Genomic DNA, 44140 nt, shown 5'->3' with positions numbered 1-44140 from the left:
AACCACGCACTCCCAGTAACGTCCACTACTCGCTGAAAGTTGCCAGACACCCGCCGCTACCTGCAGAAACGTCCTAACTCACCGGCATTGCCTGGTGAGGGCAGGTATTGAGGCACCGGCAGGGACTCACCCTTCTCGACTCCTCGAACGGATGAGCGTTGTCGCCGGAGGGCGGCGTGCATCCTGCCCGCAGCCGGGCCCTCAGGCTGGCAGGATGGGTGCCATGGCGAACACTAGGCGCGCGATGCCGAGTTCACGGACGGCGCCGAGCCGGACCATCCACAAGATCAAGGTCACATTGCAGGACTCCCGGCGTCCCGTCTGGCGCCGCCTGGAAGTACCCTCAGGCGCCACCCTGCGGGAGCTGCACGACATCATCTATGTGGTGACGGGACACATTGGCCGTGGCCTGCCCGGACCTACGGTCACTGGAGTCGTCCGGAAGCAATGCCCCGCTGTCGTGGGGCACGGTCGCCGGTGCGGGCATCAGCAGGTCCATCCGCCGGTCGTTGACCGGTTCGCGGTTCCACGGGGACTGGGACATAGCCACTGCTGCGCATGGCAGACAAGAAGGTCACCGGAAGCAGACCGGGCAGTCTTCAAGAGGGCTTGGGAGCAAGGGAAACAGGGAGCCGCTGATTCATGGCAGCCCACCGGTCGGATGAAGAGTCGCACCCTCACCCTGCTGCAAGAAGTCAAGATCCGGAACGCCATCTACCGATCACGGCAAAGTATCGCAGGTCGAACGGACGCGACGGGCGTGTAACCGGCCGTTCGGTGCCCGCGGTGCTGCCCCCATCGTTGCGTTTGTGGCTCGGGCTGATCGCGGCCGTCGCCGCGCTGGTGGTCGCGGTGCTCGGGGTCCTGTATGCCGACGACAGCAAGCCCGGCATGGTGGACGCGCGGATCTGGGCGACGGTGGACGGTGTGGGGCCGCCGTGGCGGCACGTCGCTCTGGCCATGGACTTCCTGGGGGAGCCCGGCGGAGCTGCGATGCTGGTCGTGGCCACCGTGGCAGGCTGCCTGCTGCTTCGGCGTCCTCGCGCGGCGGTGCTCGTCGTTGCTGGTGCCGGCATGGCCGTGGGGACGGCGACGTTGCTCAAGCACCTGGTGGGACGCACCATCCACGGCGACGGCAACCTGGCCTATCCGAGCGGGCACACCGCCTTCCTCACCGCGCTCGCCCTCATGGTGGCGCTGCTCGCGACCGGCCGGCTCGGCTTCGGCAGGACGGCCGGCACGGCACTTGTGCTCGCTGCGGCGCTGGTGGCCGGCGCCGCCATGGGCTGGGCGCAGGTCGCCCTGGGCGCGCACTACCCGACCGACGTCCTCGGCGGCTGGTGCACCGCGCTGGCGGTGATACCGGCGACCGCGTGGCTGGTCGACCGGATGGCTGACCGGATCGCCGACCCCGATCAGCGGAAGCCCCGCTGACGTCACGTCACGCCAAGCGGCGGAACACGGGCTTCACCGGTCGTCCGGCCAGCCAAGGGGTGGGGTCGGCGGCGTCCAGTGCCTTCCGGTACACCGCACATGCCTGGGCCACCACGTCGACGGTGTGGTCGATGTCGGCGTCGCTGAGCGCGCTGCTCACCACGAACGACGGGGCCAGCACCCTGCCCGCGAGGAGCCGGCCCAGGAACAGGGTGCGGTACCGCTGCGACGGCTGCCCGTTCTCGTCGAGGGTGGCGAAGACCAGGTTGCTGGCCCGGCCCCGGACGACGATGTGGTCGCCCACGCCCATGCCGGCCGCGGCGTCGCGGACACCGGCGGCCAACCGCTCGCCGAGGGCGTGCAGCCGCGCGGTGACGCTCTCTTCGACGTAGGTAGTCTGCACGGCCATCGCGGCTGCCAGGGAGTGCGTTTCCGCACCGTGCGTGGTGGACAGCAGGAACACCCGGTCGCCGGAGTGGCGCAGCCCGCCCCGCTCCATCAGATCGCGGCGCCCCGCCAGCGCGGAGACGGCGAATCCGTTGCCCAGCGCCTTGCCGAACGTGGAGAGGTCGGGGACGACGCCGTACAGGCCCTGGGCGCCCGCCTCGGACCAGCGGAAGCCGGTGATCATCTCGTCGAAGATCAGTACGCAGCCGTGTCGGTCGGCCAGTTCGCGCAGGCCGGCGAGGTACCCGGGCGGCGGCTCGGTGTGCGTGGCGGGTTCGAGGATCAGGCAGGCGACCTCGTTCCGGTAGCGGTTGAGCAGTTCCTCCGTGGCGGGCACGTCCCCGTAGGGGAAGGACACGGTGAGCTCGTTGGTCGCCGCCGGAATACCCGCGGACATCGGCGTCGTACCGATGAACCAGTCGTCGACGGAGAAGAACGGATGGTCGGCGCAGAGGGCCACCCGCGGGCGCCCGGTGGCGGCGCGGGCGAGGCGCACCGCGGCGGTGGTGGCGTCAGAGCCGTTCTTCGCGAACTTCACCATCTCGGCGGTCGGCACCGTGGCCAGGAAGCGTTCCGCGGCTTCGACCTCCACGATGGACGGCCGGACGAAGTTGCTGCCGCGGTCGAGTTCCCGCCGCACCGCCTCGATCACACGTGGGTGGGCGTGGCCGAGGCTGACTGACCGCAGTCCGGAGCCGTACTCGATGTAGCGGTTGCCGTCGATGTCCCACACATGGGCGCCGCGGCCGTGGCTGATGACCGGGGCCAGGTTCTCGGGGTACTGGTCGTCGCCCTTGGCATAGGTGTGCGCGCCCCCGGGGATCATGGCGTGCAGCCGCTCGTTCGCCTGCCGCGACCGGGGCAGTTGGAATTCTTCGGTGTCCACGACGACCTCAACTCTCCCTGTGCTTGAGGACTTCGGCGAGGCTCGACGCCTCCCGGTCCCGCTGGGACATCCATGTGACCGGCAGCGGCCAGGGGATGGCGAGCTCCGGGTCGTCATAGGCGATCGTCACGTCCTCGGCCGGATCGTGCGGGCGGTCGATCCGGTACGAGGTGTCGGTGGTGGCGGTAAGCGCCTGGAAGCCGTGCGCGCACCCCGCCGGGATGTACAGCGTCGCCTGCGTCTCGCCGGACAGCTCGAAGAAGGCCCGGCCCAGGTACGTCGGCGAGTCCGGCCGCAGATCCACGACGACGTCGAAGATCCTCCCGTACGAGCACCGCACCAGCTTGGCCTCACCGGCGCCGGAGCGCAGGTGCAGGCCGCGCAGCACGCCCCTGACCGAGCGGGACACGCTGTCCTGGACGAAGGCGTGCGGGTCGAGACCCACCGAGCGGACCACGTCGGCGTCGAAGGTGCGGCAGAAGTAGCCGCGTTCGTCGGTGTGCGGCGTCGGCTCGAAGAGGAACGCGTCCGCGATCGCCGGGACTTCGGTCACTTCCATGAGGCCTCCCGGCGGGCTCGGTTGTTCACGGGCACGACCGCCGCCGTCAACTCACGGAATTGATCACCGAGTTGGCGGGTCGCGGCCAGGTTCGTTTCGGTCAGGGTCTGTCGCAGCTCCGCCGATCGCTTCTCCAGTTCCCGAAACTGTTCGAGCAGCCGGTCGGCATCGACCTCGCGAGCCGGGTGGCAGTAGGCGGCGAGGCCCATCCGGTCCATGAGTGCGTCGCTCTTCGCCGCGTAGCTGAGCGCGAGAGTGGGGGCGCCGACCTTCAGCGCGCAGACCAAGTTGTGAAAGCGGATCGCCACCACTGTGTCGGCGGCCGCCATCTCTTTCATCAGCTCGGCGAGTGAGGAGACTTCGGGTGCGGTGACCAGGGGGGAGTCCACCGCGTCGAGGATCGCGGCCACGACCGGCGAGTCGCAGGCATCGCCGCTGAGCAGCCGTACTTGCCTGCCGTCCTCGACCAGTGCGCGGACGAACCGTGTCGTACCGTCCAGGTAGCGCCCGTGGATCTCCTCGGCCCGGGCGCGGTCGTCGTTGCTGCCGTGGAAGTCCATGACGCCTACGCAGACAGAGCCCGATGGTGCGCTCCCGCGTGGTGTCGGCAGCGCGAAGGCGAGGTCCGGGTAGACCTTGTCTCGCGCGGTGTTCACGCCCATCGCCCGCAGCGCGTCACGGGACAGGTCGTCGCGGTACGAGCGATACGCGGCGAGCCTGGCTGACCAGCGGACCAGGGTCCGCGTCGGGCGGTCGTGAATCTCATCCGCGCCGACGCCGACCAGCGCGACCGGAGTGCCGAACAGCCGTCCGCTCGCGCAGAGCAGGAACAGCGAGTACGGAAAGCCCCACGGCCGCAGCGGCAGCGTGGCCTCCAGGACACCCATACCCGGCACGATCACCACGTCGTGCCGGCGCACCCAGGCAGCGGTGCGGAAAGCGTCGACGAGTTTGCCCAGACCCTTGCCCGCGATCGCGCCCGCACGTGACGCGGTCCGGTACTCCCTGCGGTACCAGTGCAGCCGCGTCGCGGGTATCCCGTACCGGTCCGCGACGACCTCGGGTCCGCCGCACAGCGCGTCCACGACCGCCTCCGGGTGCTTGGTACGGAGGTAGCCGAGCACGGCCTCCAGCGACCCGTCGTTGCCGAGGTTTCCGGAGCCGAGCAGGCCGAACACCCCGACGCGCGGCGCACTGCTCATGCCCGCCGCCCTTCACGGCCGGCGACAAGGGCGTCGACGGAAACCGTGAGCCGGCCCGGGTCGACCGGGGCGCGGTCCTCGACCCGCTCGCCGGCGCCCGGCCGGACCCGGCTGGTCATCCAGACGGCCAGGTGGCGGTAGCACGCGCGCCGGTCGGCCGGGGACAACGGCGCCCGCCGGATCGCCGAGGCGAAGCCCCAGACGTACTCGGCCAGCAGCCGGGACGTCGGGTGCAGCGCGCCCGCCCGGCGCGGGTCCAGATTGACGCATCGTGAGCGCTTGGAAGGGTTCGCCCGCTCGGCGCGGGTGGGGTGGTCACGGCGGAAGTACAACAACTCCGGCACCTGGTGGAAGGGCCCGTGCAGGGTGATCTCGGCGACGAACGTGCGGTCCGCGTGGTGGTAGCTGTCGTGCGGCTTCACCCGGCGCAGCACGTCGGCCCGCATCACCCCGTAGAAGTCGTCGCCACCGGGCTCGAACAGCAGGCTGCGGAAGCGCTCCGGCGCGTGCGGCGAGTCGGTGGTGAGCCCGTACTCGTACGGGACCTTCACCCGGCCGCCGCCGTCGATGACCGCCTGCCCGGAGTGCGCGAGGATCACGTCCGGCCGCTCGTCCAGCGCCTGAACGCAGCGCCGCAGCAGGTCGCGGGCGTAAAGGTCGTCGTGCGAGGCCCACTTGAACAGTTCGCCGCGGCACTCGGTGAACACGTAGTTGTGGTTCGGCGCGGCGCCGATGTTCTGGGTCAGCCGGATGTACCGGATGCGCGAGTCCCGCGCGGCGTACTTGCGGCAGATCTCCTGGGTCCCGTCGGTCGAGGCGTTGTCGGAGATGACCAGCTCGAGGTCCTCGTAGGTCTGGCCGAGCAGGGCGTCGAGCGACTCGGCGAGGTATTCCTCGCCGTTGTACACGGGCAGGCCGATGCTCAGCCGGCGGTGGGAGGTCATGGCGTCCTCAATTCACGGATGGTGTTCTGGAGGTGCTCGCGCAGGGCGGACCGCAGCTGCAGCCACCACACGGCCGAGCCGCAGAGGGTCGCAGCGGCGACACCCCAGGCCGAGCCGACGGTGCCGGCGATGGCCGCCCCGCCGAGTCCGCCGGTGACGTAGAAGGTGGAGGCGAACAGCCCGGCGTGCAGGCTGCGCCGGGCCACGCCCAGCGCGCGCAGTCCGGCCGCGGCGCCGGTGCCGAGTCCTGCCCCCGCGACGCCGAGCGTGACCGGCACGATCAGCTCCGAGGCGGAGTTCCAGACGCCGCCGAGCACGAGTTCGCCGAGCCGGTCCGGCACCAGGAGCAGCGCCCCGCCCCACAGCAGCGCGGCGGCGGCCTGCCCGCCGCCCAGCAGGAGGCAGAAGGTGCCGAGGCGGTGCGGGGCCCGCCGCAGCACCCGTGCCGCCTCCGCGACGGTGACCAGCGACAGCCCCATTAGCACGGCAAGGAATGGGCCGAGCAGGAGCTCGGCGCCCCGGACCACACCCACCGCGCCGACACCGACTATCGCGCCGAGCCCGTACGCCCGCAGCTGGCTCGCACCGCTGTTGCTGACGTTCTCGACCAGGTACCGGGAGCCGAGGTCACGGTGCTCGCGGAACCATTCGCGCGCTCCGGTCAATCGGGGCCGCATCCCGCTCTGGAGGCAGCCGTATCCCGCGGCCACCGCGGCGGATCCACCCCAGGCGAGCACGAAAGCGGCCACGCTGCCCACGCGGGCCGCCAGCATCATGGCGGGGACGAGCGCGACGCCCCACACGAGGTCGTTGATGAACGCCCTCCGCCCCGCGCCGGCGGCGAAGAAGGCAAACCGCCACGCGTCCTGCAGCAACAGCCCCGGCAGGACGACTCCGAGGCAGGCGAACGCGGGCCCCACGCGGCCGTCGAGACCGAGCCCGGCCGCCAGGCTCGCCGCTCCGAGGGCGGCACCGACGGTGAGCGCGGTACCCGTCGACCGGGCCACCGCCCCGCGCCAGGACGCCTTTGGCACGCCGCTGAAGCGCACCACGAGCGGGTCGGTGGCAAGGCCGCGGGAGACGTTGAGCACCACGCCGTAGGTCACCCAGGCCAGGCTGAACACGCCGAACGCGGTCACCCCGAGCGAGCGTGCCACGTAGATGCCCACCGCGAAGTTACTCATGCTGGAGGCCGCTTGGTCGGCGAGCCCCCAGGACAGCCGGCCGGCGATGGCCCGCCTGGCTGTCGCTGCCTTCGGCCTCGTATGCTCCCCCTCGATGGTCATCGGCGTCATGCCTTGATCAGTCCGGCGCCGTGCAGGGCGCCGGCCGCAGCGGCGACGGTGTCGAACGGCAGCCCGGACCGCTCGGCGACGTCCAGCAGACTGTGCTCGCCGTCGGCGAGATTGAGTACCCAGAGCATGGCCATCTGGGCCTGCTTGGTGTCGCTGCGGCCCCCGAGCGCGTCGTACAACCCGCGTCGGCCCAGCTGTGGTTCGCCGTAGGGGCTGAGGTTGACGTACCGCCGGTTGCGGTCAAGAACGGCGAATGCCTCGCGGCAGACGGCGAGCGTGTCCGCCATCGCCTCCGGGGAGACGAAGTCCAGGTTGTCCGCCGAGGTGTGGTACTCGGGGTAGCCGGCGTAAGGGGTCCGGCCGAGTGAGCCCACGGCAAGATTGAACCCGGGCGAGCAGAACTGCCGCTCGTCATAGCCGTACGGAGCGAACTCGGCAATGCGGTGCGGCCGTTCGGAGGCGGCCAGCACGTGCCGTATCACCCGGTCGATCTCCGCATCGCCGCGCCTGCTCTGCTTGTACGTCAGCGAGCCCGAGTCGCCGGTGCAGGACAGCACCAGCCCGTGCTTGACCCGCTCCACCCGCTGCGCGTGGCGGGCCAGCCAGGTGATCGCCCCGATGGTGCCGGGTGCGAACAGGAACCGGTAGGTGTACCACGGCGTCAGCTCTGCCAGCGCCCGGGCCAGGAACGTCGCCACCGCAATGCCGGCCAGGTTGTCGTTGGCCAGCGACGGGTGGCAAACGTGGCAGGAGACGATCACCTCGTCGGCGACCTGACCGGGTACCACGTGCTCGGCGTAGGTGAGGTGGCCATCTGCGAGTGTGGAGTCGATGCACACCTCGTACTCGCCGTCCGGCAGCGCGTCCAAGGTCTCCTGGGCCAGGCAGAACCCCCATTCCGGCTTGTAGTAGCTGGTGCGGTACGGCACCCAGGACGGGTGGTCCGGCAGGGTGTGCAGGTGTCCGCGCAGCTCGGCCAGCGGCAGGGTCGCCGACACCGGCACGCTGTAGCCGAGCACATGCAGGCTGGACGCGGCGAAGTCGACGACCCGGTGGCCGGCGGTGTCGGCGATGTACGCGTCCCGGATGTTCCACTCCTGCGGCACCGTCCAGTCGAGCACCTGCGTCCCGGTCGGCACCTCGTGTGTCTGCAGCGGGATGTACTCGCCGACGATCTCCAGTGTGGCGCGCACACCGTCGCCGGTGATGCTGCGGCACAGCGGGTACAGCTTCTCCACCAGCTCGTACATCTCTTCGCCGGCCGCGGTCACCGGCGCCACCGCAGGGTGTCGTCGACGGCGCCAGCGTCGGACGCCGCGCGCAGCACGGCCAGCCGGGTGAAGCGGCGCTCGAAGTCCTCCCGGGTCAGCCCGTATTCGCGGTAAGCGTCGGCGAGTTCGAGCGCGCCCTGCTTCACCGTCCACTCGCAGTCGAAGCCGGGTATCGCAGTGCGGAATCGGGAGAAGTCCACCCGGTACGACCGCGGATCGGCACCGGTCTCCCCGGTGATCACCACCTTGGCGCCGGACACCGCCTCGGCGACCTGCTCGGCGATCTCGGCGACCGTGACGTTGTTGGTCTCGCAGCCGATGTTGAACGCCCGGTCGTGCACCGCTTCCCGCGGCGCGGTCAGCGCGGCCGTGAAGGCCCGTGCGATGTCGGCGGCGTGCACCAGCGGGCGCCAGGGGGTGCCGTCGGAGAGCACCAGCACCTCGCCGGACAGCAGCGCGTGGCCCACCAGGTTGTTCAGCACGATGTCGGCGCGCAGCCGGGGCGAGTAGCCGAAGGCGGTGGCGTTGCGCATGAACACCGGGGTGAAGTCGTCGTCGGCCAGCGCGCGCAGGTCGTCCTCCACCCGCACCTTGGACTCCGCGTACGGAGTCACAGGGCGCAGCGGGGCGTCCTCGCCCACCAGGTCATCGCCGCCGGCGGCGCCGTAGACCGAGCAGGTCGACGCGTAGAGGAACCGCTGCACTCCGGCGTCGCGGGCCAGTCGGGCCAGCCGTACGGACGCGTGGTGGTTGATGTCGTAGGTGAGCTCCGGCGCCAGCGATCCCAGCGGGTCGTTGGACAGCGCGCCCAGGTGGATCACGGCGTCCACCCCCGCCACGTGCTCGGCCGTGACGTCGCGCAGGTCCACCCGGTGCCCTGGCGGGTCCGCGGGCGTCGGGCCGAGGACGCAGTCGGCGAACAGGCCGGAGTCGAGGCCGACGACCTCGTGCCCGGCGGCGGCAAGGACTGGGGCCATCACGGTGCCCAGATAGCCCTGGTGTCCGGTCAGTAGTACGCGCAAGGTTCAACCCCCCAGATTGAGCGTGAGTTTGGTGACGGCGAACGCCTCGGCGTATCGCTCGTGACATTCGATGCCGCGGATCCGGGCCAGCCCGAGGAAGGCCTCCCGGTCGTACCAGGGCCGGTGCCGCTGCGACGGGTAGTGCTCCTGCAGCAGCCGCACCTTCTGCTCGGCGATCTCCGGCGACAGTGGCTGGTACGCCGCCGGACGGCCGAGATCGCCGTCCCACTTGACGATCTCGTAGCCGAGCACGAGGTGGTCGCGGAAGGCGGTGGGTATGAGCTTCGCCAGGCCGCGGTGATCCTGGTGCGCGTCGTCGGTGCGCGGGGCCAGGATCAGATCCGGGTCGGTCTGCTCGCGCAGCTCCTCGATCGCGGCCTTGGCCTCCTCCCAGTGCGCGGGCAGCCGGCCGTCCGGCAGCTTGTGCACGGTCAGCTGCAGGTCGGCGCCCGGGCAGAAGGCGGTGAGCGCGGCCTGCTCCTCCTGGTCCCGCTCGCTGCCACCGCCGGAGAGCACCAGCGCGTCGACGCGGATGCCCGGCCGCGCGAGGCACAGCGTCAGCAACGCGCCGCCGGCACCGATGGCGATGTCGTCGCAGTGCGCGCCCACCGCGACGATCCGGTCCCGGCACCTGGTGTCGAGCGGGATCACGCCCCCACCCCCGCGCGGTCCCGCTCCCATACGGCCCACGGGCGGTCGCCCCGGGCGTAGGCGGCGGCGAGCCCGGACCGCTCCTTCACGGTGTCGGTCGGCTTCCAGAAGCCGCGGTGCTGGTACGCCGCCAGCCGGCCGCGCTTGGCCAGTTGGGCGCAGCCGTCGGCGACCAGATCCCCGTTCTCCGGTATGTGGTCGAAGACCTCCTGGCGGAGCACGAAGTAGCCGCCGTTCTCCCACAGCGGCAGTTCGCTCACCGCCGTGATGCCGCCCACCAGACCGTCCTCGCCCAACTCCACGCAGTGGAACGACGACTGCGGCGGCACCACCATCATCGAGGCACCGGCGTCGCGCCGGGCGAACCGGTCGATCATCTCGGGCAGGGGGGCGTCGGTGAGCACGTCGGCGTAGTTAGCCAGGAACATCTCGTCGCCGTCCAGGTGGTGCCGCACCCGGCGCAGCCGCTCTCCGATCGGTGACTCGATGCCGGTCTGCGCGAACGTGATCGTCCAGTCCGCGATGTCGGTCGAGAGCAGCTCGGTCCGCCCGCCCCGCAGCACGAAGTCGTTGGACGTCGTCTCCTCGTAGTTGAGGAAGAAGTCCTTGATGTGGTGCGCCCCGTACCCGAGGCACAGGATGAACTCCGTGTGCCCGAAGTGCGCGTAGTAGCGCATGACGTGCCAGATCAGCGGTCGCGGGCCGACCATCGCCATCGGCTTGGGCACGTCGTCGGCGGCTCCGTTGCGCATCCGCATCCCGTAACCGCCGCAGAACAGAACGACCTTCATGACTTGACCTCGACAATGCTCAGTTCCGGGATGGGAAAGACAAGGCGGCCGCCCCAGTCGTGCACGAAGGACAGCTGCTCGACCAGTTCGGCCCGCAGGTTCCAAGGGAGGACGAGGACGTAGTCCGGTCGGTCGGCGGCGATCTGCTCGGGCGGCAGGATCGGGATGCGGGTGCCCGGGGTGAACCTGCCGTGCTTGTAGGGGTTGCGGTCGACCGTGTAGAGGAGCAAGTCGGGCCGGATGCCGCAGTGGTTGAGCAGGGTGTTGCCCTTGCCCGGGGCGCCGTAACCGACTACGGTCTCGCCACGCTCGGCCGCCTCGATGAGGAACCGCAGCAGGTCCCGGCGCACCTTGGCCACCCGGGCGGCGAACTCGGTGTACCCGGACAGCTCCTGCAGCCCGGCGGCCTTCTCCCGGGCCAGTACGTCGGCCACCCGCTGCGTCGGCTCGCCCGCCGCCTCGGTCGGCCGGGCCCACAGCCGGATGGAGCCGCCGTGTGTGGGCAGCAGCTCGACGTCCACGAGCGTGAGTCCCCCGCTCGCAAGGGCCCGGATCGCGGAGGCGACCGTGTAGTACTGGAAGTGCTCGTGGTAGATCGTGTCGTACTGGTTCTTCTCGATCAGGGTCAGCAGGTGCTGCACCTCGATGGAGAGCCAGCCGTCGTCGGCGACCAGGGCGCGCAGCCCCTGGGTGAATCCGACCACGTCGGGGATGTGCGCGTACACGTTGTTGGCCACGACCAAGTCCGCTGGGCCGTGTGCGGCGCGGACGCCGGCACCAATGGCGGGGTCCAGGAACTTCGTGAGCGTGGGCACACCCGCGTCCCGGGCCGCTGCGCCGACGTTCACCGACGGCTCGATGCCGAGGCAGCGGATCCCGCGGTCCACCACGTGCCTCAGCAGGTACCCGTCGTTGCTCGCGACCTCGACCACGAAGGCGTCGGGGCCAAGACCCAACCGCTGTACGGCGTCGGTGACGAACGTGCGCGCATGCTCCACCCAGGAGGTCGAGTAGGAGGAGAAGTACGCGTACTGCGTGAACGTCTCCTCCGGTGTGATCAGCGGCGGGATCTGCGCGAGCCAGCAGTCGGTGCAGACGCGCAGGTGCAGCGGGTACGCCGGCTCCGGCTGGTCCAGTTGGTCCGCGGCGAGAAAGCTCTCGCACGGCGGCGTCGCTCCCAGATCTACGACGCTCGCCGGCGCCGCCGAGCCGCAGAGTCGGCATCGTGTCATCTACTGCCCCCCATTGATTCCGTCCGCACCGCGATCGCGGTGCGGTACCCCTCCACCAGGCGCTCAAGGCCGACGGCCGGGCTGAAGCCTTGCTCGTAACGGCGCCGGCCTGCCTGGCCCATCTCCCGGCCCAGGGCCGGCTCGGCCGCGATCCGGCGTATGCAGGCCGCGAGCGAGGCGGGCTCGCCCGGCTGGTGCAACAGCCCGGTCACGCCGTCCTCGACGAGTTCGACGAACGCGCCATGACCGGCGGCGACGACCGGGGCGCCGGCCGCCATCGCCTCCACGACCACCAGGCCGAACGCCTCCAGCCACGTCGAGGGAGCCACCACGGCGACCGATTGCGCGATTGCCTTCTGGCACTCCGCCGGGTCCAACAGGCCGAGGTAGCGGACATCGTCCCGGCCTGCCGCCCAGGCGGTCACCTCTCGCTCCAGCGGCCCCGTGCCGGCGATCGCGAGCGGCACGCCCACACCGCCGTCGGCGGCGAGGACGTCCCAGGCGGCCATGAGCAGCCGTACGCCCTTGGCCTCCGCGAGCCGGCCGAGATAGAGCAGATGCTCGCCGGCGTCTGATCTGCGGTCATCCGGGTCGGGCACGAAGTTGTGCTTCACCGTCAGCCGCTCGGCTGGCATGCCGGCCCGTACCAGGACGTCGCGCTGCGCCGCGGAGATACAGAAGAACCGCTCCACGCCGGACCACCACCGCCGCCGGTTGACCGACAGGCTGACCGCGAGCGGCACCGTCGCGAGGCGGGAGTTCCGGTAGCAGCCGTGCCGGACGGCCGGCAGCGGCGCTGCCGACCCGATGCACTCGGTGCACGGCCGGCCGTCCCGCTGCAGCGTTCCGGGCGGGCAGATCTGGGTGTAGTTGTGCAGCGTGGCGACGGCGGGCACGCAGGCGTCGGCGCAGGCGGCCAGCACCGCCGGCGACAGGAGCGGGAAGACGTTGTGGACGTGGACCACGTCCGGCCGCTCGGTACGCAGCCGGGCGGCGAGTTCCGCGCGGACCGCCGGGTTCCACGGCACAAGGAGCGGTAGCGCGGCCTTGCCCAGCAGGGACCGGGCGGTGATGTCGTCGCTGCGCCGCTCGAACACCTCGACGCGGTGGCCGGCATTGCGCAGGAGCTCCACCTCCTGGTCGACGACCTTGTTCTCCCCGCTCGGCTGTGCCGAGGCGTAGCGGTTGTGCACCACGAGGACATGCATGCTCAGGTCACCTCCGATCTTTGGGCCCTGCGCGGGGTATGTCGTCGAGGGACTTCGGGCGTCCCGAGGGGCGGGGCCGCGGCGGGTGCCGCCAGCAGCGAGGCAGCCAGGGCCAGATGCAGCAGATACGGCGAGGCGTCGCCGAGCCCGGCCTCGGTGTACGACGCGATCGCGCAATAGCTGATCAGGAAGATCGCGCAGGCCCTCTGTAGCGACGGTGGCCGCAGCAACGCGACGCCGCCCAGCACGATGATGATCGCTGCGACGAGGGTGACGCCGATCAGACCCTGCTCGTTGTAGACGGCCAGCCAGCTGTTGTCGATCGGCAGCCCGCCGAACGACTTGTCGCCCAGGCCCACGCCGAACAACTTCGTCGAGGCCGACCTGGGCTCAGCCAGCAGGGCGTTCCAGACCTTGGCCCGACCGGTGAGGTTGGAGAAGTTATCCTTGCTCTGTCCGCGCAGGAACCACGCCTGCAACGCGGAGGCGAACCCCACCGAGGCCACCACGGCACACAGCACCGCCCAGGTGAAGAACCGGCGGGCAGCGGCGCTGGTCAGGATGAGCGAGCCGATCGCCAGCGCCAGACCGATGAACAGGCCGAGCGTGGCCGTCCGGGTATGGGTCAGCGCGAGCAGGACGAGTGACGGCACGATGACCACCGCCGCACTGGCCCTGTCGGTCCGGCGGCCCAGTACGAGCAGCACGGTGAGCCCGATGATCACCGCGGCGTACTGGCCTATCTGCGGTGGGGTGAGCGGCCACAACGCGCCGACCAGGCGTCCGCCGTAGAGCTCGGGCATCGCCTCGCCGGGTGAGATGACCAGGCCGGCGGCCACCGTCCCGAGTATCGCGAAGTACATCCGGATGTGGTGCCGGACGAACGTTGGGCCGCCGTCCCACCAGCGGCTGAGCAGCCACAGCGTGCCGATGAAGAGAGCCAGCCGGGTGCAGCGGAACAGCGCGCCGAACCCGGACTCCAGGTGCGCGCTGGAGATCACGCTCGGCACCAGCAGCAGGGTGAGCAGGAGCAGGTAGGCGCTGGGTCGGATCCGCATCCGGAGATTGACCGTGAGCGCCAGCGCGAACGCGGCGACCAGCGCGCCCATGGTAACCATCTGGATGAGAGAGCGGGGCAGCGGGACGATGGTCTTCGCCCCGGCGGAGCCGAGCGTGTTGAGGACCAGCAGTCCCCAGACCGTCCCGACGATCTTCGACGCATGGTCCGCGCTCATCTCAACCACCGTCCCTTGCGCGGAAGGTGCTGCCCGCGTCTTGCCGATACGGCGTGCCCTGCCACTTCCCGAAGCCGAGCACCCGGCTCGGGTTCTGGGCGACGAACTTCCATGGCCCGAGGTAGACGTTGTCGTGCCAGCGGTTGTGCTGCTTGTGGGTGATCGCCTCGGCCACCCGCTCGCCTTGGTACGGCGACCAGTCCGGATAGGTGCCGTAGTTGGCCAGCAGCGCCATGCGGTCGCACTTCTGCGTGCACTTGACGACGGACCTGTCCAGCACGAAGCGGTTGTCGTGGATGTCCACCCGCTGGGTCTTCCACCGGCAGTCGGCGTAGAGCGGTGTCTCGGCGATCGCCGGCTTCGCGCACCGGTCGGTGTCCGGCACCAGCAAGGTGCAGTCACCGGACGAGGTGTTGGCCGGGCTGTTGCAGAACCGATCGGCGTTTTCCCACAGGGTGATCCCGGACCAGTTGTTCTCCAGCACGTTCCGGTAGATCTCGATCTTGTCGGTGCGGGCTTTGATCCGTGGTTCGCCACCGGACTCGGACAGGTAGACGGTCGCGTACGGGAACTTGTCGCCGCGGTCGGCTTCCCTGCGGCCCTCGAGCCAGTTGTTCCGCCGGATCGTGTTGTTCCGGATGACCGCGTTGTAGCTGGTCTCGTAGATCAGCGCTGCACCGTCGTTGGCCTCGAGCACGTTGTTCTCGATGCGGAAGTCGTTGTTGTTGGTGTCCGCCCACAGCCCTGTTCCGCGGTTGTCGTGCACCCAGTTGCCGCGTACGTCGGCGCCGTTGACGGCCCAGAACTTGATGCCTCCGGTGCAGCCGCAGCCCTCCCGCCGCCGCTCCCAGTCGTCGGTGTTGTTGCCCACGATCTCGTTGCCCTCGACCACCAGGCCGCTGATACGGTCGCCGGCCTTGTACGCGTTCATGCCGTACTGGCCGTTGCCGCGCAGACAGCTGGCGCGGACCCGCTGGCGGGCACCGGCCATCAGCCCGGCGCCGGAGTTGTCCTGGATCGTCGCGTGCTCGACCACCCACGCGTCGGCCGAGTCATGGTTGACCACGCCCTCATCCGGCGGCGCGACGAAGCGCTGCACGGCCAGGTGGCGGATGGTGACGTTGCGGGCACTGCCGCCGAACGCGTACTGGTTCTTCTTCCGGCCGTCGAGCACCGCGCCCGGCGCGCCGAAGTAGCGGTTCCCCTCCTTGGGGATGACCTGGGCGTAGCGGTCCGGGTCGAGCCGGTGCTTGCCCGGTCGAAGCCAGAACGTGGTGTTCGGGGGGCTGCTCTTGGTCTTCGCCGCCAGGTCACCGACCACCGCGGGGTCGACGGTCACCGCGCCCGCCGGCGCCTTCGCCGGCCCGGCCGCGGGCTTGGCGCACACCCGGGCCACGGGCGTGGACGACGGCGCGGCGGTCGGCTTCGCCCCGGCGTCCGACGTAGCCGAGTCCGTGTTCTCACAGCCGGTCGCCGCCAGGAGCGCCAGCGCCAGCGGTGCCGCCGCCCACGCCCAGTGCCGCCGCTTGATCCCCACGCGTCCCCCTAGCCATGGAACCTGAGTACGGTGGTGAAGCCCTCCGCGCCATCGGCGAAGCCGGTGCCGACCAGCGTGGTGGTGGGTTCCTTGCGCCCGAAGCCGGCGGAGTACCAGCCCAGCGGCGGGTCACTCTCGCCGCGATGCGCCCGCCAGCTCAGCTGCCCGGGCAGGTCGAGCACAGCGGAGCGCCCCTCGCCGCCTCGGGTCCAGGTGAGCACCGCCCGGTTTCCCACCAGGTCCGCGGCGATCGCCGGACCGAGGTGGAACGCCAGCCGCACGGCCCGGCGCGGGCCGCGCACCTCGTCGACCACCCTCAGCTCCTGGCTCGCGGCCGTCAGCTCCACCTGGCGGCGGTGCACGGAGCCCTGGTAACCGTCGTGCTCGGCACACCAGCGGGCCACGCCCTCGTCGGAGGTGTCCGCGGCCAGTACTCGGCTGTGGGCATGCCGGGTCCACAGGAACGGGCCGCCGGAGACGGACTGGTCACCGCCGTCCAGCTGCAGGGTGTTGTGGCCGAGGGTCGAGCGGAAGTACCGCCGCCACTCGGGCTGCCCGTGGTAGCAGTACGTCCCCGGATCGGCGAGGACGTCGACCCCGTCGTGCCGGACCTCCACGGACAGCGCGTCCGCGTGGGCGTGCGCGGCGATGGACAGGAAGCCGTGCGGACCGCCGTCGCAGCGGCACCAGATCTCTTCCGGACCGCGCAGGATGGTGAGCCCCGCGTCGGCGAAGTGGGCCGGTCGGCTCGCCGGGCGGGTCACGGACAGGTCAGTGGGCTTGATGAGCGCGGTCAGCAGCGGGGTGCGCACATCGGTGCCGGTCACCGCCGGCCACCAGTTGAGCCCGCCGAACACGGCGTCCCCGGTGGCCAGCAGCGACGCCCAGCGGTCGGTGCCCGCGCCGTCCACGATCAGGCCATGCCCGTCGTCCGCGTCCCCCTGGCGCGGTGGCCGTAACCGGTTGTCCACGATGGCCGCCAGCGCGTCGGCCATCCGCAGCAGCACCAGCCGGATCGACGCGGGGACCGGAACGTCGGCGGCATCCGCCTCGGCCACCGCGACCAGGCCGAGCTCTATCACAAGGCCGTGATACTCGGTGGCCAGCTCGCGGTTGAGGCCGGAGCCGAAGGTGTTGCCGTGCAGGTGCCGCTCCAGCGACCGCAGCGCGTCGACTCGCCAACGTGCCGAGGAGGGGAACCACCCGAACGCGCACGCCGCGGCGAACTGCCCGGCGGCCTCGGCGATGACGTGATTGTTCGCCGAAGATCCCCGGCTGGGGAAGGCGGCCAGCCAGCGCTGGTGGTGCCAGATCTGGTTCAGCGCCACCGGGTTGCCCTCGAACAGCCCGGGCGCGCCCGGCCAGCCGTCGAGCAGCCGGCGGATCCACACCCACGACAGCAGCCGGATGCCCAGCTCGATGCCGCTGATCCAGTGCACGCCGCGCAGCGGTGGGTTGGCCGTCCACCACGACCGCAGGTGCTCGGCCACGCGCTTGGCGTACCGCTCGTTCCCGGTGATCGTGTAGGCGGCGGCGAGCACGGTGAGGTACTGATGCCGGGACAGCTCCCAGATCTGCTTGATGTCCCCGACCGCGTCCTCGTTCCGGTACGGCACGTCGAATGCGTAGCCCCACGGAGCCCGGCGCCCGGTCTTCGGGTCGCACCACCAGTCCGGGGCGGCCAGGTCGTAGCGGGCCACGCCGAAGTACTCGACGTGCCCGTACATCAGCCGGTCCGCCTCGGCGACGAGGCGTTTCGCGGCGTCCGGAGGTATCGCGGCCATCGTCCCGGCGGGCAGGACCGCGGTGAACCGGGCGCCGGTCACGCTCGGGCAGTCCGGCCGCGACGACCGCCACCGCCGTCTGCGCACCGCATCGCCCACCCGGCCCGCAACCTCCTGTGGTCCCATCCGGGACAGGCGCCGCGCGTACCAGACCGCGCTCATGGTCATCGCGCCCCCGCCAACGTCACCGGCGCACCGCCGGCCAGCCCGGCATACACGGAGAGGGTGGCCGCTGTGGTGGCGACCAGCGACTCCAGCGGCACCGGCATCGGTCCGCCGGTCCGCACGGCCTTGATGAACGCGGCCAGTTCGGCGTTCTGGCCCTTGTCCCGGGCCTTGGGCAGCCGCGAACTGACCCACCGCTTACGGCCGTACACCGAGGCACGGACGAAGTCGTCGAGCCGCAGAACCTTGCCGTCGGCGACGAGGTCCAGGGTCTCCTTGGGGAAGCCGGGCGAGCCGGTGGTGACGTAGCTGATGGTGGCGGTGGACCCGTCCGGGTAGCGCAGCACGACTTGCAGGTCCGCGTTGCCGGACGTGCCGACCGCGTACACCGAGACCGGGTCGGCGTCGAGCAGCCAGCTCGCCGTGTCGATGAAGTGCCCGCCCTCGCCTGCGAACCGCGAGCCCTCGGTGCCTTGTTGTAGGTACCAGCTGCCGTGCTGCAGTCGGCCTGCGTTGACCAGGTAGCGCAGGCTCGCCGGACCGGTCCGAGCGCCGAACCGCTGCCTGGCCTCCTGGAGCAGCGGCGCGAACCGGCGGTTGAAGCCCACTTGAAGCCGGTCGTTGCCGGACTCCTCCACCGCCGCGAGTACGCCGGCCAGCTCGTCCTCGGTGAGGGCCAGGGGCTTCTCCACGAACACGGTCTTGCCGGCCAGCAGTGCTCTTCGGGTCAGTTCGGCGTGCGAGCTGTGCCGCGTGACCACGAACACCGCGTCGACGGACTTGTCGCCGAGCACGGCGTCGAGATCGGTGGTCGCCTCGGCGAAGCCGAACTTCCGCTGCGCGTTGGCCGCGGACAGCGCCGTCGTGGTGACGACGGTCGACAACTCGACGCCGTCGCGCCCACCCAGGTGCGGCAGCAGCATCGAGGTCGCGTAGTTGCCCGCGCCGACGAACGCAAGGCGCACCGGCGTCTTGGCGGCCCGTGCCGGGCTCGGCTTCACGTTCACCCCGGGCACGGCGACCGCAGGGGCCTCCGCTTCGATCGTCTGCTCGGGGTACTTGAACAGCACAGCCACCGCCTTCAGGTCGCGGTTCTTCAGGCTCTGGTACGTCTCGACGGCGTCGTCGAAGTCGGCGATGTGGGAGACCAACGGCTCCACGTCGATGCTGCCTTGGGCGAGGAGATCGAGGAAGCACGCCAGGTTGCGGCGCTCGGTCCAGCGCACGTAGCCGATCGGGTAGTCCCGGCCCTCGAGCTCGTACTCCGGGTCGTAGCGCCCGGGGCCGTAACTGCGGGAGAACCGGACGTCGAGCTCCTTCTCGTAGTAGGCGTTCCACGGCAGGTCCAGGCGGCACTTGCCGATGTCGACGACCCGGCCGCGGTCCCGGCAGAGCCGGGCGGCCAGCTCGACGGGCTGGTTGCTGCCGCCGCCGGCGGCCAGGTACACCTGGTCCACGCCATGACCGCCGGTGAGCTCGGCGACGGCGGCTTCCACGGCCGCGGACGCGGGATCGCCGCAGGCCGCGGCGCCCAGACGCTCGGCGAGCCCGCAGCGCACCGAGTCGGGGTCGACTCCGACGACGCGGACTCCCGAGGCGGCGAGGAGCTGTACCACGAGCTGCCCGATCAGCCCGAGGCCGATGACCAGCGCCACGTCGCCGAGCTGTGGCTCGCCCTGGCGGACGCCCTGCAACGCGATCGACCCGACGGTGCCGAAGGCCGCGTGCCGCGGCGCGAGGCCGTCCGGCACCGGGGTGTAGAGGTTCTTCGGCACCCAGTTCAGCTCGGCGTGCAACGCGTGCTCGTTGCCGGCGCAGGCTACGAGGTCGCCGACCTTCACATCGTCGATCCCGGCGCCGACCTGCTCGACCACCCCGCACAGCGAATAGCCAAGCGGCGTGTAGGAGTCCAGCTTGCCCATCACCTTGCGGTAGGTGGCGGGCACCCCGTTGGTGGCCACACTCTGCATGACCTTGGCCACCTGGTCCGGGCGGGAGCGGGCCTTGCCCACCATCGACATGCCGGCCTCGGACACCTTCATGAGCTCGGTACCGGTGGATATCAGCGAGTAGGCGCTGCGGACCAGCACACCGCCCGGCTTGCACCCCGGCACCGGCACGTCGAGCAGCGCCAGCTCGCCGCTCTTGTAGTTCTGCACAATCTGCTTCACCCGAACTCCTCTGTTTTCCTAAGCCGTTGACCGAGTGCTCTGACCGGACCCAGAGGTCGCGTCGCGATACCAGTACTCGAGGGTCAGCACATGCCACAGATGCTTGGAGTAGTCCCGCTGCCCGGCGGCGTCCTCGGCGACCATCCGAGCCAGCGCGTCGCGGCGCAGGAAACCGGAACGGACGAGCACGCCGTCGTTCACCACCTCGCGCACCAGCGGCGCCAGGTCCCGGCTCATCCAGGCGCGCAGCGGGGCGCTGAACAGGCCCTTGGGCCGGTGCACGATCTCCCGGGGCAGGACCGAGCCGGCCGCCTCCTTGAGGACGGCCTTGCCCTGCCGTCCGACGATCTTGCGATCGCCGGGCACGGCGAATGCCGCCTTGACCACCTCGACGTCCACATACGGCACCCGTACCTCGGTCGACGCGGCCATGCTCGACCGGTCCGTGTACGTGAGGTTCAGGCCCGGCAGGAACATCCGGGCGTCGGTCAGGCACATGCGGTTGACGAAGTCGTCGAGGTCGTTGTCCTGGTAGACGTCCGCATGTTCGGTCAGCACGTCCTCGACCGTCCCGGCCAGGTCCGGATCGAGAAGGGCGAGCAGCTCGTCCTGGTCGTACATGGTGTAGCTGCGCCGGAACGCGGTCTCCTCCGGCAGATCGGCGAAGGAGAGGAACCGCTTCGCGAAGCGCACCGACCTGTACCCCCGGCGGGACGTGGCGACCGGCAGCCGGTCCACGGCCCTGGACACCCCACGCCGCAGGGGCCGCGGGACGCGCTGGTAGCGCAGCGCGAGCAGGTTGGCGCGGTGCTTGCGGTACCCGGCGAACAGCTCGTCGGCGCCCATCCCCGAGAGCATCACCTTGACCCCGGCCTCTCGGGCGGCCTCACAGATCAGGAATGTGTTGATCGCGGCGGGGTCACCGATCGGCTCGTCCAGGTGGTACGTCATCTGCGGCAGCAGGTCGAGCACATTCGGGGCGATCTCGATCTCGTGCAGGTCGACGCCGAACCGCTCGGCCACCCGCCGGGCATAGCGCAGGTCGTCTGGCATCGCCTCGAACTTGGCGTCCTCGGCGCGAAATCCGATCGTGTACGAGGAGATCCCGGGTTGATGGCGGGCCGCCAGCGCAGTCAGGTAGCTGGAGTCGAGGCCGCCAGAGAGGAAGGTCGCCACGGGTACGTCGGAGATCAGGTGGCGGAGGGTCGACTCCTCGACGATGGCGGCGAGGTCCGGTGGCTCACTGTCGCGGGCCTCATGGGCGACGTCCCGGAGGTCCCAGTATCGGCCGCGCTCCACCCGGCCGTCGGGCCGGCACCTGAGCCAGCTCCCCGGCGGCAGTTTCTCTGCCTCGCGGAACGCGCAGCGCGAGTCCGGCACCCAGTAGTAAAGAAGGGAGGCCACCAGCGCCGCAGGGTCCACCTCGAGCGGCCCGCCGGTCGCGGCGCCGAGCGTCTTGAGCTCGGAGGCGAAAGCCAGGCCTTCGCCGCGGCGGAGCAGGAACAGCGGCTTGATGCCCAACTGGTCACGGGCCAGCACCAGTTCACCGGTTCGCTCGTCGAAGATCCCGAACGCGAACATGCCGCGCAGCCGGGGCAGGCAGTCCGTGCCCCAGCGCCGCCAGGCCTCGAGGAGCACCTCGGTGTCGGAGGTACCGCGGAAGCGCACCCCGGCGGCCGCCAGCTCGGCACGCAGCTCGGGCGCGTTGTACAGCTCGCCGTTGTAGGTGAGGGCGAGGCCGTCCGAGACCATCGGCTGGGCGCCGGTCTCGGACAGGTCGATGATGGCGAGCCGACGGTGCCCAAGGTGCACTTCGCCGTCACCGACCAAGTGGCCGTACCGGCCCGCCCCGTCCGGACCGCGGTGGGCGAGAGTTTCGGTGAGCCGGTCGGTCACCAGCTTCCCGTCCGGCCATCGGTAAGTACCTGCGATGCCACACATGTCCTACCGCGTCTCCTGGTCGTTGTCAGGGACTCGTACGGCCCATGACGGCTGCTCAGTTCCGTTGTGCCGGGGCAGTGGCTCGCTGCGACCGCGCAGCGCGGTGTGCAGCCCGTCCCACAGCGTGCCGTCGGTCCGGTCACGCGGATCAGGGTCGATCAGCACCACACCGATCACCGGAATGCGCTGGTCCGCGAGCTGCCGCGCCACGGTGTGCAGCCATGCGGCGCTACCGTGCCCGGCACGCACCACGAGCACGGTCTGGGTGCCGAGGTACTGGAGGTCGGTCCACGCCGTGCCGGGCGCCACCGAGCCGACGCCCAGCCGGCGCTGCCGAGGCGATACAGCCGCGACACCCTCGCCGCTGACCACGGTCGGGTCTCCCGGCTTTGGGCGGCGCTTGGCGAGTGGCAGGCCGGGCAGACCGTCGATGACGGCCACTGGCTCGTCCGCCGTCACTGCCCTGGCGACGGTCAGGGCGATCACGCTCGCGCTGCGCGCACAGCCCAGTTCCAGCAGCGACACCGGTTCCGCGGAGCCGCGCACGGTGCGGGCCAGGGACACCGTGAGCCGTTTGCGTGCCGCCCGCGTCCGCCGGCGCTGCCACGGCCTGCCCGACCGGCGGGGCAGCTCCGTGATGACCGAGGCACCCAGATTCGCCGCGATGTCCCGGCGCAGCACGGGGCGGTCCGCCACCACTGTGCCGACCGCGGCCAGCGCGAGCCCGAGGACGAGACCGAGGACGAGACCGATCGCTGCGTTGGTGACAGCGGCCTTGGGCCGGGAGTGCCGCACCGCGCGCGGGTCATCCACGATCTGCGTGCCGGAGATGACCTTGGGCGTGCCGGTGCGCGCCTCCGCGGCGCGCTGGTCGAAATCGGCGATCCGCGAGTTGAGCTCGGCCCGGCGGGCGAAGAGTGACTCGATGTCAGCCGACGCTGTCGGGTCGCTGGGCGGCGATTGGTCTCCGATCTCCTTGTTGACCTGGGCGAGTTCTTCGCGCATGCGGTCACGCTGGTCGATCAGCACCTTGGTCTCGGCCTCCGCGGTCTTGCGCATCCGCCTCACGTGGTCCGCGACGAACGCATCGGCCAGAGCCTTGGCCCGGGCCACCGCTTCCGCGTCGCCGTCAGCGGTCACATCGATCTGCAACAGGTTGTTGGTCAGGCCGGTGCCCCGATAGTCCCGCATGAAGACCTCGGGCCTTTCCCGGGACTTGAGGGCCTGCAGGGCCTTGCCGGCGATCCGCGTGGTCTGCAGCAGCTCGACATCTGTACGGATCAGCGTTCCGGTGTCGTTCGGCTGGTCCTCCTTGTGCGCTACCAGCACCTTGGTCACCGCGCTCGGCTGCGGCGGCATCAGGACCGCCACCGCCGCGCCGACCAGCAGGCCAAGGAGCGCCATGGCGCACCAGAGGCGGCGGCGCCTGCGCACCGCCGCCACCAGCGCCTGCAGGTCGAGGAGGGGAGCGGCGGCCGACGACTCCGACGTCTTGCTCGTCGTCACCCTGAACCTCCCGTCGCGTGGCCGCCCACCGCGAGCGCCGGAGTGGCGTTGTCCGGAGCATGGCCGGCAGACTGCGTTGGACGGGCCCGGACCGGGTCGGCGACGACGATGCCGACGACCTCGTGCCCGCCGGCCGCGCAGGCCTCGGCGATACCGGCGAGCTCCTCCGCGGTCCAGCTGCCCGGGCTGAGGACGACCAGGGCACCGGACTCGGTGTCGCGGTCAGGCGCCATCGGCCGGTCCGCCGAAACCTCCACCACCCGCAGCAGCGGATCGCTCTCGGCCTCGGCGCCGAGCTGCCCGGCGGCGCGGCGGGCGATCTCGTCGCCTTCGGGAATGACAGCCAGCAGGCGCCGAGGGGCGGGCAGTTGGTCCCGGAGACGGGCGCACACCCGCCGGTAGCGGATCCGCCTGCCGGCCTCGTCGCCGAACCTCTGCGCGGTCGGTGTGTCCCAGCGAGTGTCGATGCCGAGGAGTCGGCGCATCCGGGCCCGTGGTCCCCCGCTTTCCGGCCGGTGCGCGCGCCGGTCATCAGGCACGTCGACAGTGCCGAGCAGTGCCGACCCCAGCGCCGCGGCGATCTCCGGTTCGGTGCGCAACCGGCGATTCATCCGTGCGGCGACAAGATGGCCGATGACCGCGAGCAGGAAGAACAGCAGCGCCCCCGCGACGATGAGTTGCATCCTCGTCGGAGGCGCCTCGCCGGTCGGCCGGGCCGCAGGATCCATGACGACCATGCCGGCCATGCTGGTCGCCGGGTCGGCCTGGTCCAGCTTCGCCATGGCCTCTTCCAGCGAGGTGCGCAGCTTCTCGAGCGCGGTGCGGGCCTGCACGCTCTCCACGGTCTTCCCGGGGTCGGCCGCATTGGCCAGGTCGGTGATGCGGCGGTTGGTCTCCTCCACCTTCTTCCGCAGCGCCTCGGGTCCCGTAGTCGCTTCGGAGTCGGTGCTGCTGCCTGCGATCCGTGCGGCGAACTTGACGAATTGCTGGGCCACTTGGTCGGAGAGCTGCTGGGCGCGCTCCGGGGTGTCGGCCGTACCCGAGATCCTGATGATGTTCCCGTCGGCGGCCTCTGCGGTCACTTGATCCCGCAGCTCGGCACCGCTGACGCCGGGCCACCCGAGTTTGGTGGCCGCACGGTCGATGACCGTGGAACTGGTCGCGATGTCCACCTGGGTCAGCAGCTCGCGCTCTTCCCACTGCCCGGGCAGCAGGACCAATGCCGACGTCGTGTACCGCGGCGGGAACACCACCGAGGCGCCGTAGCCGACGAGCGCGCCTACCAGGGCGAGGACGGCAAGAAGCCGCCAGCGCCGACGGAAAATCCGCCCGATCGTGACCAGGCGTATCGTGTCATCGCTCAACTGCGCTGCCTCTTCCCGGTGCGGGCCTGGTCGCCCGCCGACACCGGAGTGTGGTCTCGGCAGGCAGCGGCGTAGGCGGCGAGCAGCGACACTCGCGAGTTCCACCAGGAGAGCGGCCCGCTGATCCGCTCCTGGCCGATCTTGCCCATCCGGGCCCGCTTCTCCGGATCGTCAAGGAGCAGCGCGATGAGCCCCGCGAATTCCGCCTCGTCGTTGGCGGACGCGTAGACGGCGGCGTCACCGGCGGAGACGCGCGCCTCCTTCAGGTCGAAAGAGACGATCGGCCGGCCCATCGCCATGTACTCCAGGACCTTGTTCATGGTCGACACGTTGTTGAGCGGATTGCGCGGGTCGGGGGAGAGGCACACGTCCGCGGTGGACAGGTAGCGCACCAGGTCGGCGTCCGGAATGCGCCCAGTGAACTGCACCTGGTCGGAGAGCCCGAGCCGCTGGGACAGCTCCACCATCGCGTCGAAGGCGTCGCCAGCGCCGACGAACACCGCGTGCCAGTCGGTCCGTCCGAACTCGTGGCGCAGCTTCGCAAGGGCCCGCAGGGCGTAGTCGACGCCGTCCTGGGGGCCCATGACGCCGAGGTAGCACAGCAGATGAGGCTTACCGCGCTTCAACTCCGGTTCTGACGGCACCGGTTGGAACCAGTCGACCGCAGGCGCGCTGCGTACCACGAAAACGTCCTCAGGCCGCCGACCACCACGGCGCATCGCGACGTCCCGGTAGCTCTCGTTCGTGGCCAGCACGACATCCGCGGCCCGGTAGGTCCGCCGTTCCAGCGCGCACACGGCGCGATAGAGCAGATCTTCGCCGCGTTCGAACCGGGAGAGGTACAGCTCGGGTACCAGATCGTGCTGGTCGAAGACGAACCGCGCGCCGCGCCGCTTCAGCCACAGCGCCGGCAGGAACAGCAGGTCGGGCGGGTTGCAGGCGTGGACCACGTCGACCGGCCCGACCTTGCGGGCCAGCCGGGCCGTGTGCCACAGCGCCGATCCGTACTCCCGCAGGTAGCCGGCCGGTCCTCCGGCGGCTGCGCGCAACGGGTAGCGGTGGATCCGCACCCCGTCGATCTCCGCCTCCGGTTCCCTGTCCCCCTTTTCGCCCCGGGGACAGATGACGTGCACCTCCCAGCCCGCGTCGCGCAGCGTCGTGCACTCCTGCCACACCCGCCGGTCGAACGGCACCGACAGGTTTTCCACCAGGATCAGCGCGCGCCAGTCCGGCCGGCCGCCACTGATTGCGTCACCAAGCAAGGCCCACGTACCCCGGTTCGGCCCGGCGCGCCTCGGCGTCGGGAAGGCGGATGAGGTCGACGATCACCGGGCCGTCGCCATGCGGCAGCGCCGAAAGCACGGCCGGATCCCTGGTCCCTACCAGGCACACCTCGGCGTGCTCCAGTACCTCGTCGACGGAGTCCGCGAGCAGCTGCGTGAGGTGCGGCAGCCGGGTCTCGATGTACTCGCGGTTCGCGCCGATCAGCCGGGAGAGGCTCACATTGGCGTCGTGGATCCGCAGGTCGTAACCCTTGCCGTGCAGCCTCTCCGCCAGCTCTACGAGCGGGCTCTCGCGGAGGTCGTCGGTGCCGGGTTTGAAGGACAGCCCGAACAGACCCACCCGGCGCTTGCCAGTGCGCTCGACCAGGTCCACCGCGCGCTGCAGATGGTCGGAGTTGGAGGTCAACACGTGGGCGAGTATGGGAACCGAGACGTCGGCCCGCTGCGCCGCGTGGACCAGGCTGCGCAGGTCCTTGGGCAGGCAGGAGCCGCCGAAGGCGAAGCCCGGCCGCAGATAGGCGGAGCTGATGTTCAGCTTGCGGTCGGCCAGGAACACGTCCATCACCTGGTGCGAGTCCACCCCGAGCGCCTGGCACACCGCGCCCAGCTCGTTCGCGAAGCCGATCTTGAGGCCGTGGAACGCGTTGTCCGCATACTTGATCGCCTCGGCCGTCGGGACCGGCACCCGGAACACCTCGCCGGGCAAGCCGTCGTACAGCGCCACCACCGCGTCGCCGCTTGGTGGGTCGAACTCGCCGATGACGGTCTTGGGCGGGTCGAAGAAGTCCCGCACACTCGTGCCCTCACGCAGGAACTCCGGGTTGACCGCGACCCCGATGTCCACCCCGGCCGTGCCGCCGACGTTCTTCTCCAGGATCGGGACCAGCAGGTTCAGGCAGGTGCCCGGGAGCATGGTGCTGCGGAACACGACGGTGTGCGGCCCGCCCCGCTCGGCCAGCGTGGCGCCGATCTGCTCGGTGACCCGCTCCAGATATGTGGTGCACAGGCTGCCGTTGGGCTCGGACGGCGTGCCCACGCAGACCAGCGATATCTCGCTGCCCATGATCGCCTCGCGGACGTCGCCGGTGGCCCGTAACGCTCCGGTCCGCACGACCTCGGCGATGAGCTTGCCGATCCGCTCCTCGACCACCGGGGCCTTGCCGTCGTTGACCAAGTCGACCTTCACCTGGTTCACGTCCACCCCGATGACCTCGTGACCCATGCTGGCCAGGCACGCCGCCGACACGCAGCCCACGTAGCCAAGCCCCAAAACGCTGACTCTCATGACCCGTCCCTCCCCCCCAGGCAGGCCCTTGTGGCCTGCGGTCCGCACGCCGGCCGGACGACGGCTCCCGCGCATCAGTAGGCCCCCTGGCCATGGAGCACCGCACGCAGCGTCTTCCACAAGATCACTGCGTCCAGGGCGAGCGACCAGTCCTCCACGTACCGCAGGTCGAGGCGGACCGCCTCCTCCCACGGCAGGTCGCTACGTCCGCTGATCTGCCACAGGCCGGTGAGCCCGGGCTTGACCAGCAGTCGCCGCCGGATGTCCGGGCCGTATGCAGCGGACTCATCCGGTAACGGAGGCCGCGGGCCGACGAGCGACATCGATCCGGTGAGCACGTTGAAAAGCTGCGGGAGCTCGTCGATCGAGTACCGGCGCAGCACTGCTCCCACCCGGGTCACCCGCGGATCCCGGCGGAGCTTGAACAGCAGCCCTGCACCCTCGTTGTGGCCGGCCAGCTGGGCACGTGCCCCGTCAGCCCCGGCGACCATGGTGCGGAACTTGAGAATGGTGAACTCGCGGCCACCCTTGCCGACCCTGCGCTGGCGGTAGACCGCCCCACCACGACTGTCCACCATCACGAGCAGCGCGACGAACGCCATCAGCGGCGCGAACAGCATCAGCAGGATCGCCGCGCCCATCCGGTCGACGACCCCTTTGATCGCCCGGCGGCCCCCGGTGAAGGTCGGCATGCTGACCCGTAGCAGCGGGATCCCGAGCACCGCGTCGACGTGCAGCCGCGGGCCGGCCACTTCCATCAGTACGGGGGCCACGACCATCTCGGCGTCGCTGCCTTCGAGGTTCCAGGCCAGCCGCTGCAGCCGGTCCGGTGACCAGTGCGGGTCCGGTGTGACCGCGACGACACGGTAGCCGTCGTGGCGGACGTGCTTGGCGACGTCCGTCAGTCGGCCGACGACCGGCACTCCGTCCAGGTGGTCACCTTCGAGACCGCGACCGTCCGTCGTGCACACTGCCTCCACCCGCCAGCCGAGGTGCGGGAACTTACGCGTTCGGGTGATCAGGTCGCCCACGGTGGCCGGGCTCCCGGCAGCGAGCACCGGTCTCAGGCACCGTCCTTCCTTCCGCAGGTTGTGCAGCCGGAGGCGGAGCAGATACCGCGCGGTCATGGTGACGATCGCGATCGCGGGGATCGCAACGAAGATCCAGAGTTTGATGTTGCGCGAGGTGAGGGCGATCCCCCCGAGTGCCAGTACGACGGTCGCCGTGAACAGTGAGCGTCCGAGCCGGCGGAATTCCTCGGCGCCCTGACCGAGCATGGCCGGAGCCCACGACCGGCTCACTGCAAGCGATCCCAGCACCAGCAGCTCGGTGCCGAATGCGAGAATTCCCCACTTCTCGTGCCAGTTGGCCGCGTCCCGGGCCCCGAAGAAGTTGCCGATCGCCGCCACCACGAAGGCGGTGGCCACGGTATCGGTAGTGATCACTGTACGGCGGTACCGCTGCTCCCAATCGATCGCGGGCTGGCTGATTTCCCCGTTCGCCAGACGCCCGCGCTCCGACGGAAACGGGCCGACTAATCCCCCTTGCCGCACAGAACCCCCCAGGTCCCCATTGGTTCGACGTATTCGCCTAACACTGTTCCTCCGCCGGGAGGCCCCCGCCCCTCGGCGCATGACGCCCGGCTGTTTCAGAGCTATTTGAACAACTCACCCAGGCAGCAGCAGATTCGCATGTTCTGCCAGACTCTCGAGGTGCGCGGGAAGCATCGAACCTCGGGTGTTCCCCGCATCTAAGCCCTGTCGTGGGCTCCAAGAATTGATCACCCGCGCGTCCGGCGCCGGGGACGCAACTGCTGGCTTTCCGTAGCGCCGGACCTATAGATCATTATTGGTTCGCCTCGTCTCCGAGCACTTGAAGCAGCGTCAATCTAGACCATCGCGGCCAGCATGAAGAGGGGGCGGTGGGGAATTTGTGCTCACGCTTTGGACCTAGAGCACGGATCTAGGCAAAGTCCAACTGTCCTGTTTTCGATGGCGGTTGACATGACTTCAGGTGCTATATGACGGTCATGTTCGCTCACTCCGAGCAGATCACGAGAGAGGAATATCGGCTCTTCGAATCGCATGTGTGAGTCAGGGCTTCGGCGTAGCCCCGGCCTGAGTGAGTGGACGAAGTTGGGCGTGCCTCGCCCGTCCAGCTCCTCAAGTAGTGGTTCCAGGCGCGGGTTTCCGAGATCCATGCCGTGTGCGTTGGTCTCGAACGTAACGCCGTCGCTGCCCAGTTGGTCCAGCGCGTACGGCAGTTCCGCCAGGGCGCCGTCCACGTCGGGCAGCGGCAGTGAGGCGAAGAGCCCGAAGCAGGCGGGGATTTGGCGCTTGATCTCGGCCCGGCTTCGTTGACGTGCCGACTCAGGGCGCGGGCGGCCGTGTTGTCGCCGAAATGCACGCCCAGTGAGGAGACCGACAGCAGGAACGTCGCCACGCCCCACTGGTCCATCAGTTCCAGGTGGGCGGGGGCCTGCCAAGTGGGGAACGCGGCCATGCCGTCGGGCTGCGCGTTCCCCGCGCCCTGCGCGGCCCGGACATAGCGGGAGTGAGGAGGTGGGCATGCACGTCGATCAGGGGTGTGGGCTCTGGTCCGCTGTCGTGATCAGCTCCGAAGCAAACGAAGCAAACGAAGCAAGCACGGTGACCTTCACGAAGTCCGCGGCAGGTGAAGACGGTTCTCAGTAGGCCGACGGCCGTTGTCCCCCCGGCGTGCGTTTTCGCGAGGGTTTCTGCCGCTGCCTGGGCGAAGTCCCGGATGAGGAGGGAGCGGCGGGTCGCCACCCACGCCAGGGCCACCTCGTTGGGGCCGATGTCATCCACCCGCAGTGCCCTCACATCCGGCCGTGTGCTGCTCGGTGGGGCAGGGGTGGATTTGGCAGGTGGAAATTTCGTGAAGGGACACTAAGGGTGTCTGACATCTCCTCGTCTGGGCAGGCGATCCAGTAGCCCTGGACACTTCAGGTGCTTTATATGGCCGACGCTCGTGTCACGTATCTCACTGGCTTCGGCTGGTGCCAGGTGATGGTGACACCACTTGCGCCACATCGAGAAGAGGAGATGCCGAGATGACGCAGGAGAAGACACTCCGCCGCCCGCCACGGCGTGGACGATATCGACGGACCGCGGGCTCGCGGCAAGCATGTACGACTACTCCGGGAACAAGTCCCTACAGCTACCCTCAAGACTTAGTCGCCGCCCAGGACGAACTGGACCAGATCCACAGCGCCCTGAGGGAACTCTGCAGCAAGCTGCCGTGGCCGGCCAATTCAAGGGGCATACAGGAGCCCCACGAGAACGCGTGGCGTCCCCCGCTCCGACTTCCCTCCGAGGGCTGGGACTCGGACGATGCCGCGAACATCGCCCGGCTCCGGGCACGGGCAGGCGAACTCGTCAGCAAGATCGTGGCACATCCCTTCTGGCAAGTAGTCGATCCCGCCGACATGCTCGCAGCGTGGGATGAACTCCAGCACAACCCCCAGCCTGTCGACGCGACGGCCGGCTGATCACCGTCAGCCCGCTCGGGCGGTGCTGACACGCCTGCCGGGTCTCCGGGTGGGCGACTGACACCGCCCTGGCCCCGTGCCCCCGGGTCGCGCTCAGGGACAGCCCGGCGCCGAGACCGAGCAAGCTCGACTCGGAGATCAGTAGCATCTCCACCGGGGATGTGGAGCGGTTGACGTCTCCCTCCTGGTCGAAGTGCACGGCCATGGGATCCGGCAGATTCGGCCACGACACGACGAACACCACAGCCACTGCCAATGCGGCCACCAGACAGGGGAGTCCAGCGAACCACCGCAGCGGTCCGGCTGGCGTCGTCTTCGGTCTTGCCCCCCCCGGTGGGGGCGGGTGGGCGGCGAGGCGAAGTCGCGGAGGCGTCGGGGAAGAGGGCGCAGCTGACTATCGACACAGGGGGCCGTGCACGGACGTGAGCTCCTTCAACCGCCGATCAGTTCGGACGATCCAATGGACGCGTAATGCCCATGCCCGGCGCCTGGCCCGGTCCTTGAACGCCTTGTGCCAGCACTACGAGCAGCTCAGCCATGCAGCCCATGATCTCTGCCGAGGCTAAGGCTACCCCGAGAAGTGCCCAACCTTGAGAAGGAAGGAGCGCGCAGCATTCCGGAAGGGCAGAGGAGTCCGCCGGTGCCGGGCTGGCGGCGCAATCCACGCGTCCCGTATGCCGCAGTAGTTCGTTTTGCTCTGTCCTACGTGGTTTGTGACGGGGCGGGGCAGGGCCAGGCCATTGTGATGTGAACGGCGCATTCGCCCTGGCCTGACCAGAGTGCGATTTGGCGGTCTTGTAGCGGATGACGGTCAACGCCGAGGACATATCCGGCGATCGATGGCTGTGGGTCAGGTCGAGGTACTGGCCGAGTATGACTTCGGTGCGCATGGTGTCCAGTAGGGGCAGCACGGCGGACAGCTGTTTGGGGGTCAGGTTTCCGGTGTGCAGGAGTTCGTCGGACCACACCAGTGCCAGGTCTCCGAGGAGGGTGGCCGCACTGGTACCGAACTGGTCCGCGACCGTGGCGGGTCCTGGATGCTGCCGAGCGAAGCGGCGGTGCATGGCCGGATGGCCGCGGCGGGTGTCGGAGCGGTCCATCACGTCGTCGTGAATGAGCGCGAAGGCGTGGAAGAGTTCCAGGGCGGCCGCCAGATGACGCACTGCGCCTGGGGTGCCTGTGCCGCCGGCGGCGTGCCAGCCGACCAGCGTGAAGATGGGGCGGATGGGTTTTGAGGAGCGGCTCTTGTCCGTGACCAGCACCCCTGGGTACCCGGCACTGTTTTTTCATCAGCTTGGCAATGAACCGTTTCGCGGCCTTCGCGCCCTGCCGGGACTGGACCAGAATGTCCAGCACATGACCGTCCTGGTCAACAGCCCGCCACAGGTACTGCCACACCCCGCTGACCTTGATGAACACCTCATCGAGATACCACTTATCGCCCGCCTGCGGCCAGCGCCGGCGCAGCCGGGCTGCGTACTCGGGACCGAACTTGTCACACCACTGCCGGACGGTCTCATGGGAGACGATGATTCCGCGGGCCAGCAGCAGCTCCTCCACCTCGCGGTAGCTGAGCGGGAAACGGAAGTACAGCCATACCGCATGGGAGATGATCTCCCCGGGAACCTGAACCCTTTGTACGACACCGCCGCCCCGGCCCCCACAGCCAGCCCCTCCCCAGGAAGATCAACAAACCCGGCAATCGTCCCAGCTACGAGACACCCCACTCAAGTTGACGATGCCTGCCAGGGATCTCGTTCTTGTTCGGCCACTCGTCAGGCTGGATTCCCTTGATGCGGTAGTCCGACCTGGTGGGATACGGCAGCGGAGACGGCCGTTCAGCAGAAGCCGAAGCGGCGGAGGGAAGGATGACAGCGAGTGCGGCTAATAACGCAGCGACGAGGCACCGCGAGGGCCTGGCCATAGGCCTCCTGACCTGTGCCTGGATTCTGGACCCCTTTCGTATTCACCGACCCGGGCCCGGGCAGCTGATCGCTGCCTGATCAGTATCGTGAGCCCATACAGACGCGACTGCAATGCGTAACGCTGCGATCACCTCAAGTTGTGCTGCCGGATTACTACAGCCCGCGGGTGTTCCCCAGCCGCGGGCTGTTCCACGAGGGCAACAGTCGTAGGGGGAGGGAGAGGGAGGCGGGGGCCGGGGAGTTCGCCGGCCCTGGAGGGCGGCGAACTCCGGCGTGGGCCTGCTCACGCGGACCCGACCGGCACCCGCACCCTCGATCTGATACAGCACGCAGCGACCCCTCTGTGCCAACCGCGCCCGTACTGCCGGGCCACCTTCGGCCGGTTCCCCGCGCTGTATGTCTGGTGTGTAGGTCGCGGCCTAGCATCCTGGTGAGAGACAGACCCGAGGTTGACCGCCCGCTTCACGATCTGGGAGCAGATCACCAGAATCGCCGGCCTGCCCACCACGGCCTGAGCATAGGCCGCACGGCGGGGCCCACCACATCCCGACCCGACGTCAGCGTCCACGCACCCAACAACGTGACGCCCCCCGAAACATCGGGAGTTGGCGGCACCGTAACGACATGGATGGTGTTCAACGCGCACCAGACGCGTGGTTGCACTGCTTCCGCACAGAGCTATCAGGTGGCTCAAAATTCCGGACCAGCTGCGTGGTGCAGCCCGTATTGCGGGAGTGCGCCGTTGTCGTGATTCCGCTCCGATCACGGTGCTCGCCTGTGGCGGTTGCGTACTCCTCCCCGTCTGCGGCTGCCTTGGGCGCTGGTGCGGGCTCGGCCGGGTGCGCTTGGGGGACGGCCGGGCACGCCGAGAGGAATATGATGATGGCCCAGAAGTACGGAATCTTTGCGGCACCGGATCAGACCTTTAGTGAATTCTTCGAGGACAAGTGGAACGCGACGTGCGAAGCGTTGCATATTTCTCCCGGTCCAGCGCTCGGCGAACTATTGCCCGACTGGTTTTCTCGGCAAATGGGAATGAAACCCGCCACGTCGTCATACGTTGCCGATGACGGGTTCCCGGCGGACTTGTCAGTCAACTGGTCGGAGGGGAGACCCGAGGTACGCGCATTGTTCGACTGCTCGCCTAGGTTTTCCGTTGAGGGCAGCCGGGGCGTGGCGGAGAAACAGCATCTCGCTGCCGCGGCCGCCGACTCACGGCGGTTCCGGCAAGTGCAGGATGTATTCCTCATCTCCGAGCATGCTGTATCCCCCGCGCCTTTGTGGCACTCCCTGGCTTGGCGTCCTGGGCAGCCTGCGACGCACAAGGCGTACTTTGGCCTGTTCCACTGGGACGTCACGACACGTGATGCGGCGGTGCGTGCGGCGATGCGTCGTCTGGGCATGGCTGAAGCATGGGACTACGCGCGACAACGGATCGCCGCGCTACCAAGCCACTGTGGGCGGCGTGCAGTGGAATTCCTCACCCTCGATCTCTCGGGGACTGCAAGCGCCCGAGCAACGCTTGGCGTCATGGCCTCGACGGCTGCACACCACGATGCGGGACGGGCCCTTTAACGGCTATCACACGCTACTGGGACCTGATCGAGAAGATGCTGGCCAGGCGCCACTGACGTGTTTGGCCGTCCGCTACGGCCACCCGCGAGCGCAGGAAGCGACGACCTACCTGCGGATGCCCAGCCTGACTTCATCCGACTTGGAAGCGGCTGAACGGATCGTAGCCGTTCTCCGTGCTGAAGGGGTGAACGCAGACCAGTATATGAATCTGATGAAAGCTCTGGCCCCTGGCCCGCTCTCCATCTGTACCAAGGAATCCAGGAGTTGGTCAGCTATCGCGCAGCACAGGCAACGGGCGATGTGGCGACCTATTTACGGTTCTCCGTCTACGCTCAGCCTGCTCCAGCACCGACTGTTTTCTCGCCCTCCTCGCCAGGTGATCTGGAAGGACACTTATGGACACAAAGGCCAGTTCCGTCATCGAGTACAACACATAGCGGTTCGAGGAGTACGAACAGTCAGAACAAAATCCTGCTGCTGTTGAGCCCCGAGACCCCAGAGTCCACGAAGAAGACTGTGTTGACCTATTTGCAACCCTGGTCCAACGCATTCCAGCGGATGATCAGTGCTCGGGTGGTCTTTGAGACCGATCCCGAACTCTGGCGTCTCGCCCCGGAGCACCAGCAGGAGGAAATCGGGCATGATGCGTTGCTGGCTTGCAGCCGCGGTGACGACCAGTCTGAAGTCCGGGACCCCCTGATCGCCTGTGGAGCCTCCTGGTTCGTCAACCAGTTCGCCACGCTGCCTGGCCTGCAACGCGCAGTGCTAGCGCACCTGTCGCTTGAGGCAGGAAGCCTGGCGCTGAGCCAGGCCGGCGCACGAGCATTTCCAGATGACCCCTACTTCGCGCCGCACAACGTGGCAGCCGCCGAGCACCTGGAAATGGGTTACCGACTGCTGGAGCAGCGCAACGACTGGCAGGCCGACGAACTCATTGCATTGCTCGACCAGGCCTGGCAGGTCATCACTTGGTTTCAGACCGTATCGCGCTGTGCGCGCGCCGATACACAACACACCATCCAGGATGACGGCTCTCTCTGCCTCGGCCGGGCTTGCCTCCGCGGTCCCCAGCGCCGATGCGTTGTCGCAACGACTTGTGGCAGCCTACGTTATGGGTGGTCTCGCCGGTGGCAGGTTTGCTCCCATGGTCAGTGACATCGACCTGGCTCTCGTTCTAGCGGATCGCCAAAAGGGCGATGAGCATGTAATTGAGAAGGTGCAATGCCAAATGCGATCAAGTGGCGGCCTATACGCCAGACTCTCTGTCTTCTGGAGCTCGTTGCCCGCACTGCGAGACAACAGCCAAGATGGCCGCTTCTCCCGCCATTGACCGGCTCGATCTGGCCGAACACGGGCGCTTGCTGTGTGGCAAGGACGTCAGAGGAAAAATAGCCCGGCCCTCGTCCCGCGAGCTCGAGCTTGACAGCGCACGCTTCGCCCTGGACGTGCTAGCCAACCCATCGGTGGTGGAGGAGTTCCGTCACCCCCGCCGCCTGCTCACTGACATAATCTGGTTCACCAAAGCTGTGCTTCTCCCTGCACGTTTCCACTGCACCAGTGCTGTAGGACGCGCCGCATCAATCGAAGATGCCGTCGCCTACCACCTCCAACAACACCGGCCCATTGGCGCCGACTTAGTTCGCACCGCCATGGACGTACGGCACGGCGGAAAAGTCGAAGGCGATTACTTGGCTGAGCTATTGGGCACCCACCTCATCCCACTTTATCTTGCTTACATCGATACCCAAATTGGTCGGTTCTCCCACTTAGGTCAGCCCGACATGCAGATTCAGTTCAGGCACTGGCGCGGCCAACTGAGTCCTCTGTGACGGATGCCAGCAGCGCACAAGCCTCTCGGCATCGGTCGACGCCGACCTCTCCAGGGCAGTCTCATACGTGCGCCGTCGTAGGAGATGGCGGCGCACAGTGGCATCCAGCGCAGGGTGTCGGGCGTTGTCAACTTGCCAACTTGTCGGGTTACTGACCTTGTTGTCGTGATGTCGTCAAGGTGAGGCCGGTTTCGGCGAGGCATCCATCGATGAGGTTGCTGCGGTACTGGATCTCGCGGAGGCCCTGGCGAAGAGCACGCATCAGGTGGTCGGGATCGGTGAAGGCGGTGTTGGCCTGACTGTTGCGTCGCAGCAGTGACCAGATTCCCTCGACGGGGTTGAGGTCGGGTGCATAAGCGGGCAGGAAGTAGCAGACAATCCAGTCGTGGGTGTCGATGACCTCGCTCAGCCGGCCGTCTTTGTGCACGTTGAGGATGCCCCTATGTTGCGTCAAGCGGCAGAAGACGAGGCAGCAAGAGCCGGCGCCTGCTGGATCTGACGGTAGATCTCGCGGGCGACGTAGCGTTTGAGGCAGCGGATGATCTCGCGTTTGGACATGCCCTGTTTCGTGCGTCGTTCGAGGTAGAGACGTGTGCGGGCATCACGGCGGAGGCGGGTCACGACTATGCGGTAGAGGGCGGCGTTGGCCTGCCGGTTGCCTCCGCGGTTCAGCCTGCGACGCTGGGTCTTGCCGGAGGACTGCTCGACGGGGCTGACGCCGCACAAAGCTGCGAACGCTGCCTCGCTGGCCAGCCGCTCGGGGTTGTCGCCGGCTGCGATCAGCAGGGCAGCGGCGCTGTCGGGCCCGACGCCGATGACATCCAGCAGCTGCGGATGGCAGCGACGGACGGCCTTGGTGATCCGGCGGGCGAGCTCCTTCACCTCGGCGGTCAGCTGCTGGATGCGCCGGGCCAGCAGCCGGAGGGTGAAGACGGCCGTGTCGCCGGTGTCGGACAGGTTGGCGCACCTGGCTATCAATGCCGCGTTGGTGAGCGTGGACAGTGCCTCACGCAGCGCGGGATCAACTCCGAGCAACACGGCCTTGAGCTGGTTCTTCGCCTGTGTGCGGGCTTTGACGGCCGACTCCTTGGCCAGCCGCAGCAGGCGCATGTCGGACGCCGGGCCCTCACCGGTCTTGGGCGTGACATCCGCGCGCCCGGACAGCACTGCGCGGGCGGCGGCCTCCGCATCCACCGCGTCCGTCTTGCCGCGCTTGCGGCGGATAGCGCGGTCCGGCTGATTGACATCGATGACCTGGATGCTCTCCCGGCTCAGGAAGCGGGCCAGGGCCGCTCCGTACGATCCGGTGCATTCCACACCGGCTCGGCGCAGGGCGCCGAACGAGCTTGCCCAGACCAGGAGTTGGCGGTATCCGGCGGCGTTGGCCGGGAACTCTTGGTGGGCCAGGAGCGCGCCGAGTACGGTGATCACGGCGGCGACATGAACGTCCTTGTGGGTGTCCACCCCCAGGATCACGTCCTCTGCCAGCGGTTCTTCCGGCTGTGCGGGCAGAGTCGGCTGGCGCAGGCTGGTGATGGTCACGCGGCTCCTCGATCGGCACGGGGCTGTGGCGACGTCGGTCCGGTGGGCGGTCAGAACTGTGACGGTGCCTTGTGCGGCAAGGCCCCTATCGAGACACGCTCGCCGGTCCGGCGGCAGCAAGCACCGCCCGGGACCACAGTCGACAGATCCTCAACAAGGCAGCCTGGGCCAGTTGTCCCACGGGTCAGACCCTGGCCCCGGACGGCGCCCCATGAGTCTCACAGTTGTCCCACACCAGCACGATCGGGGCGCCGAGCTGCTGGTGGGCAGCGATGAGCAGGTCGCGGTACTCGGTCTAGGTGAAACTGCGTCTGCCGCCGCGCTTGTGTTCGACGTGCTGCCTGGGCCGGTAGATCAGGCGAGAGTGTTCGCCTGGCTTGTAGCAGGCCAAAGCGGCGAGGGAGAAGCGGCGCTGGGAGCGTGACCGCACCCGGATGAGGGGTGTGTGTCCGCGCCGGGACCAGGTGCGGGCTGTGGCGGCGTCATCGAGAACCCGGCTTCGTCTTCGAAGCAGAGCCTGGCCCCGAGCGCCGCCACGGCGTTTCCACCTGCGGCCACATCTCCTTCACCCACCCGGTGACGGCTTCCTCGTCACGCTCCACCGCTCGGCGGGCCGGGACCTGGTGGCTGAAGCCGTGTCGGTGCAGCATCTGCGCGATCGCCGACAGCGTCATGCTCTTGTGGAACTGGCGTCCGATCAGCGTCTTGATCCGCGTCAGCGTCCAGGTCTGTCCGGCCAACCCTGCGCCACCGGCCCCTTGGCCAGCTCGTGCTCGAGCACCGCGAACAGCGTCTCGCTCAGCTTGGGCCTTGATGCAGGCCCCCTCGACTCCAGGGCCGGTGTTCCACCCTGCTCCCACGCCTGGTGCCACCGCTGAACCGATCGCACGCTGACACGTAACTGCCTGGCGATCGCGGCATTGTCATGTCCCGACGCGAAGAACTCGGCCGCCTGCATCCGGATCTGCTAGCGAAACAACCGTCGCTCCGCGGTCAGCCCGCCCCCTTGCGGATACCTCATACAACCGGGCTACCGTGGCAATCACCGCTTGTCAGCCACGACATCACGCCAACAAAGTCAGTAGTTGAGGTGTGGGGCCTTCAAATGATCCGTCAGGGGATACCGGACGTCCGGATTCGCCGTCACCGCCACCATCGTGGAATGGATCAAGGCCAGCTGGGAAGGCAAGCTGAACACCTGGGCGCAGCTGGGCAAGAACCTCCCGGCCGAGACGCTCGCCAAATGGAGCAGCTCAGCCCGCGCTACGTCGCCGTCGGCCGCCGCTCCGCCCACCGACGCCTCGGTGATCGCCGACACCCGCGCCTACCTGGACGAGTTCGAGCAGGAGCTGGCCGACAGCGGCAACAGCGCCGAGGCGCTGAAGGTCGCGATGCTCAAGCGCCACCGGACTTGGGCCGCTTCGGCTCCGGGACCATCATCTGCGCCAGCAGCTCCGCCGCGCAGATGGTGCGGGTCGCTACATCCAGCACGCGTGGCCCCTCTGCCCACGCGTAGTGCGGGATCAAGCCGCGCAGCGTCCCGTACCGCATCCCGTCCTGGATTGAGGACGGCCGGCCACGGCCCAACGCGGCGGTGATGTCCGAGGTGAGTACCGATGTGTCGAAGAGCCCGAGCCGGAAGCCGCCGGTTCAATGCACGCGGATGGTCAGAGGCCGGTGTATGCACGGTCGTGTACACCGCCACAGTGCTCTTGAAGGCGGGCGCTGACGTGGGCGCCGCATTCGTCCGCCCGCTACGCCGACGGCGGCACCTCCCGCACCGGATGGCCGAACAGGCCGCACAAGGAAGGTGAACCCGTCCGGCCCCCCGGGGCTGGCGGTGGGCGCCGCGATCCTGGTCTCTCTCGCAGGAGACAGACGCGACGTTCGACTCGGCACCATCCCGAGCAGGACTTCCAGGGCGTACACGTACGGGCCGATGGACCGCCCTTACCGCTGGTGACACAGCCTTCCTCCGGCAGCCGGCCTGCACAAGGCAAGGCCCACGGCTTCATCTCATCGGGCCTGCCGTCATAATGGGAGCTATGGCAGCCAGCAGCCCGCAGCCCCCCAGGGCCGGGACCACAGACCTGTCCGGCCCGCACGCCGAGGAGCTCGCGCTGTACCGGGAGAAATTCCGGCGGCGTCTCCCGGCCTCGCTGGACGAGCTGCACGGCCCCACTCATGGGACCGTGGACCTGCCGCTGCACGTCGCTTGGTCGGGGATGACCTCGTACGACATGGACAAGCCGCGCCAGCGCATGGGCCTATATCGCACCGCCCTGCACGAAGGCCTGCACGACGACCTGGTCCGCTACCTCAACCGGGACCTGCTGGTGCAGATGTGGCCGGTGCTGCGCACGCTCGTCGGACGCACCGTGCGGACCGTGTGGGAGGACGCCTTCCCTGAGCTCGCCGACCACGCCCGAGCCGCTGCATGACGGATATGCCGGAGCTGCACACGCGGCTCTTGGCGGATGTCATCGCTCTCGGATCCCCCTACCCGCTGGTCCTCACCGGCGGCTACGCCGTCCGGGCCCACCGCCTTGTCAACCGGCCCAGCCAGGATCTCGACGTCGCCACGGAGAGCCCGGCGCCCATGGCCGACATCGCGGCCACTCTCCGTGACGGCCTGACGGCGCGGGGCTGGCAGGTGCGGTCGTTGGAGACCGCCCCGCTGTCCGCCCGCTTCATCGTGTCCGACTCCGTCACCGGGCAGGAGTGTGAGGTCGACGTACTCAAGGAGATCTTCTGGCGCCCCATCGCCCAGAGTCCCTACGGGCCCGTCCTCGCGGAGGAGGACGTGATCGGGACCAAGGTCCGCGCCCTGGGCGACCGGGGCGCGCCCCGTGACTTGATCGACGTGTTCGCGGCCTCCCAACGCTGGACCACGACCGAGCTGGAGGAGTTCGGCCGCCGGCACGCCCGGGGCCGCTTCGAACGAGAGGATCTCCAGGCCAACCTCGCCGGCGCCGAGTGGACCGACGATGAGCCGTTCGCCGCTTACGGCCTCGACGACGCCACCATCGCCGCGCTGCGTATCTGGGCCTTGGAGTGGGCCGACGACCTGGCCGCCCGGCTCTTTGAGGAGTCCGATGACCCTGAGGCGGACTGATTCGTCCGGAAGGGTCGGCGGAACCGGCTCGGTACTGTGCCCGCGCGCAAGCGCCACGAACACCATGGCCAGATGGCCGCCGGAGATCCTGGTCTCCAGGCGGTGATGGCTGAACTCGCCGCGCGGGGAGTGCATTTCGTCCTGGCGCAGGCTCCAGCTGCACCCATACCGGCGCAGGATGCGGCGCTCGGTGGCGGCCGGGCCCCTCTGGGGGCGTCGAGCTCCTCGACGGCTTCGATCGCGGCCGTCGGGTTTGCGGTCAGTTCGCGTACCGCGTCCTCGGCGGCCGTGCCGGTGGCGGGCTCGCTGAGCGCATACCCGTGGAGCTGGTCCACGACCTGGTGGCGTCCCTCGTGCTCTGTGGCGGTGTACCGGGCGGGCTTGTGAGGCTGGGGGCAGCGTCGGGGCATGACGGAACTCCATCTGCGCAAGGGCGGAGCGTCGGCGGGGCGACGGTCACCCGGCGTGCAGCGGCATGTACGCGGAGAAGACGTAGTGGCCCAGGTCGCGCAGCATCCCCGCGCTGTCGTCCACGGCTGCGGGGTCGTGGTCGGTCTGGCGGGTGTACGCCTCGATCTCGCCGTTCCGGGTGAACCCCTGGGCGGCAAGGGCCTCTGCGGCGGCGAGCGTGAGGTCGTTGGAGGACTGCGGGGTGGCGACGAGTCCGTGGGCGGGGTCGGGTACGACGAGGAACACCGGGCCTCCCTCTGTGCGGGCCGCCCTGGTCGGGGCGGCCCATGCCAGGGCGGACGGCTGGTCAGCGAGTGACAGTGACCGTGTAGTCGGCTTCGGCTTTCCAGGACGGCGAGCGCGGATGGACGCGCGGGCCTCCGAACTCGGCACCGAGTAGGGGCAGTCCAGGGCGCGCACGGCGTCGGCCAGGTCGTCGTCGGGTATCGGCAGCGTGTATCCGCTGCGGTAGAGGGTGACGGCTGTCGCGGTGGCGACACGGACGCGGTTGTAGGCGATGGCTTCCTCGGCGGTGACGTCGATGCCGAGCGCTTCGCGCGCGGTTGGCGGCAGTGCCGTGATCCCGGCGGTGAACCGGCGGGCGGAAACACGGAGACGTGCCGGCCGCAGGGCGCGGCGCAGCGTTCGGAGCATGGCAACTCCCGGGGATGGAAGGGAGGAAGGGAGGGGTTCGTCACCTGGTGAGTGAGGTGGAGGAGGTGACGGCTCCTGACTAGCTACTAAAATAGGGTGAGCTCATGTGAACCCCCCCCTTGACCTGCTCAAACACGGGCGGGTCCGTGCGCGAGAGCTGCGGGGCGTACGCGGTCAGGGACCTGGGCGCCACGCTGGTGTATATGCCCTCCAGGCCGGACTGAGCGATCAGGCCCCAGGTGAAGGCGGCGTCGGCGTGGAACTGTCCGCGCGGGGGGTGCGGTGGGACGTAGGCGCGCAGGATACCGACGCCGCACGCAGACGGTAGGGGCGGCGGCCGTCGGGCTGGCACAGGCGCAGGGCGCGGCCGTCGCCGTCGATGATGAGCCGTCCCAAACCGCGCCCGTAGCCGGTGAGTCGGTCCATTCGGCAGTGCGTGCCCAACTCCCGCGCCACCTCGTCGGCGAACGCGTTCAGCTTTTCCTGCGTGGTCAACTCATGTGTCCTGGCGGCCCTACTTCTGCGGGTGGTGGGCGGGTTTGCCGGTCACGGGGTCGCCGACTTGGCCGCCGTCGCCGGAGCGGTCCCAGATGCCTGCCCGGCGTCAGTGACGCCGCCAGCCCCTTTTCCCCGGTCAGCGGGCGCCTGGAGAAAGATCACGGACGACCATGCCCTCGGGGCCTTGCCCCACGGTATTGGTGCACGCATACTCGCCGCGGCCATATGCGTAAGCCAGGGTCAGACACTGTCCCAGGGCCCGCTGCCCATAAGCGTTGGGGTGGATCGTGTCCTCAACGTCGCCCTGTACGAGGGCGGCAGAACGAACCCATTCACTACGCGTTGCCGAGGGGCCCTCAGGCCCGACCATCGATGTGGTTTTGGAGCATGCTTCGCGTCCCTGGAGGGCGTCCTGAAGGTCGAGGAAGTCGGCCTTGTGGGTTTGCGCGACGTCACGCAGTGCCGCTGCGAACATCGGAGCAAATGTGTCACGGGCCCAGTCGGCATCAGTGTTCCATATTGGGCATCCGCCCACCGCCGCTCGGTTGAAACCGGTTTCAGGATAGCGAATCTCGCGGCCCCGAGGGAAAGGGGAGGCTGCGGATTGCAGGACGACTCGATACTCTTCCGGCGAATAGTCGGCATCATTCATCACCCTGTGGATGTCATCCAGAACCATGCCAACACGAGTCTTCATCGCCGGCATCTCTTCGTCCGCCTGGCGCTGCGCGGCGTCACGACAGTTGATCTGGTGCGAAGCTGGTGTCGCCATATAGGCGCTCATGCATTTGGCGATTATCCATCCGAATCCAAGGTCGTTCCCCCCGATGGAAACGGCGATCATCATGACGCGGGTACTCCTGGCGATGCTGGCGAGCTGATCGCCTTGCGGTGGCTCGCCCTTGAATCCTTCCCCGCCTGCCTTGCCGCTCAGCAAATTCTCGGTCTTCGTGGCAGAGCAGGCAAGGTTGATCTTCCTGTCGACAGGCAAATCGACACTCTGAATCTCTGCGACGTCCGAGCGGTAGCAGCTGTTGTCGTAGGAACTGCCATACACGACATGGCCATCATGGCTGGACCCGTTCCAGGCGCGATCGGTTCCATTTCGACCACCGGAGAGAGTGGACGAGTTGCCGAGCCACCGGCCGCCATTGCCGGCGATAAAGCTATCACCGAGTGACACCACAGCTGTGGGGCGTTCCTTTCTTTCTAACGCTTGTGCGCTAGGAGGGGTTGCTGCGCAAAGGACCAAGAGCGCGGCACTAGTAGCAGTCGTAGCGCAGAAAGTCTTGCGTTTCATCTATTACCCCTGCTTTTTCGTGGTGAGGTGTGAGGTTGGTCGGTGTGCTGCTTGGTGAAAGCAATCACGTTGTGCCAGGAACGGGCAAGCTTGGGCAGAAACTGTGTGATGGCCCCACTGAATAGGTTCGGTGCACCGAACAAAGAGGCGTCGGCTGGCCACCCGACAGTGGTGTGACCGCGATCATGGTGTGGCAGGGTCGAGGACGCAGTCGCTGCCCAAGCAAGGGGGCGGATCGGCACGAACTGGTCACCGACATCGCGGGGGGACGGGCTCCGTGCCGCCGTTGATATCGATCTGTGCTCCAGCTGAAATTCATCAGGAACCCGTCGGTGGCCAGTTGCCCGTCCGACGGGGGGACGCCATGGTCCGCACGAGCATGCCGTAGGGCAGGCCGAGCCCACACGGGTCCAGGAACAGGAACAGCGGCTGCCCAGCCTTGGTGTTTCACCGTGAGGGCCGGGGGTGCTGACGGAGTGTGACCCCGAATAGAAGAGGTGCCCGTCCGACCTGCGAAGATCCAGTTGT

General features: G+C 68.8%; 36 protein-coding genes and 4 pseudogenes. 7 read left to right on the top strand and 33 right to left on the bottom strand.

All coding sequences use genetic code 11. From position 1 onward, the window contains the following. Positions 1–151 precede the first annotated feature (151 nt). Positions 152–340: pseudogene (locus ACZ7NC_RS38785) on the top strand (hypothetical protein); the annotation flags it as partial. A 3-nt stretch (positions 341–343) separates the two neighbouring features. On the opposite strand, the gene ACZ7NC_RS38780 reads toward ACZ7NC_RS38785, so the two are convergent. Next, entirely contained in the window at positions 344–544 is a 201-nt protein-coding gene (locus ACZ7NC_RS38780; protein ID WP_471495748.1) for a hypothetical protein, read from the bottom strand. Positions 545–786: 242 nt separating this feature from the next. Here ACZ7NC_RS38780 and ACZ7NC_RS38775 point away from each other — a divergent pair, with 242 nt between their 5' ends. Continuing rightward, positions 787–1434: a phosphatase PAP2 family protein gene (locus ACZ7NC_RS38775; RefSeq protein ID WP_471495738.1), complete on the top strand. Its 648-nt coding sequence runs from the start codon at positions 787–789 to the stop codon at positions 1432–1434. A gap of 7 nt (positions 1435–1441) precedes the next feature. Here ACZ7NC_RS38775 and ACZ7NC_RS38770 read toward each other — a convergent pair whose 3' ends face one another. The 25 genes and pseudogenes from ACZ7NC_RS38770 to ACZ7NC_RS38650 form a co-directional block, all read right to left on the bottom strand. Beyond that, complete coding sequence (locus tag ACZ7NC_RS38770) at positions 1442–2767, bottom strand: glutamate-1-semialdehyde 2,1-aminomutase (protein WP_471495736.1); 1326 nt, start codon at positions 2765–2767, stop codon at positions 1442–1444. Positions 2768–2774: 7 nt separating this feature from the next. After that, on the bottom strand, positions 2775–3326 hold the full coding sequence (locus tag ACZ7NC_RS38765) for a dTDP-4-dehydrorhamnose 3,5-epimerase family protein (protein WP_471495734.1): 552 nt from the start codon (positions 3324–3326) through the stop codon (positions 2775–2777). Next, the gene (locus ACZ7NC_RS38760; protein WP_471495730.1) at positions 3317–4528 is read right to left on the bottom strand and encodes a polysaccharide pyruvyl transferase family protein; all 1212 of its coding nucleotides are present in this window, start codon (positions 4526–4528) and stop codon (positions 3317–3319) included. The genes ACZ7NC_RS38765 and ACZ7NC_RS38760 overlap by 10 nt, the downstream gene beginning before the upstream one ends. Continuing rightward, entirely contained in the window at positions 4525–5472 is a 948-nt protein-coding gene (locus ACZ7NC_RS38755) for a glycosyltransferase family 2 protein (RefSeq protein WP_471495728.1), read from the bottom strand. The genes ACZ7NC_RS38760 and ACZ7NC_RS38755 overlap by 4 nt, the downstream gene beginning before the upstream one ends. Next, positions 5469–6758 (bottom strand): hypothetical protein, encoded by a 1290-nt coding sequence (locus tag ACZ7NC_RS38750; RefSeq protein ID WP_471495746.1) that lies wholly within the window; start codon positions 6756–6758, stop codon positions 5469–5471. Before ACZ7NC_RS38750 ends, ACZ7NC_RS38755 begins: the two co-directional genes overlap by 4 nt. A gap of 5 nt (positions 6759–6763) precedes the next feature. Then, positions 6764–8047: a DUF4910 domain-containing protein gene (locus ACZ7NC_RS38745; protein WP_471495726.1), complete on the bottom strand. Its 1284-nt coding sequence runs from the start codon at positions 8045–8047 to the stop codon at positions 6764–6766. Then, the gene (locus tag ACZ7NC_RS38740) at positions 8035–9060 is read right to left on the bottom strand and encodes an NAD-dependent epimerase/dehydratase family protein (RefSeq protein ID WP_471495724.1); all 1026 of its coding nucleotides are present in this window, start codon (positions 9058–9060) and stop codon (positions 8035–8037) included. The genes ACZ7NC_RS38745 and ACZ7NC_RS38740 overlap by 13 nt, the downstream gene beginning before the upstream one ends. 3 nt (positions 9061–9063) lie before the next feature. Beyond that, positions 9064–9741 (bottom strand): PIG-L deacetylase family protein, encoded by a 678-nt coding sequence (locus tag ACZ7NC_RS38735; RefSeq protein WP_471495722.1) that lies wholly within the window; start codon positions 9739–9741, stop codon positions 9064–9066. After that, on the bottom strand, positions 9708–10502 hold the full coding sequence (locus tag ACZ7NC_RS38730) for a sugar phosphate nucleotidyltransferase (RefSeq protein ID WP_471495720.1): 795 nt from the start codon (positions 10500–10502) through the stop codon (positions 9708–9710). Before ACZ7NC_RS38730 ends, ACZ7NC_RS38735 begins: the two co-directional genes overlap by 34 nt. Continuing rightward, positions 10499–11734, bottom strand: coding sequence for a class I SAM-dependent methyltransferase (locus tag ACZ7NC_RS38725; protein WP_471495718.1), 1236 nt, complete (start codon positions 11732–11734; stop codon positions 10499–10501). Before ACZ7NC_RS38725 ends, ACZ7NC_RS38730 begins: the two co-directional genes overlap by 4 nt. Further along, positions 11731–12942, bottom strand: a complete 1212-nt coding sequence (locus tag ACZ7NC_RS38720) for a glycosyltransferase (protein WP_471495715.1) — start codon at positions 12940–12942, stop codon at positions 11731–11733. Before ACZ7NC_RS38720 ends, ACZ7NC_RS38725 begins: the two co-directional genes overlap by 4 nt. Positions 12943–12944: 2 nt before the next feature. Continuing rightward, positions 12945–14177, bottom strand: a complete 1233-nt coding sequence (locus ACZ7NC_RS38715) for an O-antigen ligase family protein (RefSeq protein ID WP_471495712.1) — start codon at positions 14175–14177, stop codon at positions 12945–12947. Position 14178: 1 nt separating this feature from the next. Then, positions 14179–15714 carry a right-handed parallel beta-helix repeat-containing protein gene (locus tag ACZ7NC_RS38710; RefSeq protein ID WP_471495710.1) on the bottom strand — a complete coding sequence of 512 codons (1536 nt, stop codon included), beginning with the start codon at positions 15712–15714 and terminating at the stop codon, positions 14179–14181. An 8-nt stretch (positions 15715–15722) separates the two neighbouring features. Continuing rightward, positions 15723–17666 carry a heparinase II/III family protein gene (locus ACZ7NC_RS38705; protein WP_471495708.1) on the bottom strand — a complete coding sequence of 648 codons (1944 nt, stop codon included), beginning with the start codon at positions 17664–17666 and terminating at the stop codon, positions 15723–15725. Further along, a complete protein-coding gene (locus tag ACZ7NC_RS38700; RefSeq protein ID WP_471495706.1) occupies positions 17663–19834 on the bottom strand; it encodes a bi-domain-containing oxidoreductase in 2172 nt (723 codons plus the stop codon). The genes ACZ7NC_RS38705 and ACZ7NC_RS38700 overlap by 4 nt, the downstream gene beginning before the upstream one ends. Positions 19835–19852: 18 nt before the next feature. Continuing rightward, a complete protein-coding gene (gene asnB / locus ACZ7NC_RS38695; protein ID WP_471495704.1) occupies positions 19853–21775 on the bottom strand; it encodes an asparagine synthase (glutamine-hydrolyzing) in 1923 nt (640 codons plus the stop codon). A gap of 3 nt (positions 21776–21778) precedes the next feature. Further along, the gene (locus ACZ7NC_RS38690) at positions 21779–23281 is read right to left on the bottom strand and encodes a Wzz/FepE/Etk N-terminal domain-containing protein (protein ID WP_471495702.1); all 1503 of its coding nucleotides are present in this window, start codon (positions 23279–23281) and stop codon (positions 21779–21781) included. Then, positions 23278–24645, bottom strand: a complete 1368-nt coding sequence (locus ACZ7NC_RS38685) for a YveK family protein (protein WP_471495700.1) — start codon at positions 24643–24645, stop codon at positions 23278–23280. Before ACZ7NC_RS38685 ends, ACZ7NC_RS38690 begins: the two co-directional genes overlap by 4 nt. After that, positions 24642–25907, bottom strand: a complete 1266-nt coding sequence (locus tag ACZ7NC_RS38680) for a glycosyltransferase family 4 protein (protein WP_471495698.1) — start codon at positions 25905–25907, stop codon at positions 24642–24644. The genes ACZ7NC_RS38685 and ACZ7NC_RS38680 overlap by 4 nt, the downstream gene beginning before the upstream one ends. Next, positions 25897–27213: a nucleotide sugar dehydrogenase gene (locus ACZ7NC_RS38675; protein WP_471495696.1), complete on the bottom strand. Its 1317-nt coding sequence runs from the start codon at positions 27211–27213 to the stop codon at positions 25897–25899. Before ACZ7NC_RS38675 ends, ACZ7NC_RS38680 begins: the two co-directional genes overlap by 11 nt. Before the next feature lie 74 nt (positions 27214–27287). After that, complete coding sequence (locus ACZ7NC_RS38670) at positions 27288–28766, bottom strand: sugar transferase (RefSeq protein ID WP_471495694.1); 1479 nt, start codon at positions 28764–28766, stop codon at positions 27288–27290. Positions 28767–29149: 383 nt separating this feature from the next. Then, positions 29150–29782, bottom strand: coding sequence for an amidohydrolase family protein (locus ACZ7NC_RS38665; RefSeq protein ID WP_471495692.1), 633 nt, complete (start codon positions 29780–29782; stop codon positions 29150–29152). A gap of 829 nt (positions 29783–30611) precedes the next feature. Further along, positions 30612–30974, bottom strand: coding sequence for a DUF1648 domain-containing protein (locus tag ACZ7NC_RS38660; protein WP_471495744.1), 363 nt, complete (start codon positions 30972–30974; stop codon positions 30612–30614). A 193-nt stretch (positions 30975–31167) separates the two neighbouring features. Beyond that, on the bottom strand, positions 31168–31986 hold the full coding sequence (locus ACZ7NC_RS38655; RefSeq protein ID WP_471495742.1) for a polyprenyl synthetase family protein: 819 nt from the start codon (positions 31984–31986) through the stop codon (positions 31168–31170). Continuing rightward, positions 31960–32388, bottom strand: a pseudogene (locus tag ACZ7NC_RS38650) (IS6 family transposase); the annotation flags it as partial. The gene ACZ7NC_RS38655 and the pseudogene ACZ7NC_RS38650, both read right to left, overlap by 27 nt. Before the next feature lie 1143 nt (positions 32389–33531). Here ACZ7NC_RS38650 and ACZ7NC_RS38645 point away from each other — a divergent pair. The 3 genes from ACZ7NC_RS38645 to ACZ7NC_RS38635 all read left to right on the top strand — a co-directional run bounded on the left by ACZ7NC_RS38645 (position 33532) and on the right by ACZ7NC_RS38635 (position 36053). Beyond that, entirely contained in the window at positions 33532–34224 is a 693-nt protein-coding gene (locus ACZ7NC_RS38645) for a hypothetical protein (RefSeq protein ID WP_471495690.1), read from the top strand. A gap of 480 nt (positions 34225–34704) precedes the next feature. Beyond that, the gene (locus ACZ7NC_RS38640) at positions 34705–35379 is read left to right on the top strand and encodes a hypothetical protein (RefSeq protein ID WP_471495688.1); all 675 of its coding nucleotides are present in this window, start codon (positions 34705–34707) and stop codon (positions 35377–35379) included. Positions 35380–35531: 152 nt separating this feature from the next. Beyond that, a complete protein-coding gene (locus ACZ7NC_RS38635) occupies positions 35532–36053 on the top strand; it encodes a hypothetical protein (protein WP_471495686.1) in 522 nt (173 codons plus the stop codon). A 148-nt stretch (positions 36054–36201) separates the two neighbouring features. Here the strand turns inward: ACZ7NC_RS38635 and ACZ7NC_RS38630 are convergent. The 4 genes and pseudogenes from ACZ7NC_RS38630 to ACZ7NC_RS38615 all read right to left on the bottom strand — a co-directional run. Next, a pseudogene (locus ACZ7NC_RS38630) lies at positions 36202–36486 on the bottom strand (transposase); the annotation flags it as partial. 17 nt (positions 36487–36503) lie between these two features. Further along, on the bottom strand, positions 36504–37589 hold the full coding sequence (locus ACZ7NC_RS38625; protein ID WP_471495740.1) for an IS110 family RNA-guided transposase: 1086 nt from the start codon (positions 37587–37589) through the stop codon (positions 36504–36506). Positions 37590–37800: 211 nt separating this feature from the next. Further along, positions 37801–38559, bottom strand: a pseudogene (locus tag ACZ7NC_RS38620) (winged helix-turn-helix domain-containing protein); the annotation flags it as partial. Positions 38560–38673: 114 nt separating this feature from the next. Beyond that, entirely contained in the window at positions 38674–38913 is a 240-nt protein-coding gene (locus ACZ7NC_RS38615) for a hypothetical protein (RefSeq protein ID WP_471495682.1), read from the bottom strand. 727 nt (positions 38914–39640) lie between these two features. Between ACZ7NC_RS38615 and ACZ7NC_RS38610 the strand changes: the two genes are divergently transcribed. Both ACZ7NC_RS38610 and ACZ7NC_RS38605 read left to right on the top strand, forming a co-directional pair. Continuing rightward, positions 39641–40036 (top strand): hypothetical protein, encoded by a 396-nt coding sequence (locus tag ACZ7NC_RS38610; RefSeq protein WP_471495680.1) that lies wholly within the window; start codon positions 39641–39643, stop codon positions 40034–40036. Next, a complete protein-coding gene (locus ACZ7NC_RS38605) occupies positions 40033–40710 on the top strand; it encodes a nucleotidyl transferase AbiEii/AbiGii toxin family protein (protein ID WP_471495677.1) in 678 nt (225 codons plus the stop codon). Before ACZ7NC_RS38610 ends, ACZ7NC_RS38605 begins: the two co-directional genes overlap by 4 nt. Before the next feature lie 456 nt (positions 40711–41166). On the opposite strand, the gene ACZ7NC_RS38600 is transcribed toward ACZ7NC_RS38605, so the two are convergent. From ACZ7NC_RS38600 to ACZ7NC_RS38590, 3 genes are all read right to left on the bottom strand, one after another. Beyond that, positions 41167–41814 (bottom strand): hypothetical protein, encoded by a 648-nt coding sequence (locus ACZ7NC_RS38600; protein WP_471495674.1) that lies wholly within the window; start codon positions 41812–41814, stop codon positions 41167–41169. Between the two features lie 228 nt (positions 41815–42042). Next, a complete protein-coding gene (locus tag ACZ7NC_RS38595; protein ID WP_471495672.1) occupies positions 42043–42309 on the bottom strand; it encodes a hypothetical protein in 267 nt (88 codons plus the stop codon). Between the two features lie 139 nt (positions 42310–42448). Continuing rightward, on the bottom strand, positions 42449–43498 hold the full coding sequence (locus ACZ7NC_RS38590) for an SGNH/GDSL hydrolase family protein (RefSeq protein WP_471495670.1): 1050 nt from the start codon (positions 43496–43498) through the stop codon (positions 42449–42451). Between the last annotated feature and the right edge of the window lie 642 nt (positions 43499–44140).

The sequence above is a fragment of the Streptomyces sp. NPDC111802 genome, from assembly GCF_055634335.1.
This window is presented reverse-complemented; position numbering and strand designations above follow the sequence as displayed.

What these genes read in the sequence shown, in the direction of transcription:
- ACZ7NC_RS38720 (WP_471495715.1), bottom strand. Translation starts at nt 12,942, where the DNA reads ATGCATGTCCTCGTGGTGCACAACCGCTACGCCTCGGCACAGCCGAGC.
- ACZ7NC_RS38715 (WP_471495712.1), bottom strand. Translation starts at nt 14,177, where the DNA reads ATGAGCGCGGACCATGCGTCGAAGATCGTCGGGACGGTCTGGGGACTG.
- ACZ7NC_RS38605 (WP_471495677.1), top strand. Translation starts at nt 40,033, where the DNA reads ATGACGGATATGCCGGAGCTGCACACGCGGCTCTTGGCGGATGTCATC.
- ACZ7NC_RS38780 (WP_471495748.1), bottom strand. Translation starts at nt 544, where the DNA reads ATGTCCCAGTCCCCGTGGAACCGCGAACCGGTCAACGACCGGCGGATG.
- asnB (WP_471495704.1), bottom strand. Translation starts at nt 21,775, where the DNA reads ATGTGTGGCATCGCAGGTACTTACCGATGGCCGGACGGGAAGCTGGTG.
- ACZ7NC_RS38600 (WP_471495674.1), bottom strand. Translation starts at nt 41,814, where the DNA reads ATGCTCCGAACGCTGCGCCGCGCCCTGCGGCCGGCACGTCTCCGTGTT.
- ACZ7NC_RS38635 (WP_471495686.1), top strand. Translation starts at nt 35,532, where the DNA reads ATGGCCGCTTCTCCCGCCATTGACCGGCTCGATCTGGCCGAACACGGG.
- ACZ7NC_RS38665 (WP_471495692.1), bottom strand. Translation starts at nt 29,782, where the DNA reads ATGCCCACCTCCTCACTCCCGCTATGTCCGGGCCGCGCAGGGCGCGGG.
- ACZ7NC_RS38725 (WP_471495718.1), bottom strand. Translation starts at nt 11,734, where the DNA reads ATGACACGATGCCGACTCTGCGGCTCGGCGGCGCCGGCGAGCGTCGTA.
- ACZ7NC_RS38750 (WP_471495746.1), bottom strand. Translation starts at nt 6,758, where the DNA reads ATGACCATCGAGGGGGAGCATACGAGGCCGAAGGCAGCGACAGCCAGG.
- ACZ7NC_RS38645 (WP_471495690.1), top strand. Translation starts at nt 33,532, where the DNA reads ATGGCCCAGAAGTACGGAATCTTTGCGGCACCGGATCAGACCTTTAGT.
- ACZ7NC_RS38705 (WP_471495708.1), bottom strand. Translation starts at nt 17,666, where the DNA reads ATGACCATGAGCGCGGTCTGGTACGCGCGGCGCCTGTCCCGGATGGGA.
- ACZ7NC_RS38765 (WP_471495734.1), bottom strand. Translation starts at nt 3,326, where the DNA reads ATGGAAGTGACCGAAGTCCCGGCGATCGCGGACGCGTTCCTCTTCGAG.
- ACZ7NC_RS38675 (WP_471495696.1), bottom strand. Translation starts at nt 27,213, where the DNA reads ATGAGAGTCAGCGTTTTGGGGCTTGGCTACGTGGGCTGCGTGTCGGCG.
- ACZ7NC_RS38760 (WP_471495730.1), bottom strand. Translation starts at nt 4,528, where the DNA reads ATGAGCAGTGCGCCGCGCGTCGGGGTGTTCGGCCTGCTCGGCTCCGGA.
- ACZ7NC_RS38610 (WP_471495680.1), top strand. Translation starts at nt 39,641, where the DNA reads ATGGCAGCCAGCAGCCCGCAGCCCCCCAGGGCCGGGACCACAGACCTG.
- ACZ7NC_RS38755 (WP_471495728.1), bottom strand. Translation starts at nt 5,472, where the DNA reads ATGACCTCCCACCGCCGGCTGAGCATCGGCCTGCCCGTGTACAACGGC.
- ACZ7NC_RS38730 (WP_471495720.1), bottom strand. Translation starts at nt 10,502, where the DNA reads ATGAAGGTCGTTCTGTTCTGCGGCGGTTACGGGATGCGGATGCGCAAC.
- ACZ7NC_RS38735 (WP_471495722.1), bottom strand. Translation starts at nt 9,741, where the DNA reads ATGGGAGCGGGACCGCGCGGGGGTGGGGGCGTGATCCCGCTCGACACC.